Source organism: Xanthomonas bonasiae (assembly GCF_014836395.1).
Taxonomy (GTDB): domain Bacteria; phylum Pseudomonadota; class Gammaproteobacteria; order Xanthomonadales; family Xanthomonadaceae; genus Xanthomonas_A; species Xanthomonas_A bonasiae.
Window position 1 is genome coordinate 1 of the sequence record NZ_JACSQX010000018.1, and the last position, 45,231, is coordinate 45,231.

The 45,231-nt window shown below is 67.9% G+C and carries 40 protein-coding genes and 1 pseudogene; 25 read left to right on the plus strand and 16 right to left on the minus strand.

Features of this window, described 5'->3' with window-relative positions; translation table 11 throughout:
- Positions 1-132: 132 nt before the first annotated feature.
- Positions 133-513, minus strand: a complete 381-nt coding sequence (locus H9658_RS21120; RefSeq protein ID WP_191826833.1) for a DUF4124 domain-containing protein — start codon at positions 511-513, stop codon at positions 133-135.
- A gap of 540 nt (positions 514-1,053) precedes the next feature.
- On the opposite strand from H9658_RS21120, the gene H9658_RS21125 reads away from it, so the two are divergent.
- From H9658_RS21125 to H9658_RS21145, 5 genes are all read left to right on the plus strand, one after another.
- Entirely contained in the window at positions 1,054-1,245 is a 192-nt protein-coding gene (locus H9658_RS21125; RefSeq protein ID WP_406848150.1) for a SymE family type I addiction module toxin, read from the plus strand.
- Between the two features lie 106 nt (positions 1,246-1,351).
- Entirely contained in the window at positions 1,352-1,936 is a 585-nt protein-coding gene (locus H9658_RS21130) for a hypothetical protein (RefSeq protein WP_191826834.1), read from the plus strand.
- An 84-nt stretch (positions 1,937-2,020) separates the two neighbouring features.
- Complete coding sequence (locus H9658_RS21135) at positions 2,021-2,650, plus strand: hypothetical protein (protein ID WP_191826835.1); 630 nt, start codon at positions 2,021-2,023, stop codon at positions 2,648-2,650.
- Positions 2,651-2,697: 47 nt separating this feature from the next.
- Entirely contained in the window at positions 2,698-3,582 is an 885-nt protein-coding gene (locus tag H9658_RS21140) for a hypothetical protein (protein WP_179568993.1), read from the plus strand.
- 57 nt (positions 3,583-3,639) lie between these two features.
- Positions 3,640-5,445, plus strand: a complete 1,806-nt coding sequence (locus tag H9658_RS21145) for a S41 family peptidase (RefSeq protein WP_191826836.1) — start codon at positions 3,640-3,642, stop codon at positions 5,443-5,445.
- A 263-nt stretch (positions 5,446-5,708) separates the two neighbouring features.
- Here H9658_RS21145 and H9658_RS23230 read toward each other — a convergent pair whose 3' ends face one another.
- Positions 5,709-6,041, minus strand: a complete 333-nt coding sequence (locus H9658_RS23230) for a hypothetical protein (RefSeq protein ID WP_318241511.1) — start codon at positions 6,039-6,041, stop codon at positions 5,709-5,711.
- A gap of 54 nt (positions 6,042-6,095) precedes the next feature.
- Positions 6,096-7,205, minus strand: a pseudogene (locus tag H9658_RS21150) (hypothetical protein); the annotation flags it as partial.
- A gap of 353 nt (positions 7,206-7,558) precedes the next feature.
- Between H9658_RS21150 and H9658_RS21155 the strand changes: the two are divergent.
- Complete coding sequence (locus H9658_RS21155) at positions 7,559-8,350, plus strand: SPFH domain-containing protein (protein WP_179568987.1); 792 nt, start codon at positions 7,559-7,561, stop codon at positions 8,348-8,350.
- Positions 8,351-8,468: 118 nt separating this feature from the next.
- Here the strand turns inward: H9658_RS21155 and H9658_RS21160 are convergent, their stop codons facing one another.
- The gene (locus H9658_RS21160; protein ID WP_191826838.1) at positions 8,469-10,256 is read right to left on the minus strand and encodes a glycoside hydrolase family 97 protein; all 1,788 of its coding nucleotides are present in this window, start codon (positions 10,254-10,256) and stop codon (positions 8,469-8,471) included.
- A 275-nt stretch (positions 10,257-10,531) separates the two neighbouring features.
- Positions 10,532-13,009: a YwqG family protein gene (locus tag H9658_RS21165; RefSeq protein ID WP_191826839.1), complete on the minus strand. Its 2,478-nt coding sequence runs from the start codon at positions 13,007-13,009 to the stop codon at positions 10,532-10,534.
- Positions 13,010-13,333: 324 nt separating this feature from the next.
- Between H9658_RS21165 and H9658_RS21170 the strand changes: the two genes are divergently transcribed.
- Both H9658_RS21170 and H9658_RS21175 read left to right on the plus strand, forming a co-directional pair.
- Entirely contained in the window at positions 13,334-14,254 is a 921-nt protein-coding gene (locus tag H9658_RS21170) for a hypothetical protein (RefSeq protein ID WP_191826840.1), read from the plus strand.
- Between the two features lie 195 nt (positions 14,255-14,449).
- Positions 14,450-15,151, plus strand: coding sequence for a DUF4142 domain-containing protein (locus H9658_RS21175; protein WP_225210166.1), 702 nt, complete (start codon positions 14,450-14,452; stop codon positions 15,149-15,151).
- Positions 15,152-15,190: 39 nt separating this feature from the next.
- On the opposite strand, the gene H9658_RS21180 is transcribed toward H9658_RS21175, so the two are convergent.
- The gene (locus H9658_RS21180) at positions 15,191-16,600 is read right to left on the minus strand and encodes a M1 family aminopeptidase (protein ID WP_191826841.1); all 1,410 of its coding nucleotides are present in this window, start codon (positions 16,598-16,600) and stop codon (positions 15,191-15,193) included.
- On the minus strand, positions 16,597-17,559 hold the full coding sequence (locus H9658_RS21185) for an alpha/beta hydrolase (RefSeq protein ID WP_225210167.1): 963 nt from the start codon (positions 17,557-17,559) through the stop codon (positions 16,597-16,599). The genes H9658_RS21180 and H9658_RS21185 overlap by 4 nt, the downstream gene beginning before the upstream one ends.
- A 208-nt stretch (positions 17,560-17,767) precedes the next feature.
- On the opposite strand from H9658_RS21185, the gene H9658_RS21190 reads away from it, so the two are divergent.
- Positions 17,768-18,739 (plus strand): polysaccharide deacetylase family protein, encoded by a 972-nt coding sequence (locus H9658_RS21190; RefSeq protein ID WP_191826843.1) that lies wholly within the window; start codon positions 17,768-17,770, stop codon positions 18,737-18,739.
- 96 nt (positions 18,740-18,835) lie between these two features.
- The gene (locus tag H9658_RS21195) at positions 18,836-19,051 is read left to right on the plus strand and encodes a hypothetical protein (RefSeq protein WP_191826844.1); all 216 of its coding nucleotides are present in this window, start codon (positions 18,836-18,838) and stop codon (positions 19,049-19,051) included.
- 175 nt (positions 19,052-19,226) lie between these two features.
- Here the strand turns inward: H9658_RS21195 and H9658_RS21200 are convergent, their stop codons facing one another.
- A complete protein-coding gene (locus tag H9658_RS21200) occupies positions 19,227-20,516 on the minus strand; it encodes an acetamidase/formamidase family protein (protein WP_191826845.1) in 1,290 nt (429 codons plus the stop codon).
- A 260-nt stretch (positions 20,517-20,776) separates the two neighbouring features.
- On the opposite strand from H9658_RS21200, the gene H9658_RS21205 reads away from it, so the two are divergent.
- The 3 genes from H9658_RS21205 (at position 20,777) to H9658_RS21215 (ending at position 23,109) form a co-directional block, all read left to right on the plus strand.
- On the plus strand, positions 20,777-21,403 hold the full coding sequence (locus H9658_RS21205) for a DUF2076 domain-containing protein (protein WP_191826846.1): 627 nt from the start codon (positions 20,777-20,779) through the stop codon (positions 21,401-21,403).
- Between the two features lie 439 nt (positions 21,404-21,842).
- Positions 21,843-22,178, plus strand: coding sequence for a hypothetical protein (locus H9658_RS21210; RefSeq protein ID WP_191826847.1), 336 nt, complete (start codon positions 21,843-21,845; stop codon positions 22,176-22,178).
- A 106-nt stretch (positions 22,179-22,284) separates the two neighbouring features.
- Entirely contained in the window at positions 22,285-23,109 is an 825-nt protein-coding gene (locus H9658_RS21215; protein ID WP_191826848.1) for an alpha/beta fold hydrolase, read from the plus strand.
- A 58-nt stretch (positions 23,110-23,167) separates the two neighbouring features.
- Here the strand turns inward: H9658_RS21215 and H9658_RS21220 are convergent, their stop codons facing one another.
- Positions 23,168-24,385, minus strand: a complete 1,218-nt coding sequence (locus H9658_RS21220) for a glycoside hydrolase family 30 protein (RefSeq protein ID WP_406848151.1) — start codon at positions 24,383-24,385, stop codon at positions 23,168-23,170.
- A 462-nt stretch (positions 24,386-24,847) separates the two neighbouring features.
- On the opposite strand from H9658_RS21220, the gene H9658_RS21225 reads away from it, so the two are divergent.
- From H9658_RS21225 to H9658_RS21235, 3 genes are all read left to right on the plus strand, one after another.
- Complete coding sequence (locus H9658_RS21225) at positions 24,848-26,935, plus strand: beta-galactosidase (protein WP_191826849.1); 2,088 nt, start codon at positions 24,848-24,850, stop codon at positions 26,933-26,935.
- A gap of 159 nt (positions 26,936-27,094) precedes the next feature.
- Positions 27,095-27,856, plus strand: coding sequence for an AAA family ATPase (locus tag H9658_RS21230; protein WP_318241507.1), 762 nt, complete (start codon positions 27,095-27,097; stop codon positions 27,854-27,856).
- A 133-nt stretch (positions 27,857-27,989) separates the two neighbouring features.
- The gene (locus tag H9658_RS21235) at positions 27,990-28,310 is read left to right on the plus strand and encodes a DUF3817 domain-containing protein (protein WP_191826874.1); all 321 of its coding nucleotides are present in this window, start codon (positions 27,990-27,992) and stop codon (positions 28,308-28,310) included.
- Between the two features lie 102 nt (positions 28,311-28,412).
- Here the strand turns inward: H9658_RS21235 and H9658_RS21240 are convergent, their stop codons facing one another.
- Complete coding sequence (locus H9658_RS21240; protein WP_191826850.1) at positions 28,413-28,946, minus strand: hypothetical protein; 534 nt, start codon at positions 28,944-28,946, stop codon at positions 28,413-28,415.
- Positions 28,947-29,213: 267 nt separating this feature from the next.
- Between H9658_RS21240 and H9658_RS21245 the strand changes: the two genes are divergently transcribed.
- Entirely contained in the window at positions 29,214-29,546 is a 333-nt protein-coding gene (locus H9658_RS21245; RefSeq protein ID WP_191826851.1) for a hypothetical protein, read from the plus strand.
- 29 nt (positions 29,547-29,575) lie between these two features.
- On the opposite strand, the gene H9658_RS21250 is transcribed toward H9658_RS21245, so the two are convergent.
- On the minus strand, positions 29,576-30,667 hold the full coding sequence (locus tag H9658_RS21250) for a DUF1615 domain-containing protein (protein WP_191826875.1): 1,092 nt from the start codon (positions 30,665-30,667) through the stop codon (positions 29,576-29,578).
- Between the two features lie 74 nt (positions 30,668-30,741).
- Positions 30,742-31,581: an NAD(P)H-dependent oxidoreductase gene (locus H9658_RS21255; RefSeq protein WP_191826852.1), complete on the minus strand. Its 840-nt coding sequence runs from the start codon at positions 31,579-31,581 to the stop codon at positions 30,742-30,744.
- A gap of 84 nt (positions 31,582-31,665) precedes the next feature.
- On the opposite strand from H9658_RS21255, the gene H9658_RS21260 reads away from it, so the two are divergent.
- Positions 31,666-32,559: a LysR family transcriptional regulator gene (locus H9658_RS21260; RefSeq protein ID WP_191826853.1), complete on the plus strand. Its 894-nt coding sequence runs from the start codon at positions 31,666-31,668 to the stop codon at positions 32,557-32,559.
- A 275-nt stretch (positions 32,560-32,834) separates the two neighbouring features.
- Here H9658_RS21260 and H9658_RS21265 read toward each other — a convergent pair whose 3' ends face one another.
- Positions 32,835-33,671 (minus strand): class I SAM-dependent methyltransferase, encoded by an 837-nt coding sequence (locus tag H9658_RS21265; RefSeq protein WP_191826854.1) that lies wholly within the window; start codon positions 33,669-33,671, stop codon positions 32,835-32,837.
- A 312-nt stretch (positions 33,672-33,983) separates the two neighbouring features.
- Here H9658_RS21265 and H9658_RS21270 point away from each other — a divergent pair, with 312 nt between their 5' ends.
- From H9658_RS21270 to H9658_RS21280, 3 genes are all read left to right on the plus strand, one after another.
- The gene (locus H9658_RS21270) at positions 33,984-34,859 is read left to right on the plus strand and encodes a DMT family transporter (RefSeq protein ID WP_191826855.1); all 876 of its coding nucleotides are present in this window, start codon (positions 33,984-33,986) and stop codon (positions 34,857-34,859) included.
- A gap of 124 nt (positions 34,860-34,983) precedes the next feature.
- Positions 34,984-36,363, plus strand: coding sequence for a D-serine/D-alanine/glycine transporter (gene cycA / locus H9658_RS21275; RefSeq protein WP_191826856.1), 1,380 nt, complete (start codon positions 34,984-34,986; stop codon positions 36,361-36,363).
- 156 nt (positions 36,364-36,519) lie between these two features.
- Positions 36,520-37,431, plus strand: coding sequence for a CorA family divalent cation transporter (locus H9658_RS21280; RefSeq protein WP_179568950.1), 912 nt, complete (start codon positions 36,520-36,522; stop codon positions 37,429-37,431).
- 31 nt (positions 37,432-37,462) lie between these two features.
- On the opposite strand, the gene H9658_RS21285 is transcribed toward H9658_RS21280, so the two are convergent.
- Positions 37,463-37,822 carry a hypothetical protein gene (locus tag H9658_RS21285; RefSeq protein WP_179568948.1) on the minus strand — a complete coding sequence of 120 codons (360 nt, stop codon included), beginning with the start codon at positions 37,820-37,822 and terminating at the stop codon, positions 37,463-37,465.
- Between the two features lie 301 nt (positions 37,823-38,123).
- Between H9658_RS21285 and H9658_RS21290 the strand changes: the two genes are divergently transcribed.
- From H9658_RS21290 to H9658_RS21300, 3 genes are all read left to right on the plus strand, one after another.
- Positions 38,124-39,023, plus strand: a complete 900-nt coding sequence (locus H9658_RS21290; protein ID WP_179569444.1) for an AraC family transcriptional regulator — start codon at positions 38,124-38,126, stop codon at positions 39,021-39,023.
- Positions 39,024-39,077: 54 nt separating this feature from the next.
- Complete coding sequence (locus H9658_RS21295) at positions 39,078-39,629, plus strand: RNA 2'-phosphotransferase (RefSeq protein ID WP_191826857.1); 552 nt, start codon at positions 39,078-39,080, stop codon at positions 39,627-39,629.
- A gap of 82 nt (positions 39,630-39,711) precedes the next feature.
- Entirely contained in the window at positions 39,712-41,805 is a 2,094-nt protein-coding gene (locus H9658_RS21300; protein ID WP_191826858.1) for an NHL repeat-containing protein, read from the plus strand.
- A gap of 280 nt (positions 41,806-42,085) precedes the next feature.
- On the opposite strand, the gene H9658_RS21305 is transcribed toward H9658_RS21300, so the two are convergent.
- Both H9658_RS21305 and H9658_RS21310 read right to left on the minus strand, forming a co-directional pair.
- Complete coding sequence (locus H9658_RS21305; RefSeq protein WP_225210168.1) at positions 42,086-42,616, minus strand: DUF4410 domain-containing protein; 531 nt, start codon at positions 42,614-42,616, stop codon at positions 42,086-42,088.
- 105 nt (positions 42,617-42,721) lie between these two features.
- On the minus strand, positions 42,722-43,513 hold the full coding sequence (locus H9658_RS21310) for a transporter substrate-binding domain-containing protein (protein ID WP_191826859.1): 792 nt from the start codon (positions 43,511-43,513) through the stop codon (positions 42,722-42,724).
- Positions 43,514-43,804: 291 nt separating this feature from the next.
- Between H9658_RS21310 and H9658_RS21315 the strand changes: the two genes are divergently transcribed.
- Complete coding sequence (locus tag H9658_RS21315; protein WP_191826860.1) at positions 43,805-44,791, plus strand: hypothetical protein; 987 nt, start codon at positions 43,805-43,807, stop codon at positions 44,789-44,791.
- Positions 44,792-45,231: the final 440 nt, after the last annotated feature.

A 45,231-nucleotide genomic window follows, 5' to 3' on the forward strand; every position in this document is an offset into this window, starting at 1 on the left:
GCCGCTTCTGCATCGAACACCTCCGTGCGAGGATTGTCCTCGCTTTCAGGTGTCCGAGTTATCAGGGGTGGCTCAACCTGACCCCGTTTCCAACCTGTAAGCGCAGGTCGGCAGGCGTGGCAAACCCACCTGCTACTTGCAGGCAGTGTCGACGTTGCGCGCCAGGGTCTGGTGGAACTCGCGTTCGCCCTTCATCGATGCATCAGCCAATGCCTGGTCGCGGATATGCTTGGCACGCGCACAGGCTTCCGGACTGGGCTGGCCGGTGAAGGTGATCATCTGCGCGCCCAGGCTGGGCTGGCCAGTGGCAGGACGCTCCCGGGTGTCATCGACCTGGCGGCGGGGCTGTTCGCCCGAAGCGGCCGGCGCTTGCCACCGTTTCTGCTCCTTGCCCGGCGCACACGGCATGGACTGATAGACAGCGCCGGACTTGCCGTCCGAGCACTTGTAAGCCGACTGCGCCGCCGCCGGCAGCGCCATCATGCACAACACCACTGCGAGCGCTCTGATCATGCCTATCCCCCTGATGCCTATCCCCTGGTCAAGGCTCGGAGCTTAGCCGATCGACCCCCATTCGTGACGAGGGAAATGACGCGAAAAGCGGCCTTCCCGCACAGACGCCCCAAAGACCTCAGAGTAACGGGGTCAGGTTGACCTCTTCGGTGGTCGTGGTGGGTTTGCGTGGCCGATGGGCGGGCCCGGCCAGCGGTGGGCGACACGCTCTGCGACGCAGCGAACGCGATGCGGGCGCTGTTGCTGCAGATCGAGCGCCAGCCGCTGCACGAACCCACGTCCAACGGCGTACGCGAGGAGCGGGCGGTCTATGCGGTGGAGTGGGAGACGTCGCCTGCGGGAGGCGGGAGGCTGCATTGATCGCGGCATGGGCGGGATGCGGCACGGATGCACCGCCGGAGAGGTCTGGACTAGTGGTGCGGGGCTTGCCCTGGGATGCAGGGAGCGTCAGTACGCGAGCAAAGGGAGTGAGGCGTCTGAGGCAATAAGCGGCCGTCATGCGACCAGCCAGCCCATCCATTGTGCCCCCCGACCTATCCCGTGTTGCACCGCCACACGGACGACCAGCGCGTCCCGGTCCTGCGCCTGAGCGGCCTGTGGCTGGAGCAGCTGGGTTTCTCCATTGGCAGCAAGCCGCAGATCACCGCCCGGGCCGGCGATCTAGTAGTGTCGATGGTTGATCCAGGTTCGGAGGTGGGCTGCGCCGCGCACTTGCGTTTGCCGTCTGGGTAGTGATGGTATTGTCTGGGCAGGTACCCACAGTTAGCATATTGTTATGGGGTTTCCAGTCGAAAAAGTCGCTTGTTGGACTTGACGCCGAAAAATCAAGGAAGAGTAGATGACGGATAATCAAGCGCTTGCTCCAAGCTGTTGGGCGATATTTGCTGATCTGGTTATCGTGAACTTGCGTGCATTGACTGGAATTGTGGCGTCAGCAATCTTTGGCTATCTGGTGTGGGATAGACACGGTCAGAATTTGATTCTCGCCTTGGCGTTTGGCGGCGGCTGGGGATTGGCAATGCTTTATGGGGTTCAGTTGCGTGGTCTAGTCAGGCGCGATGGATCAGTAAGCTGGACAGGCGCGCTACTGAGTTCGGTGCTTTGGGTCTGTGCTGTTGGGTCTGTTGCATTTTCGCCATCTCTCGTTCTTCCGTTAATTGATATTTCCTCTATTTTAACCGGGGTAATATACATATCTGCGAGATTGGGTTGTCATCGGATTGGATGTTGTGACTGGAAGAAAGGGCGTAGAAGTAGATTTTTTTCACTGCCGATGCTTGAGGCAATTGTCACCACTGTGCAAATTTCTTTGGCATTGCTGATGTTCCGCGATATGCCCAGCGGAATTGTCGCGGCTACCTTTCTTCCTTCTCACATTGCAACTTGGACAGCTTTTAAAATATTTCGTGTGCCGGGCGAGTGAGTGAAATGTGATGGATTCGATGGTTCCATACGAGTCGTGCCGATAGTATCGCTCACGCTGAATCCCAGCGAAACGGAGGTTCCTGTGAATAAAACAGCATTGTTCCCCAGTATTGGATTGTCGTTAATTTCTATTGGCACGGCGGGCTGTGCTACGTACAACACTTCTGTGCGTGCCTATGGAGAGTGCAGCGCAAAGGCGGGCGGAGGCGGAGAGTGTAAAGCCGGTGCCGAAGTTAAATGGGAAAAGAAGGCAGGTGGTGGTGGCGGTGGCGGTGGCGGCGGTGGAAAAGAGAACATAATAAATGCCCTGGCCAGAGCTGCTCTGGATCTCACCGCAGATGCGGCTCAATTTCAGATCGACACTTCTGGCTCTACTATTCCCTATCCCTCGACTGGCGCTGTCAGCGTGATGCTCGTCCGGTCCAGTGATAACGTTGTTGTTGCGGCGCAGTCTTTTGCATATGTGAAATCTGGAACTATTATTCGCCTCGCCGACCCTGATGCTGTCAACTCCTGGGCGTACGCCAATGCTGGTGACGCTGATAGCATTCGTTATGAAACAGCATCATTCACTTCCGCGTTCCAAGGCCAGAAAACGATGGCGGTCGCTACAAAGTATGAAGGTCAGTCGCTTGCTTCGTTCACCGCTACGGTCTACGGCAACCCACCTTGTACTACTTACCCATCACCGAACCTGTGCCAACAGCAGTAAGCTGCTCCGTCAAGAGGGCCTCGGCCCTCTTGATGTTAGTCGATTAAATGTGTTTTGGATGGTTTTTATCTGAAGATCGGTCTGTTGCCTTTGAGGAGTTGAATGTTGAACGCTTTGGTGGCTATTTTGGGTGCGGTAGTTCGGGTTGCGAAGAATTGAAATTGGGAAGGGCTTTGCTTGTCTTCGTCCTGGCCATACTCTTTGCCGGACAGAGTGATGGTTCTGCTTTGCCGCATTTTTCTGTGGAGGGAATGAACAAGCACACCATTCGCTCGGGATTCGGTCTATTTATCACTCAGTCTGAAGTCCTTACGCAGGGTGCGCGAGAAAATATTCGTTTCGCTAGTTCGGTGCGGTGTGAAGATCGATACGTGAAAGTGGCTGTCGCAAGCGGAACGAATGTCCCCGTAAAAGATGTCTGCCTTGTTGCGTCCAGGGCGCTTCGCTTCGTACTTGAACAAGCAGCCGTCGATCATGTCTCGGTTGAAATCCGGATTGTTCCGGCGCGCGTTGATTATCACCGGAGCTTCTTTAGATTCGGCAGAGGGCCGAAATTGACTCTAATTGCGCCCCAGATGCGGAACTTGGAAGAGACGTTGGCCAATATCGCAGATCTTGTTGCGCACGAAACGTTCCACGTCAGCATGTTCGTGGCTGGTGATATTGGTCTGTCCGCGAACGAGCGTGCTGCTTACTACTATGGCTTATGTGGCCAGCTTGTGGCGTCGGGGAAGCTCGAGAATTCGGCACTTCCGGGCTTTGCCGTCGACTCCACCGACGAGGATGTTTTTGACTCTTCGGAAAGTGCCGAACTCGTTCGCTCGGAGGTCCTGCAGATATCCAAGGGAGAGGCGATTGCGTCCGACACCTCAGCCGGAGAGTGGCTGCTTTCGCAATGTCGCTCCTTCAGGCCTTCTAGCTCTAAACCTTGAGCTGCGGCGCGCCGGCATGGCGCTTTTGGACGCTTCGCGTCGTGCACAGGAGCTGCGATGAAATTTCCAGGATGGCTTGGTTTGGGGGTTTGTCTGTCGTTGGCCCAGTTGGCCCAGTTGGCCAGTGCCGCCGAAGATCCGGCCATGCAGGCCTACGCGCACGTGACCGAGTTCCGCGACCGTGCCAGTCAGCTTGCCGAACACGGTGCAACGAGTTCGCCTGAAGATCTGCGGCGTGCGCGCGACGCATTGCTCGACGGTCTGCGCTATTTGGACGATCCGCAGGTGCTGGCCTTGGCCGACGGCAGCATGACGCTGCGTTTTCGCCGCTTGAATCTGCTGGGCGATCTGGTGCGCGTGCAGGTGTGGCTCGGCGATCGGGACGCGGCCGTCGCGGCCTGGCGAGCGCTGGACGCCATGGCCTGGCAGGAGGGCCTGATCGATTTCGTGGTGAACAAGGATCCCGCGACGCTGGCCTTGCTGGACGATCCGCGCCTGGCCGATCTCCGGCGGCATGAGGCGCTGGCGAAGCGCGACGCGACGGCACCTGCGCTGGTGGTTCCTTACACTGCGCAGCTGACGGAGGCACAGCGCATTGCCGGACTCTCGCAACTGTGGATGACCGCACGCGACCGCTTCGTCTGGTTCGATCATGTGCCTGAGCTCGATTGGGACCGGCTGTATCTGGAGACCGTGCCGCTGGTCCAGCAGGCGCAGGATACCGAGGCCTACTATCGCGTGCTGACGCGTTTCATGGCGAAGTTGCAGGACGGGCATAGCGGCGTGTTCCCTCCCACGGCGCTGGAGGCGCGCTGGTATGCGCGCCCGGGGCTGCGCACCGCGCGGCTGGAAGGGAAGGTGGTGGTCACGTCGGTCACCGACGCGGCATTGCTTCGGCAGGGCGTGCAGCCCGGCGATACCGTCGAGGCGATCGACGGCGAGCCGGTGGAGCGCTACGCCGAGCGCGCGGTGCGGCCCTATCTCAGCAGTTCGACGCCGCAAGACCTCGAGGTGCGAACGTACACCTATGCGTTGCTGTCCGGCGATGCGGCCAAGCCGGTGGTGCTGACGGTCGTACACCGCGATGGGCGCCGCCGCGAGGTGCGGGCGGCGCGCAGTGGCTACAAAGCGCAGGCGGTGGCAGCCGCGCCGCTGTTGACCTTCCGCAAGGACGGTGTCGCCGTGCTGCGCGTGGCGCAGCTCGAGGACGACGCCAGCGTCAAGGCGCTCAGGCAGGATCTGGACAGGGTGCTCGCCGCGCCGGGCTTGATCCTGGATCTGCGCGGCAATGGCGGTGGGAACACCCGGTTCGGATTGTCGATCCTGCGCTTCGTGGCTGAAGGTTCCTTGCCGCAGGTGCGATCCGTCATGCGCGATAACGGATCGTCGCTGCAACAAGCGCGCAGTGGCCGCTTGATCGAATGGCTGCCGGTACGCGATGACGTGTTGATGCCGGAGCCGCGTACCTACAAGGGACCGGTGGCGATGCTGGTGGATGCTGCGACCTTCTCGGCCGGCGAAGACACGGCGGCGGTGTTTCATCTGATGCGGCGCGGCCCCTTGGTGGGACAGGCGACCGGCGGCAGCACGGGGCAGCCGCTCACGCTGGACTTGCCGGGCGGCGGTTCGGCGCGGATTTGCGTGAAGCGCGATAGCTATCCGGATGGCAGCGATTTCGTCGGCGTCGGTGTCTTCCCCGACGTCGTGGCCAGCCGCACCATCGCCGATGTGCGCGAGGGGAGGGACTCGGTGCTCGAACAGGCGGTGGCGGCGTTGGGGATTGCCGGAAGCAGGCCGATGAAGCTGGGCTCGATATCCAGACCAAGCCGGTCGGCTGCCGATCGAGCACCTGCTGGACAATAGGTCCCGGTCGGCCAGCCCTGCACGCGCAGGGCGATCAATCTGGTGCGGGTGCGCACATCCGCTGATGCGAAGCGGGCCGTTTCCTTGTGCGGCTAGTGCTGGCGGAAACGCCAGCGATGGATGGACAGGCGTGCGCTGTATCGCGATGCGCAGCGCCATGAGCTGCCCACGCTGTCATGCGCCCACCGCGTGCGTCACCGCCCGCCGCGAATGACGGGCACGAAGCGGTACGCCACCAGCGAGGTGGAATCTGAGGACGGCGCTCAGCCCGTTTCCTGCGCACGCAAATGACCGGCCAGCAGCGCATGCAGCACCGGCGGCATCGACAGATCGCGCCGGCCTTCGTCCCATTGCTGCAGGAACGGCGCCAGGTGGTCGCGGTGCCAGGGGCTGAGGCGCCCGCGCGCAGCCTGGCGTGCCTGCAGGCGCTCGACGATCGCCATCGCCGCGGCCTCGTCGCCTCGCTGGAGATGGTGGAAGACGAAGGCCAGCAGCAGGCTGTCGGGGCTGTCGAACAGCACGTAGGGCGGAACCGCGCCGTCGTCGTCGCCCTCTTCCAGCAGATGCAGCAGGGTGTCGACGTCGCGTGCGAACAGCGATTCTGAGAACTGCCGGGTGATGAAATCGAAGTAGTTGGTGTCCAGCGCGGGAAGTGCGGCCGCCAGGCGATCGAGGGTGGCGCGCAGCTGCGCATCGCTGTCGGCAGGATTCAGCACCCAGCCGCCGAACGCGCCGATGTCCTTGCTGTGGAGAATGTGCTGACCCAGGAATCCCGCGGCAATGTCCTGGAAATGCAGGTCGTGCAGCTGGGTGGTGGCGGCACGCTGCTGCCACGCGAGTAGTTGCGCATGCTGCAGGCCCGCCTGGACCATCAGCACGCCCAACTTGGCGTCGTGGGTCGCCCAGAGGAACTGGCGGCTATCGTCGCGCTCCCGGGTCCATCGCCATTGGAAGGCGGTATCGGTGGGCACAGGCGACCAGCCGGCGGCGTGCAGCGCGCTGCCCAAATGCTGCTCGATCAACGCGGGAATCACTTCGCGCACGCGGGCTTGCTGGGCCCGCGCCTTGTCGCGCGCGGTCAGCAAGGCGGCCGGCTTGCGCTTGGGTTCCAGGAAGAAGCGCAGGACGGCGCTGCGTTCGACGTCGCCTTGCTCGATGCTGTCGTTCGACCGCGGCAGCGCAAGCGCCTCGGGCACGCCACGCCGGCGCTTGAGTCCACGACGCGCCGCGAGCGCGCGGATCGCCTGAAGATCGTCCGAAGCGAGCAGGCCATCGAGCGTGGCGGCGATGCCGTCCTCGGCGGTGAAGGTGTCGTCCAGCCAGCCATTCGCCAGCAGCGCGTACCAGTCGGTGAACAGGTCGGTGTCGTCGGCCTGGTCGGCGAGCGCAAGCACGTCACGGAAGAGCTTCGACACTGGAAGCGAGGTGCCGGCCTTGGCCTGCCGGTAGAGCACGCGCGCCTGGCCCTCCCATTCGAGGTAGGCCGCGTCGTCCTCATGGCCGAGCCAGCCCGGCGCATCGGCCGCCAACGCCTGGGCACGCAAGCGGGTATCGGTGAGCGCCTCCACCGGCGTACGCACCAACACGCCGTGGCGCAGCAGCACATCGGGCAGCCGGAACCAGGTCAGGCTGGTGTCGTAGCGCGCCTGCAGATCGAGCAGCCCGTGGATCATCTCGGCCTGGCGCGCGCCGTCCAGCGTGCTGCGGTCCACCAGGTGGATCGTGTTCTCGACCAGATCTTCGATGGCGTGCTGTGACATCGTGCGTGTCCTTCCTGCAGTCCTTGGCGTCGATCGGAGCTTAGCCGGGCATCCGCTGGGACGGCATGAACGCTGGAAGTCGAGCGCGGGCAGGGAGCGACGTCGTCGGCGCCGGGGGCATGCCGGACCTGGTGAGCAACGGCAGCATTGCCGATGTGCGTTAGGGACGGGGGCTCGAACAGGCGGTGTCGGGGTTGCGGTCGTGGAGGCCCGGACGCTGAGGTCGATCCGAACGCCTCGCGCGCGCCATGTCCAGTGCCTGGGTCGGCAACCTCTAGTGCAGGTTCGCAGGGATCGGCTAGCATTTACGGCACAACGGGCCGCGGGCCGCGCCGGCCGATCAGGGGACATCGATGAAACACCTTCCACTGGCCGCCGCGATGGCGAGCCTGCTCTGCGCGTGTACCGTGGTCTCGCCCGATCCGGGGCAGCAGGCCGTGCTGGTCGACAAGCCCATTTTCTGGAGCAAGGGCGGCATCCGTCTGGATGACGTGCGCGAGCCCGGCCGGACCTATGCCTGGTGGACCACGTCGGCGGTGTACGTGGATGTCACGCCGCAGACGGTGCAGGTGGCGTTCGACGATTTTTCGTCCAGCGACAACATCCTGCTGGACTTCTCCACCCAGATCCAATACCGGATCACCGCGCCGGCGTTGCTGCTGTCGGGCTTCGGGCAGGACTGGTTCAAGAACAACGTGGCCAGCCAGTACGCGGCGATCGTGCGCGACCAGGTGAAGCGCTACGACATGACGCGGATGATGAGCGACCCGGACACCGCGCGGAAGATCGACGATGCGGTCACCGAGAGCGTGCGCGCGCTGGTCAAGGAGCAGGGCCTGCCGATCCAGATTCAGAACATCACCCTTGGCCGTGCGCGGCCCAATGCGGATGTACTGCAGCAGATGAACCTCACCGCCGCGCAGCAACAGCGGGTCAAGACGCTGGTCGAGGCCACCACCGCCGAGCGCCAGCGCGAGCAGGAACAGGTGGCCAAGGCCGACGCCGACAACGCCTACCGCAATCGCATGGGCCTGACCCCGGAGCAGTACCTGGCCAGCCAGATCGCCGAGATCAACGCCGAGGCCTGCGCCAAGGCGCAAGCGTGCTACATGGTGCCGTCCGGAACCTCGGTCATCGCCAAGTAGCTTGCCTGGCCGCGCTGCCAAGCTGTTCGTTTGCACGTGACATCCGGGCCTGTGGTGGTCGCAGGCCCGGTACGATCGCGGCCATGCGCCGTCGGAAAGCGTTGTCGAGGTGCAGTGCCTACTGCGCTTTCAGATAACCGACGAATCCGCCACGCGGCGCCAACTCCAACGCGATCGCTCCATCCCGCGTCACGTCTCGGTCCTTGCGCTCCCACGCATCCGGCCGCGCAGGCGCGTCGCCCAGTTCGGTGAGCTTCCAGTTGCCCTTCTTCAGGAAATCCAGCTTCAGCGTCATGCGCGTGGCAGCACCGCCGTTGATCACCGCGATGAACCAGTCGCGGCCGTGGCGCCTGGCCATGGCCGCCACCTTGCCCGGTTCGCTGCCGGGCAGCACGAGGGTTTCGTCCCATGTGGCGGGCACCGCTTTGAGCACGTCCAGGGCGGGATTGGCGAGATAGGTCTGCGGGTGGCCGCCCATCGCCAGGAACGGCGAGGTGAACAGGACCATCTGCGCCAGTTCGTGCGCCCAGCTGTTGCCCATCAGTTCCTTCGGTTCGAACACGGTGGGCGTGTAGTCGCCCGGCCCGACGACGTAGCGGGTGAAGGGCAGGATGGTGTCGTGATCGGCGGCCAGTACGCGCTTGTAGCGGGTGATGTGCCATTCGTGCCCGCGCACGCCCTCGCGGGTGAGGACGTTGGGCCAGGTGCGCTCGGTGCCGGTGGGTTTCATGGCACCGTGGAAGTCGACCATCAGGTGTTCTGCCGCCGCGTCGCGTGCCACATCCGTATACCAGTTGGACCAGTCGCGGCTGGCCGGCGCTGGGAAATCGACCTTGACCCCGACGATGCCGGTGGCGGCGATCTTGCGCAGCAGCGCCTTGCGCTCGGGCGCATGCTGCACCTCGCGGCTGTGCACCCAGAGCCACAGGCCGACGCCTTGCGCGCGCGCATGGCGCGCCGTATCGGCCAGCGTCTCCCACGGCTGTTTCCAGGTGCTCCAGCCGTCGTCCACCAGGTAGTACTCGAAGCCCAGCTGGTGGGTCCAGTCGACCCATTGCCGCTGCTCGTTCTCGCGCGGCTCGCCGACTGCCAGCCATTGCCATGCCGAGCGACCGGGCTGGATCCAGTTCGCGTCGGCCAGGGCGGGCGCTGGCGGCGGGTTGAGGTTCTGCACCAGGGTGGAGTTGACCAGGTCGGTCAGCGTGCGGGCGATGATGGTCACGCGCCACGGTTGCACGATGGCGGCGTCCGTTCGCCAGCCCTGCGGATCGGCATAGAGCACGCCGGCCAGGCTGCCGTCCGCCGCGCGCTCGATGGCCAGGTCGCCATAGTCGACCACCGCCGCTTCGCTCAGGGTGATCCAGAATCCCTTGCTGTGCGCGGTGAGCGGCAGGCCGTAGCGTCCCGCCCCGAGGCTGCGCAGCGACAGGCCGGTGTAGCTGTTCTCATAATCGGGCAGGAGTGCGGTGGCCCAGACCGGCGGATCGTCCTCGGCCAAGGTCCATCCGGAGCGGTCGGCCTCGACGTGGCTGTCCTTGCGCGCGGGCAGGCGCAAACGCACCGCGACGCCGTCGTCGGCGACATGCAGGTCCGCTTCGAAGGCGCGGCCGTGCGCGGTCAGCGACACCGTCGCGGTCGTGGCACGGTCGCGCGCCACGGCCTTGCCGCCGTTGAGCCGATAGCGTGCATCGGTGGCGCCGCGGCGCACGTTGCCGATCGCGCTGTGCGCGCCGAGTTCCAGGCCGTCCACGCGGATCCCCAGCGGCGATGGGGCGAGCAGCGCCTGGCCGTCGGCCTCGATCGTGTAGCGCAGCGCGCCGTCGTCGTCGCTGAGCACCGCCACGATCCTGCGATCGGGACTGGACACCGACACCGAGTGGGCCTGCACGCCGCTGGACGCCACCATGCCGAAGACGAATCCGATGCACAGGCCTGCATCGCGCAGCCAAGTCCGCTCGTTCGATGCCACGTTGCCCCCGGTCCGATTGCGCTGACGTCCGGCGGCGATCTTATCGAGTTTGCGTGGGGCGCGGTTGCCGCCGCCGGCATGTCACGGCGGTTGCCGAGCGCTTGCCGATTCGGTGCGGCGCTGGCTGCGTTCCTTGCCGCCGATGCCGCGGTGTCGGTTCGGCACTCAGGATGTCACCGCATGCCGGCGCCAACGCGCAAAGATGCGCGTGCCTAGCTGCTCTCCAGTCCGCAATACACGTTGGAGAAATCGCGCTTGGCGAGGTCGCTCTTGTGGATCACGAAATACAGTTCGCCCGCGTCCCAGAAGCAGAAGCCGGGGTGCGGGTCCGAGGCCACGCGCAGCAGCACCATGAAGTCCTCGGCGCGCCCGCGCAGGCGGTTGGCGGCTTCGCTGAGCGGGGTGTCGTGCTGCTTGAACACATGGCTGTTCACGCCGTGCACCGGCTGGACGGTGGATTGCGCCGCCAGGCGGTCGCGCAGCGCTTCGACCAGTTCGTACGCGTCCTCCAGGCCGTCCAGGCCCTCGGCCGCTCCCTGGTAATACGCTTCGTCGGAATAGAAGTGCGGCACGCTGATCCAAGCGGCGGCGCTTGCACGGTAGGGCAGGGAGCCGTCCTCCATGCCATCGATCTGCGCGGCATCGCGCGTCAGGTCCGCCGCCGTCTGCAGGGCATCGCGCGGGCCGTCGTAATGGAAGACCCGTGGCGCGAGGTCTTCCTGGTCGGAGATGAAGAAGTACAGCACGCCGGTCCGCGGCAGGTAGCGCTGCAGCGGCGCCAGCTGCGCGCAGTCGAGTTGGGCGATGAACTGCATGGGCCTGGTGCTGCCGTCGGCGTCGGTGTGGCGCGGGTAGGACATGTCCGGCGGCAGGTCGGGCAGTCCGCCGAAGCGGGTGTTGCCGCGTGCGTGGTAATCGTCCGGCGCATCCGTGGCCAGTGCCACCGCATGCCAGGCCAGCGCCTGCATCCCGGAGCGGTACGGCGTCCATTGCGCGTCGCTGGCCAGCGCCTCCTCCAACTGTCCGGCCAGTGTCGCGTCGTTGCGCGCGAAAAAGGCGGCGTCGTCGAAGGCGATGGTGCCCTCACCGTCGGCGCCCTTGTAGCGGTAGTCCAACAGCGCGTGCTTCTTCGGCAGTTCCAGTTCCAATCGCTCGATGCGTTCCAGGCCGGCCGGCAGCGCGGTCAACGGGTTGTGGGTGAGATCCAGCCGCTGCAGCGCCGGCAACGCGGCCACGCTGGCGGGCACGGTCTGCAACCGATTGCGCGAAAGCGAGAGGGTCTTGAGGGTGGCGGGGAACGGCGCCTCGGGCAGCTGCGCGAGGGCGTTGTTGTCCAGTACGCAATACACCAGCGGCAACGACAGCAGTTGCGGCGGCAGCGTGCGGATGCCGGTGCCGGTGATATGCAGGCGCTGCAATCCGCGTAGCGCCCCGAGCGCGGCGGGCAGCTGTTCGAGCGCGCTGGCCCTCACGATCGTCAGGTCTTCCAGATTGGACAGGCCGGCCACCGCGTCCGGCAGTTCTCGCACGCCGTTGGCGGCGATGGCGTCGTCGTCGTAGTAGAGGCTGAGCGAGCGCAGCGCCGGATAGACGTACAGCGCGTGCGGCAGCGTCGGCCCGGCCAGGTTGGTCAGGTGCACGTGGCGCGGCACGCCGGGAGGCGCGCTCGCCAGCTCGTCCATCGAGGTGAAACGGTAGTGCGACCAATCCAGCGCATGCATCGCCAGCTTGCGCGCGATGCGCACCGGATAGCGATGGCCCGCGCCATCGGCCTGCAGATAGCCGCTGAAGCCGACCCAGCCCTGTTCCAGCACCAGTTCGCCCCAGAGCTTGAGGTCGTAACGCAGCCCGCCAGACCAGAGATAGGCCTGCTGCTCCGGCGCGCGATCGTCCTCGAAGCGGATCCGGCCGGTCGGAATCCCGGCATGGTGGATGCCCTTCACCGAGAAGCGGAAATAGACCTTGGCCTCGTCCATCAGGTGCGGCCGCGCGGCGGCGTCCGCCTTGCGTGCACGAGCCTGCAGGTCGATGCTCAGCTCGCCGCCGGTGCTGCTCGCCGTGCCGATGTTGGGCACGGTCTCGCGCGGGAAGTCGAATGCCAGGTCGTCGATCTGGAACACCTCCACGCCGTCTTCGGGAATGCGGAACGGTTCCGCCGGCGCGGCCACCGGCGCGGGATGCGCATCGTCGGCGTCTTCTTCGTCCTCATCGCCGCCGAACATGTCCTGCATCCAGGTTTCGTGTGCCGCGAGTGCGGCGGCGGGATCGCCGGTCACGCGCAGGCTGCGCAGGGCGGCGTCCAGTACCGGAAAGTGCTCGGCCTCGGTCCCCGCCGGGCAATCGCCCACGATGTCCAGGTACAACGCGTCGTCCAATCGGACCATGACGAACAGGTAGGCATAGCCGTTGCCCTGCGAAGCGATCCGCAGCGCGGCATGGCTGTCGATGTCCAGCGCCTGTTCCGACAGCACCTCCACGTCGCCGCGCCGTGTGCGGCACTCGGCGCGGAAGTGCGCCCACGGATCGGCGGCCGCGTCGTGCGAGGTCTTGTGGCGCGCGATCACGATGCCGAGCGAGACCTCGTCGTCGGCGACGGGATAGGCGGCCTTGATGCACTGGCCGATCTGCCGCACGGTGCTGAAGCGATCGGGCAGGTCGATGGAGAGGGCATCGGTCTGGACATGGCGCATGAGAGGGCATGGGGACATGGCGGAGTGCCCGCAGCTTACCGCGCCTTTTTTACGCGTGTCATGCATGCGCAGACGCATGCGAATGCAGGATGGCGCATGGTCCCGGCGATCGTTCCATGCGTCTCGGCGGTGGCGTCTTCGAAGGGTGTCGCTGCGTGCCCTGCAGCCGAGGCATTGCGAGGAAACTCACCGCTTCGTCCAGTTGGGTGGCCTGCTTGTCGCGGCGCATGCGGGTAGGATTGGCAGCTGCGCAGAACCGAGTGTCGGTCCATCCGGACGTACGCAGCGGGTTCGGGCAGCCTGTGGTTTCATGGAGACGATCGCTTGCAACCGACTCGGCACGACGACGGACACCGTGCACCCGCCACGCGGCTCTACGCATTGCTTGCGCGCGACGCGCGCAGCGGGGTGATCTTCCGCCGCGGGCCCAGCAAGCAGGTGCAGCTGATCCGCTGGGACCTGCGCGACGACAGCTTCGAACACGGGCAGTGGTTCAAGGGCCGCATCTACGAGCGGCGTTGCGATCTGTCGCCGTCGGGCCGGTTGCTGGTGTATTTCGCGTCCAGGCAGCATGGCGATTTCGTCACGTGGACGGCGCTGTCGCGTCCGCCGTTCCTCACCGCGCTGGCGCTGTGGCCGAAGGGCGATTGCTGGGGCGGCGGCGGCATGTTCGAGGACGAGCGGACGCTGCTGTTGAACCATCGCCCGCAACAGGGGCGCGATCCCTTTCCCTTGCCGACCGGCTTCCAGGTGCCGCACGACATGCAGGTCCGGCCATTCGGCCGCGGCTCGGGCGGCGGCGAAGACCAGCCGATCGATGGCGTGTTGCGGCAGCGCGACGGTTGGCAGGTAGTCGATGTCGGCGAGGGCGAGACCGGTGGCCTGAGTGCCACCACGCTCTATCGCTTCACCCGACCACGCATAGCGGAAAAGGCCGGCGCCAACGGGCGCCGGCTGCAGTCGCTGCTGCATGCTGTCGGTCGTAACAACGAAGCGTGGTACGGCCTGGATCATCGCGTGCTGGACCGCGAGGGCGCGGTGTTGCTTGACCTTCCCGGCAGCGACTGGGCCGATTGGGACGGTGGCGACCTGGTCTTCGCTCGCGATGGCTGCCTGTACCGGCTGGCCAAGAGCGACTTCCGGCGCTACGCCGAGGACGGCGAGCAGGTCGTGCGCTTGCTGCATGATTTCAGCACTGCCCGCTTCGCCGCGCTTGCGCCTAGCGCGGATGCGCGCAAGTACTGAGTGGCAAAGGGCGTGTCGATCCTGGGACTCGGGCGCGGTGCGGGTTTCGTCGGAATGCCTGCACCGGCGCGCACGTATCGGGCCGGACCCGGTGCGAGCGTCCAGGCAACGCAGCGGAGATCTGCCTTGCGGCATGTTCACGAAGCGCCTGTCGTCTCGCGAATCGGGAATAGCTGAAGAATTCACGCGCACTGCATGAGGCGTCTTCACCCGGGCAGGCGGATGCTGATACCCCCATTCGAGAGGGAATCGCATATGAAACATTCACTATTGGTCCTGTCCATCGCCGCTGCGCTGACCATGGCGGGCTGCAAGCCGAACAAGGACAACGACGCGCCGGCACCGGCACCGACGGCGCAGACGCCCGCCGCGAGCACCGAGCCGACGCCGGTGGGCGGTACCGCCACTCCCACCACGCTGCCGGTCGGCGAGGCCAGCCCGGCACCGGAGGGCGCGGCGCGCGCGAGTTCGGGCGACGACATCGCCCTGGGGTTGCTGGGGGCGGTCGACAAGAACGAAATCGCCGCGGCGAAGCAGGCGCAGGAAAAGAAGGTGACGGGCGCAGTGCTGGACTACGCGCAGATGATGGAGAAAGAGCACGCCGAGAACCTGGAGAAGACCAAGGCGCTCGGCACGCTGGCCGAGACGCCCGACGTCAAGCAACTCGAGACCAAGGGCGAGCAGGAGCTGACGACCTTGGGCCAGAAATCCGGCAAGGACTATGCCGCGGCCTATATCGACGCGATGATCGCCGGGCACAAGGATGCGCTGCAGCTGATCGACACGCAGATGATGGCGGCGGCTTCGACGGAGCCGGTCAAGGCGCACCTGGCCGAGACCAAGACCCACGTCGAGCAGCATCTGGCGAAGGCGGAAGCGATCAAGAAGGCGATGTGAGCGCAGGGCGTGGCAGGTCGTCGATCTGCCACGCCTCGCTCATCGGGCCGGCACAGCAGTCGTCGTCGCGGGCGGCATCGTGGCCGGCGCCGGCATTGCGGTGCCGTAGACCCATTCGGCGAAGACGGCCGACAGATCCTGGCCGCTGGCGCGCTCCATCGCGGCCTGGAAATCACGGCTGGTGACGGTCTTTCCGGCATGGGCGCGGGTGAATCCACGGATGCCGTTCCAGAAGACCGGCTCGCCCAGGCGCTCGCGCAGGTGTGCGAGGAACAGCGCACCCTTGCTGTACTGGACCGCGCGGCGCATGCCGAGGGAGGGATAGCTGCCCGACCAGGCGAGCGGCTTGTCGAATCCCGCGGCGCGGGCGCGCTCGAGCCGACGCTGCGCCAGTTCCAGCTCCTGCCGGTAGGCGGCAGCCCCGACCGCCTGTTCCTTCCAGGCCGCGGTCATGAAGGTGGTGATGCCCTCGTTCAACCAGAAGTCCTGCCACGACGCGCAGGTCACCAGATTTCCCCACCACTGGTGGGCCATCTCGTGAGCCACGATCCACGCTGCGGACGGTGCCTGCCTGTCCTCTTCCAGTGCCGCCTGGCCGATCAGGGAAAACGTCGCGGCTTCCTGTGCTTCCTGTCCTGGCACCAGCAGTTGGGTGTAGCGCCGGTCGGGCAGCGCGATGCCGGCCTTGTCGGCCAGGAAGCGCGCGATGCCCGGCGCCTGTGCGAACGCTGCCGCCAGGTCGGCCCCTTGCCCGGTGGCGTCCATGTACACCAGCTCGCCCACGTCGGTGTTGACCGTGGCCTTGGCGAAGGTTCCCGCGGCGAAGCCGAACAGGTAGGCCGAGTAGGGCCGGGTGGAGCGCCAGCGATGCAGGACCAGGCCGTCGCGGCGAGCGCGCAGCGGCAACGCCTTGCCGACGCCCAGCGAGGCCGCGCCTGCCGGCAGCAGCAGGTCGAGCGCGAACTCGGCCTTGTCGCCGGGCGCGTCCTGCAGACAGACCATCCAGTCGCAGGCGAAATAGCTGCTGTAGACGCCGTCGCCGGCGCGGATCAGGCCGCGCGCCGGCACGCCCTCCAGCGCGAAGCGGAGCGTGGCGGTCGCGCCCTTCTCCAGCGGCACGGGCAGGTCGAAGACAAGGCCGTCGGCGCGCTTGACCACGGTCACCGCGCGCCCGTCCAGCGACGCTGCGTGCAGCTGCAACGCGTTGGGCGAGAACACCAGCTGCGACACCCGCTGCGTGCCGCGCAGCGTGATGCTTTGGGTTCCGGTCACGGCGGTGGTCGCCAGATCGGGATGCAGGGTCACCGCGTAGCGTTCGACCTCGAATCCGGTACCGGGCGCCGGCGCCACCGGCTGTGCCGCCGCGCCCGCCGCCGCCGATGCGGTGACCAGGGCCGCCAACGCGGCGCATGCGTGCCGGCCCGCACGCCGGCGTGGCGGTCGTGTCATCGGGGCGCCTTGCTGCCCAGCAGATAGGTCAGCCCATGGGTGAGCCCGCGCGGCGCCACGCTCAGGTGGTCTTCGTCGTTGAGCACGTCCAACTGCAGCTGCAACGACGGGTAGTGCCGTGCTCGCAGCGTCCGCGTCATCTCCTGCGCATCCGACACCATGTCGTAGTTCTGTCCATAACGCCGCTGCTCGTATTCGCCGACGTACATGTAGACCTGCGCCGGCAAGTCCTTGTGGCTGGCGGCGAAGGCCGTTTCCTGCGCCTGCATGGCGTGCTCGCCGTACCAGTAGGACGGGCTGCCCAGGATGTAGCCGGAGAACATCTCCGGTGCGGTCAGCAGGATCTGCGTGCCGAGCAGGCCACCGTAGGAGTGGCCGAGGAACAGGCGCCGGTGTTCGTCGGTGCGATAGCGTTGCGCCACGAACGGCAGCACCTGGTCGCGCAGGTAGGCCATGTAGGCGTCCGCCTTGCCGTGTGTCGCGTCCGGCGCTGCGTCTGCGCCGCCTTCCGGCGTCGGGGTGTAGTCGCGTCGGCGACTGGGCATGGGCGCGTCGCCGATCGCGTAGGAAAGGCCGACCAGCACGAACTCGTCGATGGCCGGCCCTTCGCCGTTCAAGCGGCGTGCGATCTGCCGGACCAGAGGAAAAGAGTAGTCGGCATCGGTGACGTAGAGCACGGGATAGCGGCGGGCTGGGTCGTCGGCGTAGGCGCGCGGCAACGCGACGAACACCTGGTAGTCGCGGCCGGAGACCGGGTCGGGCACGTTCCAGACCTGGCTGTCCACGATTTCGTAAGGCTTTCCTTCACCGCGTTGCCCGCCGGCGACCGAGGCCACGGTGCGCGCGGCCGGTGCCTGTTTCGACGTGTGTTGCGCCGACGTCGGCGCCGGTTCCTGCGACCTGTCGGCGCAAGCGACCAGCAGCACTGCACTCAATCCCACCGATAACCACTTGCTCAATCTCGATCTCCTGGCCGCATTGGCGTCACCTGTCCCATGCATGGACAGCGCTGGATCATGCCATGCCGGAACCCGGTCCTGCCGGCGGGGATCTGGACGATGCATCGCCGACGCTGCGCCAGCAATGCGGTGTCGGCCTGCATCGCGGCGCAGGGATGCAAGCTGCCGTACCCGCTAGACTTGGCCGCTCCATGCTCTGGTGCGACCGATGAACCGCTACCGCCGCTTCGTGTTGCTGGCCCTGCTGGCCGTCTTCGGTGTCGCGCAGGCGCAGGATGCCGAGCGCCGCATCGCCGTGACCATCGACGATCTGCCATGGCAGCGCATGGGCAAGACGCCGGCCGCGCAGGTGCCGGCATTCCACGCACAGCTGATGGCGTCGTTGAAGCAGGCGAACGTGCCCATCGTCGGTTTCGTCAACGAGGACAAGCTCGAACAGGACGGTCAGTTGCAGCCGCAGCGGGTGGCGATGCTGCGCGACTGGCTGGATGCGGGCTACGAACTGGGCAATCACACCTATGGCCATGTGAATCTGCATGACGTGGGGGTGCCTGCCTACGAGGACGCGATCGTGCGCGGCGAACGCACGCTGCGGCCACTGCTGGCCAAGTACGGACAGCCGCTGCGCTGGTTCCGCCATCCCTACCTGGCGACCGGCCGCAGCGATGCCGATCGCGAGGCGGTGGTCGCCTTCGTCGCCGCGCGCGGCTACCGCATCGCGCCGGTCACCGTGGACAACGGCGATTGGGTGTGGGCCTTCGCCTATGCGCGGGTGCTGGAGACCGAGCCGGATGGCGCGGCGCGCGAGGCCACGCTGCTGCGGCTGCGCAAGGGCTATGTGCCGTACATGCTCAACAAGCTGGATTATTTCGAGGCGCAATCGCAGCGCTTGTTCGGCCGCCGCATCGCGCAGGTGTGGTTGATGCATGCCAACGAATTGAACGCCGTCGCGTTCCCGGAACTGATCGCCGCCACGCGCCGTCGCGGCTATGCGTTCGTCACCCTGGACGAGGCGCTGCGCGATCCGGCCTACCGGCACGCGGAGGGCTATACCGGCGGTGGCGGCATCAGCTGGTTGCACCGTTGGGCCATGGCCGAGCACAAGCCCAAGGACTTCTATGCCGGCGAGCCGGCGGTGCCGGGGTGGGTGTTCGCGCTGGCGGGGATCGATTCGGAATAAGGCAGTCGGGTCGGTCGGCCTGGGCGCGCGCAGCATTCACTTTCCCGCGAGCCGCTGTGCCTCACGCTGCCCACGTCGCGTTTTCGGCCAATGCCCATGCCTACCTCCAAGACACCGCCCTGGAAGAAACTCAAGCCGCGCGGCCAGCGTTCGCAACCGCTGTCGCCTGCGCAGAAGGCCGCGGCGCGGCAGCGCGCGGAAGAGAACGGGCGCCCGTATCCGAACCTGATCGACAACATGTGGGCGGTGCGCCTGCCGCGCGGCGAAGGCGCGACGGACGGAGCCGTGGCGGAGGACGCTGTGGAGGACTAGGCGGCGATCTGCGCAGGCGGTTGCTGCGTATGGGCGAGTCGCGGTGTGGGACCTGGCAGCGGTGCCGTTCGCGCTTGGGCCATCGCGTGAGGCAGGCGGTGCCGGTAACGCGCGTCGCGACTGAAGTCGCTTCCACCACGATGGTGCTGGCGGTAACTGCGTAGGCGAACGCGCTTCAGTGCGCCGGCGCTTCCAGCGTGCGCAACACCGCCTTGTCGATGCTGGCGGCCACGCCGATGCTGCGCCCGGCGAGATTGGCCACCCGGTAATGCACCGCCACGCCCAGCACCTGCGTGGCCTGCGCCAGCGAAAGCCCGTAGTCCTGCTGCAGCCAGTGCAGCATGCCGGAGGTGGCCACGCGCAGCGCGTCGTCGCTGGAGCCGGCCTGGCCCAGGGTCATGATCTGTTCGGGCGATTCGACCCGCGGCATCGCGATCGCGCGATGCTTGATCAGTTCGACCCGCAGTTCCACGTCCAGCGACGTCTCCAGCGCCCACTGCGTGGTCTCGCCATCGCCCTGCAGCGCGTGGCCGTCGCCGAGATAGAGCAATGCGCCCGGCTGTTGCACAGGCAGGTACACGGTAGTGCCCTGGACCACGGCATTGAAGTCCATGTTGCCGCCGCTGGCGCCGGTATCGCCGGTGGACAGGGCGGCGCTGCCGAAGCCGGGCGCCAGCGCCAGGCCGCCGAGCATCGGCCGCAGCGGGATCGCGAAGTGCTGCATCGGCCCTTCGCCGTCGACGGGGCGCGCAAGTGCCGCATCGCGGTCCAGGCGCCAGCGCACGTGCTTGCCGAGTGCGGCGGCCTGCGCGGCCACCCGCGGGGTCTGCAGGCGCCCGACCAGGCCGTCGAGGCTGTCGGCGGAGTCGCGGTTGAGCCGCAGCGAGACCACGTGGATGGCGAGCGTATCGCCCGCTTCGGCGCCGGCGACGAAGAACGGCCCGACCTGCGGATTGCCGAACAACGCGCGGGTGACGCCGCCTGCATCCACGCCGCCGGAATCCAGCGTCTGCGTGCGCAGCGTGTCGCCCGGCCAGAGCACCAGCACCGGCGGGCGATCGGCACTGAAGGTATTGGCGTAGTCGCTGGGCACGAAGTCGTGCGTGCGCGGTGCGGCGGTGTCGCGGGCCGGCACGCGCCAGGCTTCGAACGCATGGTGGGCGCGCACGTCGGCGGCATTGGGATCGGGCTGGTCGCTGCGACCGCGCATGCGTTCGCCCTCCACGCGGCCGTCGAAGCGATACACGCTGCCATCGGCGGAGGTGGCCACGAAGGCGAGCGCATCGCCATGGCGGGTGCCGCGAACCGGAGCGTTGTCGAGCCGGCCCTGCAGCTGCGTGCCGGCCGCGTCCAGCTCGAGCGTCTGATAGCTGCGGTTGCCCCACAGATCCGTGGCCACGATCCATTGTTCGCCGCCCCAGGCCGGCGCCGATGCGATCAACGCCAGCGCGGGTATCCATTGCATTCTTCGCCACTGCATCGTCGTTCACCCTGCGTAGCCGTCTTTGACTACAAGTGTAGTCACTGGCGATCGGGTCGGAAATGCCGGAAGTCATGCCGGAATCGACGCGGATGTCGTCGATTGCATCCTGGTGCGAGCGCGCCAGCAGCGGGGCTTTGATGAATGTCGCCGCACCAGGCCGCGCAGCCGCCCTTGGCGCCGGCGCGTCCGTGCCCATGCTGTGCCTGCCGGCATCGAGCCGGTCACCTCTTCCAGGTATTGGTATGACTCCGCAAGAACAACAGCTACTCGAAGATTTCCTGGCCCGCGTGCGCAGCGCTAGCGGCGTGGCGATGGATCCGCAGGCGGACGCGTTGATCCGCGAGCGCCTGGCCGGCCAGCCCGATGCCGCCTATTTGCTGGTGCAGCGGGCATTGCTGCTCGAACACGCGCTGGAGAACGCCAAGGCGCAGATCGCGCAGCTGCAGCAGGCTGCGCCGCCGCCGCCGCCGCCGGCTGCGAGTTTCCTGGGCCAGGGTTTCAATGCGGGGCCGCCGCCGTTGCCGCCCGCGCCCGCACCGCAGGCCGCACCGGGCTGGCGCGAGCGCTTGTTCGGCGGCGGCGCCAGCGTGCCGGACCAGGCGCCGGTCGCGGCGCCGGCCGCGCGCGGTCCCAGTTTTCTCGGCACCGCGGCCACCACGGCCGCAGGCGTGGCCGGCGGCATGTTGCTGTTCGAGGGCGTGGAGAGCCTGCTTGGCAGTCACCACGGCGGTTTCCTGGGCGGTGGGTCGTCGCAGCCCACCGTGGTCGAGAACGTCACCAACAACTACTACGACGATGCGCCGCTGCAGGACGCCGACCAGGACTTTTCGGACGATGGCAGCCTGGGGGGCGACGACAACTGGACCTAGGAATCTTGGCGTTCCCGCTCGGCAGGCCCATCGATGAGGCTGCCGAGCGGGCCTTGCACGGCCATGGCGCCCGCGAGGTCCGCCCGGGGATAGTCGTGCTCCTTCCCTAAGACGTGGCTGTCGCATATCCGCACTGCAGTGTCGGCCGGTGGGCGCTGCTTTTTGGTCGGCGCCAGGGTGGGTTTCGCTGCGGCGGACACCACCCTGGTACCAGCGATCCGCCATGCATCCAGTCTTTATCTATTCAAACTTTCCCCTGTTTGCGTTTGCGCAACGAAAGGAAGTGACTGATGTATAAGTGGATCGGTAGCGGGCATGGCTTGGCTATCCATTCAATGTTCTATTCAGTCACTCCCATGAGTGACTCCCGCCTCCGCGACTCGACCGCGCTGCCGCTCAGCCAGGGAGCCTCGACCGTGACGATGCACGGCGGCTTGGCGTGTACGGCAGGTTCGGCGCGCTGATCGGCAACAACGACATGCCCCTGGGCAATGCGGGCGCCTTGCTTGCCGATACGCGCCCGCTGGCGTTGGCCCCGGCCTACGTCATGCTGCCGATGGCGTTGCGTCCTGCGGCGAGCGGCGAAGCGGTCGAGCGCGACTACACGCTGGCCTTGCCCACACCGGCATACCGCGACGACTGGCGCGCCGCGGCGACGATGGCGCTGGAGTTCTGGGAGCGCGTCGTGAAGGCCGCAGCCATTTCTGCAGACTTGCGCAGTCTGGCGGCGAGCGCATTGGCGCAACTCGCGCGAGCGATGCAGCGCAGCGGCTGACATCGATGTGACTCGGCGCCATTGACGCCTTGGCAACATTGCGCTCACGTACGCCGGACAGGCCGGCATGGAAGCTTGCGGTTCCTTCCGTTCGTGAGCCACGACCATGACTGCAGCACAATCGCGCGTCCGCCTGCACGTTGAAGACACCGGCGGGAGCGGTCGGCCCGTGGTGCTGATCCACGGTTGGCCGTTGTCGGTCGCGGCATGGCAGGCGCAGGTTGGACCGTTGCAGGACGCCGGTTACCGCGTGGTGGCCTACGATCGCCGCGGCTTCGGCCGCTCGGACAAGCCAGCCGACGGCTACGACTACGACACGCTGGCCGACGACCTGGCAGGCGTGATCGAGGACAAGGACCTGCACGACGCCGTGCTGGTGGGCTTCTCGATGGGCGGTGGCGAGGTCGCGCGCTATGTGGCCAGGCACGGCAGTGCGCGCCTGGGCGGGGTGGTGTTCGCTTCCGCGGTACCGCCCTACATGCTCAAGACCGACGACAACCCGGACGGCCCGCTGAGCAAGGACAAGGCAAAGGAAATGAAGCAGGGACTGAGCGCGTCGCGCGAGACGTTCTTCGACCAGTTCACCCGCCAGTTCTTCAGCGCCAACGGCGAGCTGAAGGTCAGCGAGGCGCAGCGGCAGGAGGCGATCGCGCTGTGCCAGCAGAGCGACCAGACCGCCGCGCTCGGCTGCATGCAGGCGTTCGGCACCACCGACTTCCGCCGCGACCTGGGCGCGGTCGATGTGCCGACCCTGGTGCTGCATGGCGACGCCGACGCGACAGTCCCGTTCGAAGGCTCCGGGCAGCGTACCCATCGCGCCATCGCCGGCAGCACGCTGGTGGTGTTGCCGGATGCGCCGCATGGCTGCAATGTCAGCCATGCCGACGCGTTCAACGCCGCGTTGTTGGCGTTCCTGGCCGGGCTCGACTGAGCGTCCGCCGGCCGGGTGGCAGTGGACGCATCGCCACTGGCGATGCGTCGCAGCTGTGCTAATTGCTGATGAACGTCGCCACGCTCTGCGGGTCGACATAGAACGCGGTCTGGCCGTTGCTGACCTGGTACGCGCCGCCGTAGCCGACGTTGACGCTGGCCGAGGTGCTGTACTTGGTGAAGCTGGCGGCGCTGCCGGTGGGCAGGGTGACCTTCAGTTCGCGGTACTGGGTGCCGGTGTTGACCGCGACCAGCACGATCTTGTTGTCGGCGCGCTTGTAGGCGGTGACCGCGACATCGCTGTACGGCGCGGCGGTCGCACCGATCCGCTTGGCGCCGGGACGCACGAAGCGCGCGTACTGGGCCATCGCGTAGCCGCGCTTGCTGACCGCGCCGCCTTCGGTGATCAGGCCGTAGCTGCGGCGGATGTACCACCAGATGTAGGCGCTGTAGTTGGCGGCCATGCTCTTGTGCAGCTCGCTGGCCACGCCGAGCGCGGACGGCCAGGCGTTACCGTCGGTGTTGTCGGTGTAGTGCTCGGTCATCCACAGCTGCTTGCCCTTGTTGCGCGCCAGCGGATAGTCCTTCGGCTGCACCCCGTACAGATGGCCGCCGATGATGTCCACGTGCTGGCTGGCACTGCTGTTGAGCAACGCATCGGTCAGGTTGGGATTGAAGTTCAACGACTCGGCAGCGAGCACTTTCAGGTTGCCGAAGCTGGCGCCCTGGGCGCTGAGGAAGTTGGTGAAGTCGCTGGCGTTCCATTCCGCCGATTCGTAATCCGGGTGCCAGTCCGGCTCGTTCTGCACGGACAGCGCGTACAGCGGCGCGCCCTTGCCGGACATGTAGCTGGAGAAGTCCAGCAGGTGCTTGGCGTAGGCGCCGTAGTACTGCGGCAGCAGCTTGCCGCCGTTGTTGAGGCTGTTGTTGGACTTCATGTACGCCGGCGGCGACCACGGCGTGGCCAGCAACACCGCGCCATGCGAGCGCGCACGCACCGCGGCCGGAACCTGCAGGCTCCAGCCCGAGCTGGAGGGGTCGATGCGCATGCGCATGATCGACAGGCCGATCTGGCCGTTGTCGCTGCCGAAGGCCAGGTCGACCTGCGCCGGCGTGAGGTCGGCGATCCAGCCGGCGCCGCTCATGCCGCCGAATCCCTGGATGGTCTGGTAGGTTTCGCTGGGCGTGACGGTGACGTTCTGCGCCAGGGCGGGCGCGGCGGAAAAGGCGGCCGTGGCCATCGCCAGCAGGGTGGCGAGGATCCGTGGTGTTCTCATGGGTGGCTCCGGGGGAATGGAACAGGGGTTTGTGGCAGGGCGTGACGCTACGCCGTCGACATGACATAGACAATCGGTGCATGCGCCAACTGCGGCAACTGAGATGCAAGGCGCAGGGAGCCAGGGATTGCATTCGCGAAGGCGCAGGACAGTCGCGCGCTTGTCCCAGGACACGTGCATGCCGATCGAGGGATGCCGCGCTGCTGCACAGGCTGAGTGCCGCGCGTGCCGGATCGGCAGGGCATCACGTGCGGGAGCGCGCATGCCGGCGCTTTGCACGATGTCTGATGCTGCGCCGCGCAATCCTGTGCCGCGCAAGCGCGGTATTGCCTGTTTTGTGCAAAGTTGCGCATCCAGGTTCGACAAGTTGCGCAAGTGCGCGCGCAGCGCATGCGTGCACAATGGCCGCTGGCGGCTGCTCGGGTTCACCGGCCGTCCTTCCCTCTATCGACGAGTCCGCCTATGCCATCGCCTTCCTGGTTCCCGCAGCGCGCGATCGCGCTATTGTTAGGCACGCTGTTCGCCCTGGTGGCGGCAGTGCCAGACGCCCGCGCGCAGGCCACGCGCTATGCCGATGCCGCGCCGTTGCTGCTGGGCGTGGCCTGGTATCCGGAGCAGTGGCCGGAGGCGCAGTGGGAGCGCGACCTGGCGCTGATGGAGGCGGCGCACGTGCGCGTGGTGCGGATCGGCGAGTTCGCATGGAGCCGCATGGAGCCGCGCGAGGGGCAATACGATTTCGCCTGGATGGATCGCGCCATCGCCGCGGCCGCGCGGCACCACATGGTAGTGGTGCTCGGCACGCCGACGGCGGCGCCGCCGGCGTGGTTGACCCAGGCCTATCCGGACACGCTGCGCGTCGGCCAGGACGGCGTGCGCGACGAGCACGGCAACCGCCAGCAATTCTCCTTCGCCAGCGCGCGCTACCGCCGTTTCGCCCATGCCATCGCCGAGCAGATGGCGCAGCGCTATGGCCGCAATCCGCACGTGGTCGGCTGGCAACTGGACAACGAGTACGCGCAGGCCTCGTTCGATCCTGAGGCCAAGGCGCAGTTCCATGCCTGGCTGCAGCGCAAGTACGGCAGCATCGAGGAATTGAACCGGCGCTGGGCGACCGCGTACTGGAGCCAGACCTACAACGACTTCGCGCAGATCCCGGTGCACGAGGACGGGCAGAATCCGGCCCTGCTGCTGGAGTGGAAACGCTTCGTCAGCGACACCTGGACCGACTATTCGCGCAACCAGATCGACGCGATCCGCCCGCATGCCGATCCGCGCCAGTTCATCACCACCAACACCATGGGCTGGTTCGCCGGTTTCGACGCCTACAAGGTGCACGAGGTGCTCGACATCGCCGCGTGGGACGACTACGTCGCCGGCGAGCGCTACGACTGGGTGGACAACGCGGCGCGCCACGATCTCACCCGCGGCTACAAGCAGCGCAACTACTGGGTGATGGAGACGCAGCCGGGCTTCGTCAACTGGCGCGCGACCAACGTGGCGCTGCGCAAGGGCCAGGTGCGGGCGATGGCGTGGCAGGCGGTCGCGCACGGCGCCGATGCGGTCGCGTACTGGCAGTGGCGCGCGGCGCCGAACGGGCAGGAGGAATACCACGGCACGCTGGTCGGTGCCGATGGCGAGCCGGTGCCGGTGTATGCGGAGATCCAGCAGGTCGGCGCGGAGTTCGCCAAGGCCGGCGCGGCGCTGGCGGGCACCACGCCGCACGCGGATGTGGCGCTGATCAACGATTTCGACAGCCGCTGGGCGCTGGGTTTCCAGAAGCACTCGGCCGACTTCGATCCGGTGGTGCAGATGAAGTCGTTCTACCGGCCGCTGCGGCAGCAGGCGCAGGTGGTCGACGTGGTTTCGGCGCTGGCGCCGCTGGATGGCTACAAGCTGGTGGTCGCGCCGTCGCTCAACGTGCTCAGCGAAGCGCAGGCGCAGCGGCTGAAAGCCTATGTCGAACGCGGCGGGCATCTGGTGCTGGGCCCGCGCAGCGCGATGAAGAACGCCGACAACGGCCTGCAGTCGCAGCGCCAGCCCGGACCGCTCGGCGCGTTGCTGGGTGGCCGCGTGCAGCAGTTCTATGCGCTGGACAAGCCGGTCCCGGTCGCCGGTGCGGCCGGCGAGGGCAGCGCGAAGATCTGGGCCGAGCAACTGCAGGCGCATGCGGCGCAGACCGAGGTGCCGTTGCGCTACGGCCAGGCCAACGGCTGGCTGGACGGCGAGCCGGCGGTACTGACCCGGCGGGTCGGCAAGGGCCGCATCAGCTACGTCGGCGCCTGGCTCGACGACGCCACCCTGGATCGCCTCACCGGCGACTGGCTGCGCGCTGCGCAGGTGCGCGCGCCGCTGGCGGACGTGCCGGCGGACGTGGAGGTCGGCGTGCGCAGCGACGGCCGCCGCCGCGTGCTGGTGCTGATCAACCATGGCAGCGATGCGCAGCAGGTGCGTCTGCCGACGCCGATGCGCTCGCTGCTGGGGACGGGCGCGGCCAGCGACGTGGTGCAGCTGGCGCCGGAGGACGTGGCGGTGCTGGACGACCGTCGCTGAGCGCGATCGCGATGCGCGGCTGACGCCGTGCGGCATGCGTGGATCGGCGCAGGGACGGCCATGGCGGATGCCCCGCACTGCGCGCGCATTGCGCGCAGTGCGCATCGCCGCGACACTTGACGCCGTGGCGCCGGCCTCCCGCCGGCCGGGAGGGAACCCGTGCGCGCGATCGATGCCGAGCACTATCTGATGGATGTCACGCTGAAGCAGGACCGCGTGGCCTCGATGCGGGCCTGGCCGTATTCGCTGCCGGCGGTGCGCAACCTGGGCGTGCTGCGCTTCCATCCGAAGGTGACCTTCATCGTCGGCGAGAACGGCAGCGGCAAGTCGACCCTGCTGGAAGCCATTGCGGTGGCCTGGGGCTTCAACGCCGAGGGCGGGACCCGGAATTTCAACTTCAGCACGCTGGCGTCGCATTCCAGCCTGCACGAGGCCTTGCGCCTGGGCCGCAGCGGCCGCCGTGCGCGCGATGGGTTTTTCCTGCGGGCGGAGAGTTTCTACAACGTCGCCAGCGAGATCGAGCGTCTGGATCGGGCGCCATCGTTCGGCGCTCCCGTCATCGACAGCTACGGCGGCGTGTCGCTGCACGCGCAGTCGCACGGCGAGGCGTTCTTCGCGCTGATGCTGCACCGCTTCGGCGGCAACGGCTTCTACGTGCTGGACGAGCCGGAGGCGGCATTGTCGCCGTCGCGGCAGATGGCGATGCTGACCCGGCTGCATCAGCTGGTGCAGCAGCGCTCGCAGTTCGTGATCGCCACGCATTCGCCGATCCTGATGGCGTACCCGGATGCGGACATCCTGCAGATCGGCGAGGATGGCTTGCAGCGCGTGGCGTACCGCGACACCGAGCACTACCGGTTGACGCGCGCGTTCCTGGAGCAACCGCAGCGCATGCTCGATACGTTGCTCGACGGCGATTGACGCCGTGTTCGCCGCGACCAGGCGCCGACGGCCGGCGCCGTGTCTGTAGAATGATGGTGCCAGCGGGCGTCGCCGCCGCCATCGCGTCGCGGCGTCTTTCTTCCCACTGGAGTTGCCTGTGCCTTCCCATCCGATGTCGCCTGTCGGGCGGCTGTTCGCCGCCGCCGCCTTCTTCGAGGGCCTGACCTGGGCCGGCCTGCTGCTCGGCATGCTGCTCAAATACGGCACCCAGACCACCGAGCTGGGTGTGTGGCTGTTCGGCCGCCTGCACGGCGTGGCGTTCCTGGTCTACCTGGTCGCGAGCGTGATCGCTGCGGTGCGCCTGCGCTGGCCGTGGTGGGCGTGGCTGTTGAGTCTGCTGGCGGCATTGCCGCCGCTGGTCACGGTGCCGCTGGAAATGTGGTTCCGCCGTATCGGGCTGCTCAGCTTGCCGCGGCAGGGCGTGCGGCGATAGGGGCAGTAAGGCCAATCACGCGCCGCTCGGCTTTTCTGCTCGGCGCAAGGCATAAAAAAAGCGGCCCATGGGCCGCTTTTTCCTGTCCATTGCCGCCGCCGCTCAGCCGCTGGTCACAAGATGGATGCGGTGCTTCTTGGCGTAGGCATTCTGCGCGGCGTCGAGGGCCGTCGCGTCCTTGTCGAGGGCGTCCGATTCGGTGTTCAGCCGTTCCAGCAGCGGCTGCACCTGCGCCTGGGTGTAGCCGTCGGGCAGCGCGGTGATTTCCTGCAGCGTCGCCAGCACCGTGTCGGTGTTCTTGTAGTACGACTTCAGCTTGGCGTCCATGTCCTGCGCGTCTTCGGGAATGCCGAAACCTTCGTAGCCCCGGTTGGCGCTGGCGATCTGCTTGCGCGGATTGTTCAGCGCGTTGCGGTGCGGCTGCATCGACTTCAGTTCGCTCGCATCGGCCAGCAGCTGCTCGCCGCGCTCGCCGCCGATCCACGGCGCGGTCACCGAGGTGATGCCGTTCCAGGCCGAGACGTTGTAGGTCAGGTAGTCCTCCGGCGACATGTTCTTTTTGCCGGTGGTGGGGTCGCAGGCGGACAGCGCGGTCGCGCACAGGGCCAGCAGGACGAAGGTGAGGAGATGTTTCAAGAGGAGTTTCCTTGGTGGGAACACGCTGTCCGCCGGGCGACCGGCACGGGAGCGAAAGGCAAGGAAATCGACGCATGCGGCATGCCGGGGCGCGGCTGGCGCGATCATCCTTGATGGGTGCAATGGCGGCAGTCCGGGCCGGTAACGCGTTCTGCGCAGGCGATGCGCGGCAAGTATAGCGGCAACGCTGCGCCGGCGCGGTTGCCGCGCGCGCCCGCCGCTGCGGCGGCTTTAGAATGCAGGCCATGAACGCAGGCAGTGCAGACGATGGGAAAGCGTCAACGACGGCAGCATGAGAACGCAGCTACGCGCGGATTCGGCCGCCGCCTGGCCGGCAGGTTGCGTTGGCCGGTATCGCTGCTGGTCGTCGCGCTGGCGGCGGCGAGCGCCTTGTTGAAGCTCTACGGGCTGGTGAAGGCAGTGCTGAGCGGCGTGTACACGAGCGGATCGCGCTTCGGCTCGCCTCAGGTGTATCTGCTGGATGCCGATCCGGGGCGCTATTGGTTCTGGATGGCATGGGACGGGGTTTTCACCCTGCTGTTGCTGCTGCTGGCCGTGGCCATCGCGTGGGTGTTTCTGGTGCTGGACAAGCCGAAGTAGCGCGCTGTCGGCGGGACATGCCGCTGCGGTCACCTGCCCATGCAGCGGCGCCAGCGGTCGGCGACGCGCTGCGCGAACCAGGCGGTGGTGAGGGTGCGGGTGATCTTCGGGCTTTCCAGGGTGATGCCGGGCAGGATCGCGCGCGGCAGCGGCTTGCCGGCGCTGCGCTCGGCCAGTGCGAACACCTTGCGGTAGAGCGTGGTGTCGCCGAAATCGGCAGCGTTGCCGCGCTGCAGGGCGCGGCGGATCTCCTTGTCGTCCAGCGCCAGGCGCGTGCCCAGGCCGCGCGCGGCGCGCTCGGTGGCGCCGGGCTGGTCGATGTCGCTGCCGGGGATCAGCAGATCGCCGTCCAGCGCCAGGGTGGTGCCGCTGGCCTTCGCCAGTGCGGCCTGGAACGCCGCATTGCGGCTGGCGTACCAGCCGGCGTTGAAGTCGGCGAAGCGGTACAGCAGGGCGTCGTAGTCACTCGGGTAGCCGAGCAGGTGGCGGGTGCCGAACCACACGCCGCCGCGGCGGCTGAACACTTCGTGGCGCACCGTGTCCTGCTGCGCATACGGATATCCATCGGTATGCGCTTCGGCGAAGGCGATGCTCACCTGCATCGGTCCGCCGGTATGCACCGGGTTCAGCCCGCCGAACAGGCGCTGGCCCAGCGGCACGCTGTCGGCGAAGTCCTCGAAGATGCCGCTCAGTTCCTGCTCGGTGCGCGCGCTGGCGATGCGCTCGCCGTAGCTGCGGCCATTGGGCGAATTCACTGCCAGCGCCGCGTCGAGCATGAACGCGGGAACATGCAGCGCGGCCGCACGGCGGCCGAGTTCGGCGCGCGAGATCCTGCCCAGGCCGGGTACCGACGGATTGGCCTGGTAGGTGGATTCCTGTTCGATCACCGCCAGCACCGCGCAGATGTTGTCGGCGCTGGTAGCCAGTTCCTGCGAGGACAGCGCCACGTACACGTCGTTGGCCCAGCCGCTGCGGTCGGGGATCGCGGCCGGGATGCGCCGTGCGATGTCGGCCTTGATCTCGGTCGGCGTGCGCTCGGGCGCGCGCGGTGCCTGCGTGGCGCAGGCGCCGAGCAGCAGGGTGGCGCACAGGACGAACAGGCGGGCGAATGTGGGGGCGATCACGTGCGGCTGGACTCCGATGGCAGGCGCGGCGCATTCGCCGCACGCGCCATCCTACCGTCCAGCGCTGCGCTTCATGTCAGAGGGATCGGCTGGTCGTGCGCGGGCGATGCCGCTGCGGCGCGCGCTTCCTCGCATCCCATCACATGCGCGGCGAACCCGACCTGGCCCTGGGCGACCTGCGGCCGCAGCGTCAGCTCCGGGATGGCGTAGTCGCCGCCGTTCTGCTTGCGGAACGCGATCGGCGCGGCGCTCCACAGGGTGTCCAGGCGCTGGCCGAGCGTGTCGCGGATCTGTGCGAACCGATCCGCGTCCATGCGGCTGCTGCGATAGACCACGAACGGCGGCAGCACGTCGAAGCCGGGGTAGTGCAGGATGCCGTGCTGGATCGGAAACAGCACGTCGTCGATCGGGCCGTTGATGCCGCGCGGCGCGTAGTGCGATTCCCAGCCGCCGGTGGTGACGATCAGCATCGCGCGCTTGCCGGCCAGCGTGCCCTCGCCATAGCGGTCGCCCCAGCGTGCGTCGGAATGTTCGCCGACGCCGTAGGCGAAGCCGTAGGCATAGACGCGGTCCACCCAGCCCTTCAGGATCGCCGGCATCGAGAACCACCACAGCGGGAACTGCAGCAGCACGGCGTCGGCCCAGCGCAGCTTGGCCTGCTCGGCGGCGATGTCCGCGCTCTGGCGGCCGTTGGCGAACGCGCGCCTGGAGTCCAGCGACGGATCGAAGCGATCGCCGGCCGCGCCGTCCAGGCTGTCCTGCGCATCGAGCGTCGGCTTCCACCGCATCGCGTACAGATCCGACACCTGCACCTGGTGCCCGGCGGCCTGCAGGCGTTGCACGGCGACGTCCTTGAGCGCGCCGTTGAGCGATGTGGGTTCGGGATGGGCGTAGACCAGCAGGACGTTCATGGGCGATCTCGGCGATTGGGATGCGCCAAGGTAGGTCGCGGCCCGCTATAGTGGAAATGAATTACGGGAATTCCAGCTATAGCCATGCTTAATTTCGGACGCCTGGACCTGAACCTGCTGCTGACCCTGGACGCGCTGCTCGCCGAGCACAACGTGACCCGTGCCGCGGCGCGCCTGCACCTGTCGCAGCCCTCGGTCAGCGTGCACCTGGCGAAATTGCGCGAGGCGCTGGACGATCCGCTGCTGCTGCCCGGGCCGCGCGGCATGCGCCCGACCGCGCGTGCCGAGGCCTTGCGCGCGCCGCTGCGGCAGGCGCTGGAGGCGCTGCAGCGTGCGGTGGCGGCGGATGCGTCGTTCGATCCCGCGCAGGCGGGCAACAGTTGGCGCGTGGCCGCGACCGACTACGGCGAATCGACCATCCTGCGACCGGCGCTGGCGGCGCTGCGCAGCGCGGCGCCGGGCACGCGGCTGGCGGTGCTGGAAATGGCGCCGTTGCAGATCGCGCGGCAGGCCGAGCAGGGCGAGATCGACCTGGCCCTGCACACCCGCGACGGCGCGCCGCCGAACCTACGCCAGCGCACGCTGTTCGCCGAGCGCTATGTGCTGGCCGGCCGCGCCGGGCATCCGCGGCTGCAGCGGCGCCCGACGCTGGCGCAGTTCTGCAAGCTCGAACACGTGATCGTGTCGCCGGATGGCGGCGGGTTCAGCGGCGTCACCGACGCGGCGCTGCACGCGCGCGGGCTGCAGCGCCGGGTGGTGCTGTCGGTGCCGCATTTCCTGTTCGTCATCGACGCGCTGCTGCGGACCGATCTGGTGGCGATGCTGCCGGAGCGGTTGGTGCGCGCGCATCCCGGGCTGAAGGTCTGCGCGCCGCCGGTGCCCGTGGCCGGCTACGAAATGGCCATGCTCTGGCACGAGCGCGTGCATCGCGATCCGGCGCATCGCTGGTTGCGCGAGCAGATTGCCGCTTCGGTGTGAGGGCAGCGCTACAGCCTTTTCCAGTGTTTTACATGGTGCGGAAGCGGCTGCGGATAGCGTTGGGTCAGCGGTCGCGATGGGCTGTCTGTCGCGGCTGAAGCCGCTCCTACAAGGGCGTGCGGCAAGCCAGCAAGGGCATGGCAAGCTGGTTGAATCCACTGTAGGAGGGGCTTCAGCCCCGACGCTTTTTCCCGATGTCGTCAGGCCCACCGTTGCCGGTGGCCCGAGGCGACCCGGCGCGGCTCCTGCAAGGACTACGATCGAGTCGAGACAGCCTAACGACGCGTCGCCAATACCCCGTCCAACGCCAGGTCTGCGCGGAAGCCGGCCTTCTCCAGGCGCTTGGCCACCTCGCGCGGCACGTCGCGGCCGCTGGTCAGTTTGTTCGGGCTGCCGGTGTAGTGGAACAGCCGCCCGCCGCGACGCAGCACCCGCGCGAGCTGGTCGTAGAACGCCTGCGAGTACAGCTCGCCGGCGATGCCGAAGCGCGGCGGGTCGTGCAGCAGCGCATCCATCGAATCGCTGGCGATGGCGCCGATGGCCTGGCCGACGTCGGCGTGCGCCAGCTGCAGGCGCCCCTCGCTGGCGGCGGGATCCGGCGACCACGGGTTGAGCGTTCGCAGCCACAGCACGTCGGCGTTCTTCTCGAACGAGTGCAGCTGCGCCACGCCGGCCTCCAGCGCGCAGGCGGCGAAATAGCCCAGCCCGCCGCAGGTGTCGAGCACCCGCTTGCCGCGCGGTTCGATCAGCGCGACCTTGCGCCGCGCGTCCTCGAACGGGGACAGCTGCGCGCTGGGCAGCATCTTGATGCCGTCGATCTCGAAGGTCGGCGCGCCCCATTCGGTCGGCACCAGCTTGATCAGCGCGCCGCCGAAGCGCGACACCGGCGCGAAGTCTTCGCCGTCCCAGTGGTAGATCGTGCGGTCCTTTAGCCTGGACGGATACGGATACGCCTGCCCGCGCCACTGCCAGCTGTCCGCGGCGAGCAGGGCCTGGCCCTCGCTGCGCTGCAGGTCCAGCGATCCGGTCCAGGTGGCGGCGCCGCCATCGCGTGCGGCAAGCAGCGCGTCGGCGAGCGGGCGGGTCAGCAGGGGGCCGGAGGAATGGGTCACGTCGAGGGAGGCGGTGCGCCATCGCGCGCTGCGCGAGGCCGGGTCGTCGAGATGGGGGAGGGCATCGTAACCGAGGCCCGTTGCGAAGTCCTGCGCTGGCGCGGCCGCGACGTGCCAGGCCTGCGGTCGTCGGCATGCGTCGCACGGCAATCGTCGGCGACGGCGGCGCAGTCCGCACAGCGGCACGTGGCGCGCGCATGTGCTGGCTGCGGCGAACCGTCATGGTGGCCGTGGCGATGGCGACGCATAATGACGCCGTCCTCTCCCCTCAATGGCCGACGCCGCTCGCGGCGCCAGCGCCCAGGATCCGCGATGCTCAAAGGTGTGCTGCTCGGTTTCGCCTGCTATGCCGCCTATTCGATCAGCGATGCGTTCGTGAAGGGCCTGGAGGGCACGCTGCCGGCGTACGAGGTGGTGTTCTTCGGCGCGTTGCTGATGCTCGCCGCGTTGCCGTTCCTGAAGAAGCGCGGCGACCGCTGGCGCGAGGTGGTGGTGGCGCAGCGCCCCAGCATCTGGCTGCTGCGCGCGTTCACCGGCGCGGTCGGCAATCTGTCGGCGGTCACCGCGTTCACCCTGTTGCCGATGGCCGAGGCGTTCGCGCTGATCTTCCTGATGCCGATCTTCGTCACCGTGCTGTCGGTGCTGCTGCTCAAGGAGGAGGTGCGCTGGCGGCGCTGGCTGGCGGTGATCGTCGGCTTCATCGGCGTGCTGATCGTGTTGCGGCCCGGCTTCCGGCACCTGGGCGAGGGCCATGTCGCGGCCATCGTCTGCGGCCTGGTCGGGGCGATCTCGGTGATCAGCCTGCGCATGGCCGGGCCGGGCGAGAAGCGCCTGACCCTGTACGGCGCCGGCGTGCTCGGCCCGTTGCTGATGGGCGCGCTGCTGATGCTGCCGACCTTCGTGTGGCCGACCTGGCAGCAATGGGTGCTGCTCGCCGGCTATGGCCTGCTCGCGGGGCTGGCGGCGATCTTCTTGATGTACGCGTCGCGGCTGGCCCCGGTCAGCGCGGTGGCGCCGACCCAGTACAGCCAGATGCTGTGGGCGATCGGCTTCGGCTACTGGCTGTTCCACGACCACCTGGACTGGCCGATGCTGGTCGGCATTGCGCTGATCCTGGGCGCAGGGCTGTTCACCCTGGTGCGCGAGGAAAAAGTCACGCAGTGGTGGCGCCGCACCAAGATCGTCTGAAGCGCCGGCGCCCGGGCGTGGCGCGCCTTGTGCCGATTTCCGCGCGCAACGCGGGCGCAGCGCTCTGGCGCGTGCGCGTCGCATCTTCTATGTTGTCGGATCGTCCCCGCCGATGGCCGCGCCCATGTCCGACCCGTCCGCCCAGCCCGACCATCTCAAGCGCAGCCTGTCCAACCGCCACCTGCAGCTGATCGCGATCGGCGGCGCCATCGGCACCGGCCTGTTCATGGGCTCGGGCAAGACCATCAGCCTGGCCGGGCCGTCGATCCTGTTCGTGTACCTGATCATCGGCGCGATGCTGTTCTTCGTGATGCGCGCGATGGGCGAACTGCTGCTGTCGAACCTGGAGTACAAGTCGTTCATCGACTTCTCCACCGACCTGCTCGGCCCGTGGGCCGGGTTCTTCTGCGGCTGGACCTACTGGTTCTGCTGGATCATCACCGCCATCGCCGACGTGATCGCGATCGCCGCCTATGCGCAGTTCTGGTTCCCCGGCCTGGCGCCGTGGATTCCGGCGATGCTGTGCGTGCTGTTGCTGCTGAGCCTGAACCTGGTGACGGTGAAGCTGTTCGGCGAAATGGAATTCTGGTTCGCGCTGATCAAGATCGTGGCCATCTGCGCGTTGATCCTCACCGGCGCCGGGCTGGTGGCCTGGGGCTTCCAGTCGCCGTCCGGGCACGTGGCGGCGCTGGCCAATCTGTGGAACGACGGCGGCATGTTCCCGATGGGCATCGGCGGCTTCTTCGCCGGTTTCCAGATCGCGGTGTTCGCCTTCGTCGGCATCGAGCTGGTCGGCACCACCGCCGCCGAGACCGCCGACCCGCAGCGCAACCTGCCCAAGGCGATCAATTCGATCCCGGTACGGATCCTGGTGTTCTACGTGCTGGCGCTGATCGCGATCATGGCGGTGACGCCGTGGCGCGAGGTGGTGCCGGGCAAGAGCCCGTTCGTGGAGCTGTTCGTGCTGGCCGGGGTGCCGGCCGCGGCCAGCCTGATCAACTTCGTGGTGCTGACCTCGGCCACCTCGTCGGCCAACAGCGGCATCTTCTCCACCAGCCGCATGCTCTACGGCCTGGCCGAGGAGCGACATGCGCCGCGCGGTTTCGCCCGGCTGTCGCGCGCGGCGGTGCCGGCGCGCGGCCTGCTGTTCTCCTGCGCCTGCCTGCTCGGCGGCACGCTGCTGGTGTACCTGATTCCGAACCTGGTCACCGCCTTCACCCTGGTCACCACGCTGGCCGCGGTGCTGTTCATGTTCGTCTGGTCGCTGATCCTGTGCGCGTACATCGCCTACCGGCGCAAGCGCCCGCAGCTGCATGCCGCCTCGGCGTTCAAGATGCCTGGCGGCGTGGTCATGTGCTACGTGTGCCTGGCGTTCTTCGCCTTCGTGCTGGCGCTGCTGACGCTGCAGGACGACACCCGGCAGGCATTGCTGGCCAGCCCGGTCTGGTTCCTGATCCTGGGCATCGGCTATGCGTTGAAGCGCCGCGGTGGTGCGCGCGCCTGAGCGGCGGCAGCGTGGCGAGGGCGGCCGTAGCGCGGCGATGGCGCTGTTCGGCGCGGTGGCGCGGCATTGGCCGCCGCACCGCGTGCCTGCGCCGTTGACGTTTGCTTCAGCCGCGGCGGAGGATGCTCGCGCCCTCCCGCCATCAAGCCGATCCCGATGATCACGATCCACCGCATTGCCGGAACCTCCGCGCAACCGTTCTGCTGGGTGGATCTGTGCCAGCCCAGCCGCGAGGAACTCGCCGAGGCCGACCGGCAGGTGGGGTTCGCCTTGCCCACGCGGGCGGCGATCGGCGAGATCGAGTTCAGCAGCCGGGTCCGCATCGAGGGCGATGTGCTGTTCCTCAACGTGCCGCGCTTCCAGGACGACGACGGCCCGACCGCGCCGCTGGGCTTCGCGCTGTCGCCGCGGATGCTGGTGACCCAGCGCGAGCAGCGCATGGACTCGCTGGAAGCGGTGGCTGCGCAACTGGAAAAGAACCCGTGCCGGACCAGCGACGATCTGCTGCTGCGCCTGCTCGATCAGGTGGTCGGCCGCCTGGCGGACCGGTTGGAAGCGTTGGAGGCGGAGATCACCGAGACCACGCGCGCTGTCTTCGACGAACCCTACAAATCGCGCGACATGGAGCGGATGCTGCGCCAGGTCGGCGGCATGGGCCGGCGGCTCGGCGGCATGCACAACGCGGGGCAGGGCTTGTTGCGCCTGGCCACCTACCTGGACGGTGCCGCGCCGGACTGGTTCGGCGCCGATGCGGCCAAGCGGATCGGCCTGCTGCACAAGGACCTGGTCACCCTGGGCGAGTTCGAGCAGCACCTGGACGATCGCGTCGAGTTCCTGCTCGACAGCGTGCTGGGCATGATCAACATGGACCAGAACAACGTGATGAAGGTGATGGCGGTGGCGTCGGTGGTGGGCATTCCGCCGACGGTGCTGGTCGGCATCTGGGGCATGAACTTCGCGCACATGCCCGAACTCAAGTGGCACGACGCCTATTACTGGGCGCTGGGCGTGATCGCGCTGAGCGTGGTGCTGCCGCTGGCGTGGTTCCGCCGCCGCGGCTGGGTGTGAGCGCGGCGGCGGGTGCAGGCGCTCGCGATTGCTAGGCGGCGAGGCTGTCCGCCTCGGTTTCCGCCTCGCTGTCGTCGCGCTCCTCGCCGCTGACGTGCTGCACCGGCGCGATGTCCCAGGACACCGTGTCCGGATCGATCAGTGCATGGATCGCGGCGCCTTGCAGTTCGCGCATCAGCCGCCGCGCCGAGGCGGTGCCGTGCGCCACGCTGTCCCACAGCAGCATGTCGACCACGGTGCCGTCGCGGCGCCGCGCGATGCGCCGCGAGCGGAAGCCGGGTTGGCGTTGCAGCCAGGCATCGACCTCGGCGTTGGCGCGCAGGAAGGTGCGCCAGGTGCAGTCCTGCAGGCGGAAGGTGGTGATTTCCAGGGCTTCGCTATGCGCTTGCATCGGCTCAGCCCTGGGCTTTGCGCGGCGCGGCGCAGTGACGGGAACGGGTGCTGCAGGGCGCGGTGGCGGCGAGCGGCGCGCAGGTGGGGGAGGAGGGGAGCAGGATGGGCATGGGAGCACTCCGGTAGACGCGACGGGGGATCCGGCCTGCACAGGATGCGAGCGCGGCGCCGTGCCGCGTTATCGCGATCCCGCGGAATTCTTGTCCGATCCTGCAAACCGTGCCGCGGCGGCGAACGCGCCGTCGCAGCATCAGGCAAGCTGTCTGTCCCTGGATTGCCCGCCACCGCGCCCGACGCCGATGACCGCGCTCGCCGACCGCTATCAAGAAATCGCCGCACTCATTGCCCGATTGGCCGTCCCCGACGGCGACGGCGATACCGCCATCGACGGCTTGTTCTGTTCGTATCGCACCGCGCCCTCGCCAAAGGCACACACCGCGCAGTGGCCTTGCTTCGCCCTGGTGGTGCAGGGCGAGAAGTGCCTGAGCCTGGGCACGGAGGAATACCGCTACGCGGCCGGCACCTATCTGCTGGTGGCGCTGGACCTGCCGGTGGTATCGCGCATCACCCAGGCCAGTCCCGAGCAGCCATTGCTGGGCTTGGCCATGGCGATCCGCCCGGACCGGCTGCGCGACCTGCTCGAACGCATTCCGCTGCCGGCGCAGGCCAGCGCCGATTGCGTGCGCGGCGTGTCGGTCAACACCGCCAGCGCGGCGTTGCTGGATGCGACGCTGCGCATGCTCCGGCTGCTGGAACAGCCCGACGACATCGCCGCGATGGCGCCGCTGATCGAGCAGGAAATCCTGTATCGCCTGCTGACCGGACCGTGCGGCCCGAACCTGCTGCGCATCGCGCAGGAGGACAGCCCCAGCAACCGTATCGCCAAGGCGATCGCGTGGTTGCGCCAGCACTACGCCGAACCGATACGGATCGAAGACCTGGCGCGACAGGTGAACATGAGCGCGTCTTCGCTGCATCACCATTTCAACGCGGTGACCTCGATGACCCCGCTGCAATACCAGAAGCAGCTGCGCCTGCGCGAGGCGCGGCGGCTGATGGTGGTGGAGCGGATGGACGTGGGTTCGGCCGGCTATCGGGTCGGCTACCAGAGCCCGTCGCAGTTCAGCCGCGAATACAGCCGCCTGTACGGCCGTTCGCCGCGCAACGACCTGGCCGAACAGCTCGGCCTGAGTGGCTGATCGCGCCGACGTGGTCTATCGTGCCCGGCCCGAGTGCAGGCCGACGCCGCTGCGATGGAAGGTTCCGACGAGACCGCTAGCAGGTTCCTGAGCTGGGTGCTGCGGCACCAGCCGCAGGCGATCGGACTGCAGCTCGATGCGCAGGGCTGGGCATCGATCGACGCACTGTTGCGGCTGGCGCAGCCCACGCATCCGTTGACCCCCGCGCAACTGCAGCGGGTGGTGGCGGACAGCGACAAGCAGCGTTTCGCGATCAGCGCCGATGGCCTGCGCATCCGCGCCAACCAGGGGCATTCGCTGCCGGTGGACCTGGGTCTTGCATCCGTGGAGCCGCCGCCGCAGCTGTACCACGGCACGGCGACCCGCTTTTTGGACGCGATCCGCCGCGATGGGGTGCTGCCGGGCCAGCGCCAGCACGTGCACCTGTCGGTGTCGGCGGACACGGCGTTGCAGGTCGGGCAGCGCTATGGACGGGCGGTGTTGCTGACGGTGCGCGCGCAGGCCATGGCCGAGGCCGGGCATGCGTTCCATCGCGCCGACAACGGCGTCTGGCTGACCGCGCAGGTGCCGGTGGCGTTCATCGATTTCGCAGGCGCGCTCGCTTAGGGAGGCGGCCAGCACGCGCGCGCGCTTCCCTGTGCCGCGCGCTTTGTCTAAGGTGCCTGACCATTCGTCGCGCGGGCAGGATATGAGAAAGACCGGGGTGTGGCTGCTGTTGCTGGCGCTGGTATCGCTCGCGTTGTTCGCTTGGTGGCGAAGCGAACGTCCGCACAGCGTAGCGCGCGCCTCCAGCGCACCGGCGCCGACGCCGTTGGGTTGGCTGGCGCAGCTGCAGTGGGTGGCCGGCGACGGTGTGCGCGGCCTGGCCGATGGCGCCGCGGGACGCGCACGCTTCGCCGATCCCTACGGCATCGTGGTCGATGCGCACGGCGTGCTGTACGTGACCGATGCCGGCGACAACAACCGCATTCGCCGCATCGCCCGCGACGGCACGGTCGCCACCGTTGCCGGCGGCGCCGAAGGCTTCGCCGACGGCATCGCCAGTGCGGCGCGCTTCGCCACGCCATCGGGCATCGCCGTGGACGCGGCGGGCACGCTGTACATCGCCGATACCGGCAACCATGCGATCCGCAAGCTCAGCGCGCAGGGCGTGGTGACGACGCTGGCCGGCGACGGCACGGCCGGCTTCCGCGACGGTCCGGGCGCGCAGGCGCGCTTCAACGGCCCGATGGGCGTGGCGGTGGATGCGCAGGGGCGCGTCTACGTCGCCGACACCTACAACGATCGCATCCGCGTGATCGAGCGCGACGGCCAGGTGCGCACGCTCGCCGGCGGCGAACGCCCCGGCTATGCCGATGGCATGGGCGCCGAAGCGCGCTTCGATACGCCGACCGACCTGAAAGTGGATCGCGCCGGCGTGCTGTGGATCGCCGACCTGCGCAACGACGCGATCCGCCAGCTGCTGCCGGACGGGCGGGTGGTCACCCTGGCCGGCGCCAGCGAGGCGTCGCCGCTGGCGCGGCCGCTGAGCCTGGGCCTGACCTTCGACGGCCACGGCTACGTCGGCAGCGACGACGGCCGCGTGCTGCAGGTCACCTCGACCGGACACGTGCTGGTGCTGTCCGGCGAGCGCAGCGACACCCGCCTGGCGCGTCCGGCCGGCGTGACCGTGGCCGCGGACGGCGCGGTCTATGTCACCGATGCGGGCAGTGCGCGGGTGCACCGGTTGCTGCCGACCACGCCGCAGGCCGCTGCCGCCGCCGCGCCCGTGGTGATCGGACCCGCCGCCGCACAGCCGCTGCCAATCACCCACGGCCGCTGGCCGTTGCGTCCGCAGGACGGCTGGCACGAGGTGGTCGGCACGCTCGGCGAGGTGCGCGGCAACTACCAGGGCGAGCGCCGCGACCATCTGCATGCGGGCCTGGATATCCGTGGCGACGTCGGGCAGACGGTCTACGCCATCGCCGATGCCAAGGTCGCCAGCCCCAGCGCGACCTGGGCGCTGGGCAAGCTCGGCGAAGGCATGGCGCTGGACCAGCTCGGCTACATCCACATGCGCGTCGGCCGCACCGCGCAGGGCGCGTTGCTGGATCCGCAGCGCTTCCATCTGCTCGCCGACGACAGCGGCGCGCCGGAACGGGTGCGCGTGCTGCGCGGCACCCGCTTCGCCGCCGGCGACGCGCTGGGCAAGATCAACGCGATGGCGCATGTGCACCTGAGCGTGGGCGCCAGCGGCTTCGAACGCAATGCGGTGCTGCTCGGCTTCCGCGACTACGCCGATCACTACCCGCCGCAGATCCAGCGCATCGAGCTGTTCGACGGCAACGGCCAGGCGCTGCGGGCGACGCAAGGACGGGTGCGGGTGGCGCGCGGCAACGGCGGCGTGCAGATCGTGGTGGAGGCCTGGGACCAGGTGGATCGCAACCTGCCGCGCCGGCGCCTTGGCCTGTATGCGCTGGGCTACGAGGTGCTCGATGCGCAAGGCCGTCCGCTGCCCGGTGCCGCGCCGGCGCAGCCGAGCATCCAGTTCGACCGCATGCCCGCCGATGCCGATGCGGTGAAGGTGGCGTACGCGGCCGACAGCGGCATCACCGTGCACGGCAGCGCCACGACCCGCTTCCGCTACGTGGTGACCAACACCGTGCGCGACGGCCGCATCGCCGAAGGGCGATGGCAGCCGAGCGCGCTGCCGGCGGGCGACTATCTGATCCGCATCACCGCAAGCGACTACAGCGGCAACCAGGCCATTGCGAATCGCGACCTGCGGGTGACGCTGGAGTAGGCGCAGGGCACCGTAGCGAAATACGCACGCGACACGTTGAGCCAGCTGCAGAGGCGAGTTCCGGAGCCGATGCTCTTATCGATCTGCAGGCATGCGCCGTTTTTGTGGGAGCGACTTCAGTCGCGACGGGCGTTACCGATAAATCCCGTCGCGACTGAAGTCGCTCCCACAACGCTGCGTCACCTTCGAATACCCGCGTGGGGCGTGTTCTGGCACAGTCATCGCGCGCGGAGAACGCCAGTTGCGTCCTCCGCACAACGGCGATCGCCAGCGCACCTGCCTACTGCAGCTGCTTTAGCCGTTCGACGATTTCTTCGGCGTGGCGGCCGACCAGGCCTTCGGACGTGCCCCAGGCGCTGGTATTGGTCGACTCGACATCGAAACGCGCAGCGGTCTTGCCATCTGCGCCCGCGACCTCGACCTTGCTCTTGATCTTGTCGCGCCCGGCCATGATGCCGGCCCAGAAACGCGCACCGTTGCTGCGCATGTAGTAATGGTCGATGGTGATCGTCATCTTGCGCGCGTCGGCACTGCCCTCGGCACCGCGCAGATGCGCTGCGTCCAGTTTTTCGTCGAGCTGGCGCTGGAACATGCCCAGGCTTTCGGCGTCGGTGTCTTCGTTGCCTTTGACCTGGTACCAGTAGGTTTCCGGCGCCGCGGCCTTGTAGCTCTGGCGCACCACGCTATTGGTCGAGCACCCGGCCACCAGCATCACGCTCGCCAGCGCGAGCGCGCTCCATCCGTTCTTCATGATTGTCCCCTTGTCGATGTCCCTTTCTGCCGGAGCGATCGCCGCCGGCGTCGGCAGCATAGCGCCTTGCCGGCGGGATCGCGAAGGGCCGCCGGGCGCTCTCCGCATGCACCGCCGGCGCCATGCACTGCGGCGACTGGCGACAGGCTGCCTGCGATGCGGGCGCTAGTCCGCCGCATCTCCCAACCACGGCGCCTGCGCCTTGCGGTACTCGCCGCTGGCCTTGCTCAGGTGCAGCCACTGGTCCACGTAGGCCTTCCAGGCCATGTCGTCGCGCGGCAGCAGGAACGCCTTTTCGCTGTACTGCAGCGGCTGTTGCGGATTCACCGCGCACAGGCCGGGCATGCGGCGCTGCTGGAAGCGCGCTTCGGAAGCATCGGTGATCATCACGTCGGCGCGGCCTTCGAGCAGTTCGCGGAAGATCGCGGTGTTGTCGTCGGACAGGGTCAGCCGCGCCTGCGGCAGTTCGCGGCGGGCGAAGGCTTCATTGGTGCCGCCGCGCGGTTCGATCACCCGCACCTCGGCGCGATCGATCTGCGCGATGTCGCGATAGCGCTGCTGGTCGGCGCAGCGCACCAGCGGGATCTTGCCGTCCACGTCGAGCACGGCGCTGAACCAGGCGTGGCGCTGCCGCTGCAGCGACACCGAGATGCCGCCGACGGCGATGTCGCAGCGATCGGCGAGCAGGTCCGGCAGCAGCGTCGCCCAGCGCGTGGGGACCCAGGTCACCGGCACCTCCAGGCTGGCCGCGAGCGATTGCGCCAGGGCGATGTCGATGCCTTCGTAGCCGCCGTCCGCACGCAGCAGGCTGTAGGGCAGGTAGTCGCCGGTGGTGCACACGCGCAGCGTGCCGCGCTGCGCGATGCTGTCCAGGTGCGACGGCGCGGCAGTGGCCGGGAGCGCCGCGGCGGCACTCAGCAGGCAGGCGCTTAGCCAGCGAATCGTTGCGTGCTTCATGGCAGACGGGTTTTCACGACGGGGCGTTCTCCAAACCAGGGGGGCGACGCGCGTTGGCTGTACGCCGGCTGTCGCCGTAGCGGCGCCGGCCACCTTAGCCGGTTTCCTCGCGACACGGCGCAGCGTCAAGCGTGGCGGGGGTTTTGCACCCGCAGTCCGGCGGCGGGTGGCAGTGCATGGCGGCGTTGGACGCCGATTGACACGTTGCGGCACAGGAACTCACGGCACCATAGCGGAGTCCGGAGACAATCCTCCGGTGGACGCATACCTCGCTATGGAATCTCGATCGTCGTGACGTCTGCGCCTGCGGAAGACCGGCTGCTGCACCTGGGCGCGGCCGCCACCACCTTGCTGATCCTGCTGTTGCTCGGCCGCCTGCTGTTGATCGCGCCGGCGGCGCCGCCGCCGCGCGTCCACGACGCGATGCGGCTGGTGTTCGTGCCGCGCCCGGAACCGGTTGCCGCGCCGCCACCGTCACCGCAGGCCGCCCAGTCCGCGCCGCATGCCGCGGCACGGCGCGCGCCGGCCGCCGCGCGCGCGGCGCAAGCGCCGCTGCCGCCCCCGACCCGCACGGCCGCCCCCGTGGCCACGCAGGCCGCGCCGATGAGCGCCACGCTGTACACCCGCGACGGCAGCGCGCGGTTGCCGGACGGCGTGGCGGTGGATCCGTTCGCCGAGGCGCAAGGCACACCGCCGGGTACCACCAATCCGCGCGACCTGGCCAAGGCCAAGCGCCTGCTTGAGCGTCCGAACCCGATCGACTACCGGCCCACCCGCTTCGACAAGGATTGGGCCACCAGCGGCACCCTGGGCGACGTGGCGATGCAGGGCATCGGCGATGCGATGAAGAAGATGCTGCCCAAGAGCACCCACCAGTCGGCGGTGGCGCGGCCGCCGCCGGACGTGCGCTTCAACCCGGCGCTGCACGAGCGCCCGGGCGACCTCGGCAGCGAGGCCACCGGCGATGCCTACAAGGCCGCGCCGATCGCGTTGGAAAAGGCGCCGGGCCTGGACGGCGAAGCCAGCCGCCGTATCCGCAAGGCGATCGGGGAACTGGAGCAGCGCCGCGCGGCCTGCCCGGCGGCGCAGCGCAGCCGCCTGCTGCAGCCGGTGCTGGACAACCTGGACGAACTGCAGCGCGTGGAAAAGGCCATGGCCCACGGCGCCGACCCGATCCTGGCGCAGCAGACCCTGCCGCGCGCCGCCGACAGCGCCTACGACCTGGCGCGGCGCGCGCTGTGGTACGCCGACCAGAAACTGGCGGCGTGCGCGCCGTAGCGGTGGCGCTTTCCCGGCTGCGTGCCGTTGTAGGAACGGCTTCAGCCGCGACAAGCGACGTGGCCGGCTATCCGGGCTCGGAAGCATTCGGGACTGAAGTCCCTCCCACAGTGCACCCGGCCAGCGCGCCGCAAGTCTCTCCTGTAGGAGCGGCTTCAGCCGCGACGAACGGAGCGGGCTGGCTATCCGATCTCGGAAGCGGCCAGGACTGAAGTCCCTCCCACAGTGCACCCGGCCGGCGCGCCGCAAGTCTCCTGTAGGAGCGGCTTCAGCCGCGACAAACGGAGTGGGCCGGCTATCCGATCTCGGAAGCAGCCGGGACTGAAGTCCCCCCACAGTGCACCCGGCCGGCTCGCCGCAAGCCTCCTGTAGGAGCGGCTTCAGCCGCGACGAACGGAGCGGGCTGGCTATCCGATCTCGGAAGCGGCCAGGACTGAAGT

Coding starts and splice junctions, on each gene's coding strand:
- H9658_RS21260 (WP_191826853.1), top strand. CDS start 31,666: ATGCTTAATTTCGGACGCCTGGACCTGAACCTGCTGCTGACCCTGGAC.
- H9658_RS21215 (WP_191826848.1), top strand. CDS start 22,285: ATGACTGCAGCACAATCGCGCGTCCGCCTGCACGTTGAAGACACCGGC.
- H9658_RS21285 (WP_179568948.1), bottom strand. CDS start 37,822: ATGCAAGCGCATAGCGAAGCCCTGGAAATCACCACCTTCCGCCTGCAG.
- H9658_RS21270 (WP_191826855.1), top strand. CDS start 33,984: ATGCTCAAAGGTGTGCTGCTCGGTTTCGCCTGCTATGCCGCCTATTCG.
- H9658_RS21300 (WP_191826858.1), top strand. CDS start 39,712: ATGAGAAAGACCGGGGTGTGGCTGCTGTTGCTGGCGCTGGTATCGCTC.
- H9658_RS21280 (WP_179568950.1), top strand. CDS start 36,520: ATGATCACGATCCACCGCATTGCCGGAACCTCCGCGCAACCGTTCTGC.
- H9658_RS21220 (WP_406848151.1), bottom strand. CDS start 24,385: ATGAGAACACCACGGATCCTCGCCACCCTGCTGGCGATGGCCACGGCC.
- H9658_RS21175 (WP_225210166.1), top strand. CDS start 14,450: ATGAGGCGTCTTCACCCGGGCAGGCGGATGCTGATACCCCCATTCGAG.
- H9658_RS21120 (WP_191826833.1), bottom strand. CDS start 513: ATGATCAGAGCGCTCGCAGTGGTGTTGTGCATGATGGCGCTGCCGGCG.
- H9658_RS21155 (WP_179568987.1), top strand. CDS start 7,559: ATGAAACACCTTCCACTGGCCGCCGCGATGGCGAGCCTGCTCTGCGCG.
- H9658_RS21295 (WP_191826857.1), top strand. CDS start 39,078: ATGGAAGGTTCCGACGAGACCGCTAGCAGGTTCCTGAGCTGGGTGCTG.
- H9658_RS21190 (WP_191826843.1), top strand. CDS start 17,768: ATGAACCGCTACCGCCGCTTCGTGTTGCTGGCCCTGCTGGCCGTCTTC.
- H9658_RS21130 (WP_191826834.1), top strand. CDS start 1,352: ATGACGGATAATCAAGCGCTTGCTCCAAGCTGTTGGGCGATATTTGCT.
- H9658_RS21145 (WP_191826836.1), top strand. CDS start 3,640: ATGAAATTTCCAGGATGGCTTGGTTTGGGGGTTTGTCTGTCGTTGGCC.
- H9658_RS21235 (WP_191826874.1), top strand. CDS start 27,990: ATGTCGCCTGTCGGGCGGCTGTTCGCCGCCGCCGCCTTCTTCGAGGGC.
- H9658_RS21255 (WP_191826852.1), bottom strand. CDS start 31,581: ATGAACGTCCTGCTGGTCTACGCCCATCCCGAACCCACATCGCTCAAC.
- H9658_RS21195 (WP_191826844.1), top strand. CDS start 18,836: ATGCCTACCTCCAAGACACCGCCCTGGAAGAAACTCAAGCCGCGCGGC.
- H9658_RS21310 (WP_191826859.1), bottom strand. CDS start 43,513: ATGAAGCACGCAACGATTCGCTGGCTAAGCGCCTGCCTGCTGAGTGCC.
- H9658_RS21200 (WP_191826845.1), bottom strand. CDS start 20,516: ATGCAATGGATACCCGCGCTGGCGTTGATCGCATCGGCGCCGGCCTGG.
- H9658_RS21160 (WP_191826838.1), bottom strand. CDS start 10,256: ATGGTGGCGTCCAGCGGCGTGCAGGCCCACTCGGTGTCGGTGTCCAGT.
- cycA (WP_191826856.1), top strand. CDS start 34,984: ATGTCCGACCCGTCCGCCCAGCCCGACCATCTCAAGCGCAGCCTGTCC.
- H9658_RS21205 (WP_191826846.1), top strand. CDS start 20,777: ATGACTCCGCAAGAACAACAGCTACTCGAAGATTTCCTGGCCCGCGTG.
- H9658_RS21290 (WP_179569444.1), top strand. CDS start 38,124: ATGACCGCGCTCGCCGACCGCTATCAAGAAATCGCCGCACTCATTGCC.
- H9658_RS21140 (WP_179568993.1), top strand. CDS start 2,698: ATGTGTTTTGGATGGTTTTTATCTGAAGATCGGTCTGTTGCCTTTGAG.
- H9658_RS21225 (WP_191826849.1), top strand. CDS start 24,848: ATGCCATCGCCTTCCTGGTTCCCGCAGCGCGCGATCGCGCTATTGTTA.
- H9658_RS21180 (WP_191826841.1), bottom strand. CDS start 16,600: ATGACACGACCGCCACGCCGGCGTGCGGGCCGGCACGCATGCGCCGCG.
- H9658_RS21245 (WP_191826851.1), top strand. CDS start 29,214: ATGGGAAAGCGTCAACGACGGCAGCATGAGAACGCAGCTACGCGCGGA.
- H9658_RS21165 (WP_191826839.1), bottom strand. CDS start 13,009: ATGCGCCATGTCCAGACCGATGCCCTCTCCATCGACCTGCCCGATCGC.
- H9658_RS21305 (WP_225210168.1), bottom strand. CDS start 42,616: ATGCTGCCGACGCCGGCGGCGATCGCTCCGGCAGAAAGGGACATCGAC.